Source organism: Collinsella aerofaciens, from assembly GCF_039836695.1.
Taxonomy (GTDB): domain Bacteria; phylum Actinomycetota; class Coriobacteriia; order Coriobacteriales; family Coriobacteriaceae; genus Collinsella; species Collinsella aerofaciens_BD.
Genome location: NZ_JBDPAC010000002.1, coordinates 115343 through 173013, shown reverse-complemented (window position 1 = coordinate 173013; position 57671 = coordinate 115343). Strand labels below are relative to the sequence as shown.

The following is a 57671-nucleotide window of genomic DNA, read 5'->3' as shown; positions in this document are numbered from 1 at the left end:
GGCGTTGTCGTCGAGCCCCTGGGCACCACCGTCGAGGGCTATGTCATCGACACCGGCTCCGAAGTCATCGAGCTCTCCGAGCTTCAGGAGGCCTGGGAGAGCGGCATCGAGGGCGTCTTTGCCTACCGCAGCGCCGACGAGACCCCCGAGGTCGAGACCATCGACTTCCGCGCCAAGGACATCCACGTGTACGGCGGCGCCAAGATCGCCCGCCCGCGCGTGGTTATCCCCGTGTTCCCCGGCAACAACTGCGAGTACGATAGCGCCCGTGCCTTCCGCGCCGCCGGCGCCGAGGCCGACACCTTCGTGATCAACAACCTCACGCCCGAGGCCGTCGCCGAGAGCACCCACGAGCTTGCCCGCCGCATCCGTGCAAGCCAGATTGTCATGATCCCCGGCGGCTTCTCGGGCGGCGACGAGCCCGACGGCTCCGCCAAGTTCATCACGGCGTTCTTCCGCGCTCCCGAAGTCACCGAGGCAGTCCGCGACCTGCTCAAGGCCCGCGATGGCCTGATGCTGGGCATCTGCAACGGCTTCCAGGCCCTGATCAAGCTCGGCCTGGTGCCCTACGGTGACATCGTCGACGCCACGCCCGATGCGCCCACGCTGACGTTCAACACTATCGGTCGCCATCAGAGCCGTCTGGTTCGCACCCGCATCTCGTCCAACCTGTCCCCGTGGCTGTCGCAGTGTAGCCTGGACGACCCCTACACCGTCGCCATCAGCCACGGCGAGGGCCGCTTTGTCGCCAACGACGAGGTACTCGCCCAGCTTATCGCCAACGGCCAGGTCGCCACGCAGTACGTGGGCGAGGACGGCAAGCCCAGCATGGATCTTTCCGTCAACCCCAACGGCTCCGCACTCGCCATCGAGGGTATCACGAGCCCCGACGGCCGTGTCCTGGGCAAGATGGGCCATGCCGAGCGTCGCGGCGACAACCTGTACCGCAACGTGCCCGAGCATGTCCCCGGCGATAAGTTCATGCCGATCTTCGAGAGCGGCGTAGCCTACTTCGCCTAAACCTTTCCCATCGGGTACAATCCCCTCGGGTAACAACACCCGCCACCGGCACACCCGGTGGCGGGTTCTTTTTTGCTTCGCGCATACAGGAAGGACATCATGGAAAGCCGCAAGCCGTATCTCGCCACCCTGCCCGGACTTATCCTGGGCTGTCTTGTTTGCTGTGCGCTCTGGGGGTCGGCTTTCCCCTGCATCAAGATCGGCTACGCACTCTTTGGTATCCCAGCGCACGATAGCGCTTCGCAGCTGCTCTTTGCAGGTCTACGCTTTACGCTTGCCGGCGCCCTGGTTATCGTTGGGATGAGCGCGGCCCAACGCCGCCCCCTCATACCGCAAGCGCGCGACATCAAACCCATCTTTATCTTGTCGCTCTTTCAGACCATCGGTCAGTACTTCTTTTTCTATCTGGGCCTCTCGCGCGCCAGCGCCATGTCGAGCTCCATCATCGAGGCCAGCGCCAACTTCCTAGCCATCCTCTTTGCCGCCCTGGCGTTTCGCACCGAGAAGCTCAATACGGCCAAGGTGCTTGGCTGTGCACTGGGCTTTGCCGGCGTCGCGCTCGTCAACCTTTCGGGCGCGGATGGCACCTTTGGCTTCAGGCTCGATGGCGAGGGCTTTATCCTAGCCTCCACCGTCGCGGGTGCCCTTTCGACCTGCCTGATTGGCATCTTCTCGCGCGAGGACGACGGCGTCTTGCTTGCCGGGTGGCAGTTCTTGGTCGGCGGCCTTGTCCTCACCGCCATCGGCTTTTTGATGGGTGGCGCGCTCTCCCCCACGGCGATTGCCCCCGCCATCGCGCTCATCATCTACATGGCGCTTATCTCCGCGGTCGCCTACTCGCTGTGGTCGCGCCTGCTTGCCGTCAACCCCGTCAGCCGCGTCTCGGTCTTTGGGTTTATGAACCCCGTCTTTGGTGTGCTGCTGAGCGCGCTGCTGCTCGGCGAAGGCGCGGGCACGAGCCCCGTTACCGTCATCGTTGCCCTGTTGTTGGTCTGCGGCGGCATCATCATCGTCAACAAACCCAAAAAAGCCTAGCGAACTGCCTCGTTCCAAGAAAAAACCGAGGCGTATCTTCGACAGCCGCTACTAATCCCGCCAACGCAATAGGGGCGCACGACCATCCATGCGGTCGTGTGCCCCTTTTCCTAGCGTATCTGAACGCCGGCTTTCTTTTTCTCGGCCTTGACGCGGTAGAGCTCCGCATCGGCAGCGCGAAGTAAGTCTTGCCAGGTATCAACACTATCGCCGACCCGCGCGTAACCGATGGACATCCGCAATGCATACGGCACCTCGGCATGCGCGAGCTCGTCGTTGATTGTCGCGCACAGATGCATGATATCCTGTTCCGCCACTGCCTTTTGGAGCACCACGAACTCATCGCCACCGTAGCGTGCGATAAAGCCACCAGACGCCGAGCAGACCTCTTTGAGCGCAGCGGATATAACCTGAAGAGCATGGTCGCCCTCCACATGTCCATAGCGATCGTTAATGTGCTTAAAGCCGTCGGCGTCCATCATGAGCAGATACACATCTTCGGCCTGATCCACATTTGAAAAGAGCGACAGCATATAGGTCTCAAAACGGTTGCGGTTGTTGAGTCCAGTCAACGGGTCGGTCGAGATGAGCTGCTCCTGGCAGATGATATAGAGCAGCAACATGCTAATCATTATGCCGACACAAAGGCCGGGCACCGAGCATACGACCTGAAAGGTACCGCCCACCAGGGCCGGAATGGCGAAAAATGCCAAGGTTCGATAGATAGCCTTCGTCTGTAGGCTCTCGACCCTGCGAGATTGCACAAACGCATGCAGGGACGTATGTATAACGTAACAGTAGCTGACAATGGGCTGGATCATATAGGCAAAGCCGCGACGATACACGCCCTGCGAATCGATATAGAACAAGGCGTGCGTCCAGTAACTGGTAAAAGCCAGCACGACCACCAGAGCCGTAGGCAACGTTACAAGCACCACCCTATAGCGCGAGGTCACAAGGCGAGAGCCCTGCATCGTCTCGGAATAGATAAACCAAATGAGACACGCGATGGCAAAGAGCGAAAACGAAACCGCGTTGGAAATCCAGTTGGCAGCAATACCCAACGTGCCGTCCGCACCATCCGAAAGCGTCCAGATCATATCGAATAATATGTACGCGGCAGAGGTGTAGCCAAGCATGCTAAACAATAGCTGCAGGGTGCTCGAGAACAAGGAGCGACGACTTCGCGCGGCAAGCCCGATAAGAACAATCATGCATAGCAGGAATATCTCAATCTTGAGTGCCTTAACCACTAGACGCCATCCCTTCAATATCCGAATGGTCAGAATCGCCCAATTCGAATCAGGGCAATAAACACCCCTTTACTCCGCAGGGGTAAAGGGAATCATAGCAAAGCGCCCGAACATCACTGCAAAACAGTTTCTGTTCGGGCGCTCGGACGGCGCGAATTGCACGCCGGAATCAATTATCGGTAACGGCCGTTACTCGCCATCGATGTCGGTCGCGACGGCCTCCTCGATGGCCTCGACACCGGCAGGCGACAGGTCCTCCTTGCCCTGGCAGAACTTCTTGTCGACCCAGCCGGTCAGAATCGGAGCCATGATTGCCGTGATGATAACGGCAGTGGCGATCTGGGCGTACGCGGTGGGCGCAAGCTCGGCGTAGCGCGGCGCGACCTCGGCGAGAGCAACCGGCGTGGTCATAGCCGTGCCGGCGATGGTGGAACAAGCCACGGCAGCCTTGCCGTTACCACCGCACAGGCGCTCGAACGCAAAGGTGATGGGACCGACGACAAACAGCGTGACAAGGCCCAGCAAGATGCCGGAAATACCACCGGCGATGAAGCTCGAAAGGCTCATGGACGCACCGAGCTGAAAACCAATTACAGCGATCGCGGGATTGGCGCCGGGAACCAGCAGGTTCTTGATAAACGGGAACAGGTTGCCCAGAACCATGCCGATAACGAGCGGCAAAATGGAGCCGATGATAGTACCGACAGGGATGTTGGCAAGACCCGAAACACCAAGGATGATCATCGTGACGGCGGGGCCGGCCGTAAAGAATAGGATACCGACGGCGCCCTGCTCAGACTCATCGCCGAACTCGCCCATGATGCCCGTATAGAGCGCCATGTTGCAAAACGTAATGCCGCCGATGATAGACACGGAGCTCAGACCCAGGAAGTTGTCGTTAAAGAAATATGCCACGCCTAGGCCGAGAGCCGCTGCGACGACCAGCTTGGGAATCAGCACGACGATACCGGTCTTGATGGCGCCCGGCGTGGACTTAAAGCTGATGCCGGCGCCCACGAACAGCAGGATCGCGGCGACGATGGTATTGGAGCCACCGCGGCAGGCAGCCGTAAAGAAGCCGCCGATCTCAAAAACCTGCGGGCAGAAGGTGTTGAGCAAAAGACCGACGATCATCGGATAGATCATGATGTCGCCCGGGATGCGCGGAACCTTGAATTTCTTTTGCTCGTTGGCAGTCGCTTCCTGTGCCATGAAACCCCCATTTCCGCTGACGCGGAACAAAAGCCCACGTCATGCTTTGCTACAGTAAAGTTTGACCATGGTACCAGAAGAAATAGACCAGCTCGGTGAAAAATTCGACAAGTTGGGATGGAACGAGATTCGGCGCCCGCGACGCCACCCCTATATAAGGCTCAAGACGATATAGAGTACGATGCCCGAGACGCAGCACCACAGCATCGATTTTGTCTTGACCGCCACGACCACGACGCCGACGGCCGCAATCCAGGGAACCAAGGCAGGCCAGAGTCCCGCGTCGAACGCGCCGGGGCTCACCAAGTCGTTGGCGACCAGCGCGGCAAAGGCAGCGGGCGGGATATAGCCCAGGGCCTCGGTAATGCGGGGCGACAGGGTCCGCCCGCGCAAGGCGAACGCCGGCGCGATGCGAAAGAACGCGATAGCAGCCCACGACGACAGCCACAGAACCAAGAACTCGTTAACGGGCATCGCGGGCACCTCTTCCGTCAAATACAGCATCGCACGCCAACGCAATGGCAATGCCGGCCACGACGCTTGCCGGCACGGCAATATTCGTGAGGCCCAAGAACTTGCATACGGCGACGGACACCGCGCCCGAAACCGCCGCGACAACGTTGCCGCGCGACAGCCGCTGCGAAAAGAGCAGGCAGATAAAGAGCGAGGTGCAGACAAAGGCTGCAATGGCGGTGGGAACATCGACAACGGCGCCGACGATGGCGCCCATCGTACACGAAACGCCCCATGTTGCGATGAGGATCACGTTGAGCACAAAGGACTCGCGCGGGCCCCAATCCTCCCCTTCAACCAACTTGGCAAGCGAGATGCCATATGCCTCCTCGGTAAGTGTCGCGGCAACAGCCAGCGTCTGACGCTTCGAGGCACCCGTCAGATGCGGCGCGATCGATGCCGAGTAAAGCGCAAAACGCGAGGAGATGGCGGCAACGCTCGCGATAATCGAAGGTGCCGGTACGCCCGCCAGCCAAAGATTGCAGATCATAAACTGGCCGCTGCCCGTCACAAACGTGCTGCTCAGGGCAAAGACCATCCAGGGCTCCATTCCCGTCTGCCCCATGATCATTCCGCACGGCGCGCCTATTGCAACATAGGTAAGCATCACCGGCCAGACGGTTCTAACGATTTTGAGCACCATACGCTTCTCATCCTGACAAGGTCTCCGAGCCGCATGTAGCGACACGGCAGAATCATCATCCGACAGCAACCGAGTTCACCTACAATTGCCACCGGATCGAAAGACACAACTTTTTAGGAAGTCATTATGACAGCTATCAATCGAGACCGGGCGCGCGCGGCCTTCAAAAGCTACACCGATGCCTACGACGCCACCAACCCACGCATCGCACTCAAAATCGAGCATACATACCACGTGGCCGAGGCATGCGATGCCGTAGCGCGCGAGCAGGGCTGGTCGTCAGAAGATATTGACCTGGCATGGCTTTGCGGCCTGCTACACGATATGGGCCGCTTTGAGCAGCTACGACGCTGGGACACCTTTAAGGACGCCGAGAGCATGAGCCATGCGGCGCTGGGCATCGAGGTCCTCTTTGGCGAGAATCCCGCCGATGCACCCGCCACGACAAACATCCGTGACTTTATCGAAACCGGTGCGCATGACGAGCTCATCCGAGCGAGCATCGCCTATCACAGCGACTTTCGCCTGCCGGCACAACTCGACGAGCGTACACGGTGCTTCTGCGATATCGTGCGCGATGGCGACAAGATCGACATTATGCGTACCATCGCCGACAGCACCGTCGACACCATCCTCAAGGTGGACGAGAAGACGTTTCTCGGCAGTCGTTTCTCGTCGCCGACACTTGCCGCCTTTGACGAGCACCGCTGCGTCGCGCGCGACGAGCGCAACGAGCCGGCGGACTACCTGGTGGGGCTCATCTGCTTTATGTTTGAGCTCGTCTATCCAGCGAGCCGCGCGCTGGCGCGCGAGCAGGGCGATATCTACCGCCTGCTCGACGCGCCTTTTGGCATCACGCGGCCCTTTACCGACCCCGCCACGCAGGCAACTTGGAGCCGCCTTAAGGACGAGATGCGCGACTGGCTGGCGCGCGCCTAGCGCTCAAGCTGAGCCAGCAGCTCCTCGACGACCTCGACGGCATCGCCGACAACCTTGTACTGGGCAGTACCAAAAATGGGGGCATCCGGGTCCTCGTTGATGGCGATAATGCACTCAGCCCCACCGATGCCGGCAAGATGCTGGATGGCGCCCGAAACACCGATACTCACGAGAAGCTTGGGCGAAACCGATACGCCCGTCTGGCCAATCTGGTGGCGATACTCCAACCAGCCGGCCTCCACGACAGGTCGCGTGCAGCCAAGCTCGGCTCCCAGAGCCTCGGCGAGCCTTCGCATCAGCGGCAGATTTTTCTTGGAACCAATGCCGCGACCCACAACGACCAGGCGCTCGGCATCGGCGATCGAAGCCTGCTGTTCCCACTCCTCGGCGGGAATCGAGATCTCGACACGAGCCTTAGCATCATCCGCAAGTGATATCTGGGTGATCGTGCCGGAGCGGCCGTAGTCGAAGTCGTGAGCCTTAAAGATGCCGGGACGAACCGTTGCCATCTGCGGACGGTGGTTGGGGCAAATGATGGTGGCCATCAAGTTGCCGCCAAACGCCGGGCGCGTCTGCTGCAGTAGGCCCGACTCCGCATCCATCGAAAGCACGGTGCAGTCGGCCGTAAGACCCGTCTGCAAACGCACGGCAACGCCGGGTGCCAGTTCGCGACCAAAAGCGGTCGCACCATATAGGATGGCCTCGGGTTTGCGTTCGGCTACCAAATCGCAGATCAAGCGGGCGTAGACCTCCGCATCGTTTTGGCGCAGGCGCTCGTCGCGACAGGCCAGGACTTCGTCGGCGCCCGCGCAAACCAGATGCTCCAGGTCCCCAAGCGAGCCCTCGGGGCTTATGCCGACCAGTGCCACCAGACGGCAGCCGCGAGCATCGGCAAGCTCGCGCCCCTTGCCCATGAGCTCGTAGGCCACGGGAGCCACGGCATCGTGCTCGTCAGTCTGCACGAAGACCCAAATGTCTCGATATGCATCAAGGTCCACCGTACCAGCGGCCTCGTCACGCTCGATCGAGATAGCGTTGACGGGGCAGGCGTCGACGCACCCACCGCATAGGATGCAGCCGTCGGTTACGCGGGCGCATCGGCTGGGTCGCTCGCCTTCCACTACGATGCCGCCCGAGGCACAGGCGCGAACGCAGCGACCGCAGCCGATACAGGCTTCGCTATCGATAATCAGTCCGCTCATCTATGCCATCCCCTCGATAATCTTGGCAAGCTTTGCCGCCTGCTCGGACGCCGTCCCCTCAACGGTCTCGCACGTTTGGTCACGGTCGGGCACAAACGAGCGCACGACCTGTGTCGGCGACCCGGCAAGGCCGCAACGCGCGGGGTCGGCGTTCACGTCGGCGGCACTGACCACGCGCACGTCCGCCTCCTCCGCCGCACGAATACCGGCAATACTTGGCATACGCAACTGGCCAATCTCCTTGGCAGTCGTCATCGCGCACGGCATCTCAAGATACACCGTCTCCTCGCCGGCATCGCATCCGTGAACGAGCGCCAGCGAGCCACACGTCGTAAAGCCCGCGCTCTGCACGCAGCTCACGTCGGTCACGCAGGGAATCTCAAAGGCACCGGCAAGCTCGGGACCGATCTGGGCCGTATCGCCATCCACCGCCATCTTGCCGCAGATGAGCAGGTCGAAGTCCTCGTCGAGCGCTTCGATGCCGCACTTGAGGGCGTAGGTGGTTGCCAGGGTATCGGCACCTGCAAAGGCGCGATCGGTCAGCAGCAGCGCGTCGTCGGCACCGCGGGCGATGCAGTCGCGCAGCAGTGACTCGGTCGCGGGGATGCCCATCGACACCACCGTCACGCGCACATCCATGCCAAAGCCGATAAAGTCGTCCTTCAGCGCCAGCGCGCATTCCAAAGCACTCGCGTCAAAGGGATTAATGACCGCCTGCTTGCCATCGCGCACGATGGTATTGGTCTTGGGGTCCATCTTGACCTCGGTGCTGCCCGGCACGGCCTTGACGCACACCACCATATGGAAATCGCTCATCTTCACGCGCCCCCTTTCTGGACGAGCTCATCCAAGAGCTTCTCCGAAAACAGGTTACCGCGACCCAGCTGCCCGTCAGGATCGAGCTGGAGCTTGAGCCGCGCCGACTCGACCATGGCCTCGTGACCGTACATCGTCTCCAAGAAGCCCGCCTTGATCTTGCCGACGCCGTGTTCTGCGGAGACGGCGCCGCCCATGACCGTGACCTCGGAAGCCCACTGGGCAAAGAGTTCTCCGCCGCGGCGATAATCCTGCGCATCGCGCGGCAGAATGTTCACATGCAGATGGTTGTTACCGATGTGCCCCCAGGCGGCAGATTCAAGCCCACTTTCGGCCAACGTGCGGCGATAAAGGGCGATGACATCGCCCAAGCGTGCGTTGGGCACCGACATGTCCGAGCCCAATTTGGTGATGGTGGGATCCGTGCGGCGGCGCTCGTCGATGAGCATGTTGACGCTCTCGGGGACCGCATGGCGGAAGAATCGCTGACACTCGCGATCGACCTCGGTGCGCGCGACCCATGTCGCATCGTCACTGCCGCCCGCAAGCTCCAGTACCCACCCCAAGTGATACAGCTCCTCAGTCGCCTGAACTTCGTCGTCGCAGTCGAGCTCCACGTAGACACAGACCTTGGCCTCTTTGTCGAGCGCAGGCAGCGAGGCGAACGCGGTCGACTGTTCACGCTGACGACGCAGGATATCCAGGGCGCCCGCATCGAAATATTCGATGGCAGCCGCATGGGACAGGACGGGACGCACAGAATCGGTGAAGGACACGGCCTTGTCTTCGCTGTCAAAGAAGCAGCTCACGCCCCAAACGACCGCAGGCGCCGCCTGCAGGACAATCTCGAGCTCGGTGATGACGCCGATTGTGCCACACGCACCGATAAACAGATCGATGGCATCCATATCGTCAGCAACGAAATAGCCCGAAGCATTTTTGGTCTTGGGCATGGTGTAGTCGGGAAGGTCGAGCTCGAGCGCGCGGCCCTCTGCCGTCACGAGCGACAGATGGCGACCCTGGGTAAAAGCCTCGCCGCGCTGAAGCTCAAGCAAATCGCCATCAGCCAGCGCGACGTGGAGTCCCGTGATATGTGGGCGCATGGGGCCGTAGGCGTAGCTGCGGGCACCGGAGGCGTTACATGCCGCCATGCCGCCCAGACAGGCAGATGCCTCGGTGGGATCGGTGGGAAAAAACTGCTCGGGGGCCTCTTGGAACTCCTCGTAGGCCTCGAGCGATGCCTGGTCCCAACCAGCGGTCGGCAGCACCTTCTTGCCCAGCTGCTTGCGCAGTTCCGAAAGCACAACGCCCGGCTCCACGCGCAGCAGAAATTGGCCTTGTTCATCGCGGCGAAGGCCCAAGTAGCGATTCATACGGGAAGTATTGAGGATATGCCCGCCGTGGGGCACGGCACCGGCGGCAAGGCCGGTTCGGGCGCCCTGAACCGTTACCGGAACACGCTCGGCATGGAGCTTTTTCAAAATGGCGCGGACCTCGTCCTCCGTTGTCGGAAACGAGATGCTCGAGGCCTCGCCCGATGCGCGAGATTCATCGCGGCCATACTCTTCGAACTCGTCGGTGAAGGGTTTGATGGTTGCAGACACGCGAACTCCCCCTTTAGCTAACTACAGTATTTGCAGGGAGATGTTACCTCATCGTTTTGTCGACGTGTTCGAAACCGTCTCCATAATTGGCGATTTTTACGTTCGTGCAATTCGGCGAGCGGCTGGATTTCCTCGGCAGACGATGCTTTTGACACATATAGCCCCGCCGTCGCCGACCGCGCGATTGTCGCTTAAAAAAAGTTGGAGTATTTTTTGCCACCATTTACCTGCGGAGACGCCAATCCGTCAAGCATTTGGTCAGCAATTGGTCAAGTAGTGGCTGATACCGTCGGCATCGACAGCCAAAACCGACAGAAGTTTTGGCCCCAGAAGCAGGGAGGTTCCCATGGCATATTACTGGCCCCAGTACGGCATCGCCATCGAAGTCGACGACGATCCCCATCTCCTGCCTTTCGACGAAGAGGCATTCCCCGATACGACGGTCTACCACGTTACCACCGATGTGATCTGCGACCCCGAGTCGTTCTCGGCGCTCGCCCACCGCATCGCGCATATCCACAACATCGAGCTCCCTCCCGACTTCGACGAGCTTGTCTACTCACGCCGCCTGATGCTTCACATGCTCTTTGGAGCGAACCCGTCCACCTTTGCGCGCATCTATACCGCCAAGGATGCCGCATGAGCGCGAAGAAGCCACCCCACTTTGCAGGCCTGGGTCGTCGCAAGAAGCTCATCGTTGCCTGCTTGGCCATCGTCTGTGCCCTTGTCGCCGTAGGACTATACGCTTGGCAGTCGCAGCCCGTACCCGAGGCGGGCGCTTCGGTTACGACGGCCGAGGGCAAAACGCGTCAGGAAATCCAAGATGAGCTCGACGCCATCGTCCGCGACAACATGATGACGATTTCGGTCGCACCGGTCGCTCAGCTGCAGGAGGACGGCAAGCTGCGCGTCAACGTGCAAAACGTCCAAGACAATAAATTTCCCCAGCGATTCCGCGTCATCCAAAACGACGAGACCATGTACGAATCCGGTGTGGTCGAGACCGGCAAGACAATCGAGACGTGCCCCGCCGGCGACATCAAAGAAGGCGAGGCGTACATCGAGATCCAGGCACTCGATGCCAAGACCCTCGACAGCCACGGCAATCCGACACGTGTCAAGGTGCGGGTTGAGCAAGCCGAGAACTAGCTTTTCCGGCCGACGCGGCACCGCACGCAATTCACCAGCATTCGTCCAATCATCTCGGGGACGGCCCGCGGCGAATAGAAAGGAACGACCATGGACATCACCAGGAACATGAACGGAGCCAGAGCGCTCGTCGTGGGCGCGGGGCTCGCGCTCGCGCTCGCAATGGGCGCCGCCCCGACGCCAGCTATGGCGGCCGGGCGCGTTGGAACCACGAAAGTAATGGTCAGGACCGAGATCGACAACATCAAGTTCAACGCACCGACGGTTATTCCCTTCGTCGCCCAAGCCGACGGCACGCTTCAGGGTCCCTCAGAAGACGCGATCACCATCGACAATCTTTCGGCCTACGGCATCCATGTCACCAACATGAAAATCGACGCCATGAACACCTGGACCATTGCCGCCGACGCCAAGGCCGGAACCGCGCAGAACTCCATCGACTTTAAGGTCGGCCCCGACGGCGCACTCCAGAACGCCAGTGCCGCAACGCAGGGGACAGGCCTCGATCTTTCCAAGAATGCAGCCTTCGACATGGGCTACCAGGGCATTGCCGGCGGCACGGACAAAATTAAGCTCAAGACAAGCGGAAACGTCGCCCGCGTCACGCGCGATATCTTCCACGTAACCGGCGAAGGCGATCAGGTTGCAACGATCACCTGGACGGTCGAGCCCGGTGCGCACACGGCATAAGGCCGTCGCCCTGGCCGCCGCCGTCAGCATCCTAGCGTTTGGCCCAGCCATGGCCTTTGCCCAGCAAGAACAGGCGCAGGCCGCCACGCAAGTGACGGTCGACCTCTCGGGGCTCGACCGCGGCGACCGCGAGGAACCGTTGGCGCAGACAGGCGATGGACGATGGCTCTTGGCAGCAGGCGCCACAGCAGCAGGCGCGGGAACCGCCGGCCTCGGCCTGCACATCAAACGCAGCCAGAAACAAAACACGGACAGGCCGCACTAAATTAGCTAAGGAGACCCCATGGCATCGAAGAACCTTTTGCCCGTCGTCGCACTCTGCGGCGCGCTCGCAACCGGAACGCCTGTCGCCGCTTGGGCGACTCCCGTCATGGCAGACTCCTTACCAGCAGCCCTAAGCTCCGCATCAAATCCGTCGAGCGCCATTGCGTGCAAGCGTTTTTCGATCGCACAGGCTGCAATCTCAACCTCGGGATGCCTTCGTCGTAATACGGACGGTTCGATAGTCGTGGATATCAATCGTTCGAACAAGGCAAACGGCTCCCAGGCGGGGTACGCCGTCTGCACGTGGCGCTCGGTTGTGCTCGATGCAGATGGCGATCCATGCAATTTAGAGCTGCGCATCGACATCGCTTCGATCGATGACTCGGCGAACGGAGCGAAGGTCGCCTTCGACGGTACGTTTTTTGAGAAAGGAGGCGGTATATGTCTGGGCTGCGCCGCCGCGAATGCAGACGACACGCAGCCCACCCTCTCATTCACGGCATCGTTGCAGCTGACCAAAGCCGACACCGATGCCATCGCGGCGGGAGAAGCGTCCCTGCTGTTCTACGCCGTCAGCACCAAAGACACAGACGCTCATTTCGAGAAGCCAGCCGGATCACTCAGCCTTACACGAGGGATAGAGGCAGGCCCTATTGAAATCGATGCCCACGCGCAAAGCAGGCAACGCATTCTTGCCGACCCGGCGCTTCTCGAAATGGAGTGGAGCGGATCCGGAGCCATCGGAATTCTCCCCTCCGCGCTTGACGCCAAGACGCTCCCCTCAAACGACGAACCCATCAACGCAACCATACAAGAAGAGAGCGCGGACAAAGAAGCAGGTGCGGGCGACACGCCATCGCCGACAAACAACGTCCCAGCTTCTCTCGAAGCACCGAATGAACCCGCTACCGATCCAAACGATCCCGAACTCGCGGACAGTCTGGGGCTTGCTGATCCTCAAGAGATCGATGAAGGTAACTGCTGCGTGCTTGCCGCGCTCGACCACACAGAGGTCATCGACGCTGCGAACATCGAAGTTGCCGCCGCCAATCAGCCCGTCCGCAAGTCGGCTATCATCGCATTTCCCGAATCCATCGAAGTCGTCTTTTTGCCATCGGGCGAGGTCGTGGCCCCAACACTGCTCACCTTGTTGGGCGCCAAGAATACTCGAAACGAAATTAAAAAGGTCACGGTTGTCGACCCCGCAACCACCGCCAAGCTGCGTCTATACGCCGTTGCTCCAGATGGAGGCAAGACCTTAGAATTCGATGGTGACACACTCCTAGCCTGGCGACGTCTGGACATTATGCAAGACGTCTCGTATCAGATCGAACTCGAAGGGTTTGATCGTGCCCGCGATGCCAATATCATTGCCGCGGCTATTGAATCCCCACAGCGGCTTATGACACTGCGCTTTGAATACTATCCCTATGTCCCGACAACCACCTGAGGCTTAAATGCTGCGCGTCGTTGCTAATGCCACTTATATAACGTATTAGATGGGTCGCGATGTACCTCGCATTCCACTCTGCTACGATTGCCACGTTGGCATCAATACGGGAGGGCTCATGCCGGGCTTGGGAACAATCATCAACGTTGTGCTTTTGATTGCGGGCGGTCTTTTGGGATTAGCGGGCGGTCGCTTCATTACACCGCGCATCCAAGACACGCTCATGAAAGCATCGGGGCTGTGCGTCCTGTTTATCGGCCTGGGCGGCACCATGCAAAAGATGCTCATCATCGATGGAAAGGCGCTAGCGACCACCGGTACCACCATGCTCATCGTCTCATTTGCGCTCGGTTCGCTCATCGGCGAGGCCGTCAACTTGGAAGCCGCCATCGAGAACCTTGGCGAATGGCTCAAGCGCAAGACTGGCAGTGAGGGCGATAACGAGTTCACCAACGCTTTTGTCTCGACATCGCTGACCGTCTGCATCGGTGCCATGGCTATCGTGGGATCAATCCAAGACGGCCTGCTCGGCGACTGGTCCACGCTCGCCCTCAAGGGAGCGCTGGACTGCGTCATCGTCTGCACCATGACGGCGTCGCTCGGACGCGGCTGCATCTTCTCGGCCCTGCCCGTCGCCGTGTTCCAGGGGACGATCACGTTGTTTGCCGGCGCGCTCTCACCCATCATGACCACAGCGGCCCTCAACAGCCTTTCGCTCGTAGGCTCCATGCTCATCTTCTGCGTCGGCGTCAACCTCATCCGTCCTCAGACCTTCCGCACGGCCAATATGCTTCCCTCCGTCGTCATCGCCGTCATCTACGCCCTCCTGTTCTAAATCTATCAACACAGCGGTATCTCGAACATCTGTTTGATGCTGTGCTATGATATGAGGTCACCGTAGCTGCGTTCGAGAGGAGAAGCGGTGGCCGACCAGGACATCAAGATGCTCATCGAGCGCATTATGGCCGAGGCCCGGACCCATCAGTCTGCCCGCTTCTCACATGAAGTCTACGCAGACGAGCCGATTCTCAAGACCGGCCGACAGATGCAGAACTTCCTCCCCGACCAGTACCGCAAGATGCGTGAGATATCGCGTTGGCAAGAAGACCCCAAGGGCGGCGCGGGCCGTTGGCTTTCGGAAGCCGAGCTTTTCTACCGCCAAGGCCTGCTGATGGCCGACTTTGAGGACGACTGCCCGTACAACGGCACCTTTAAGTCGTACTTTCCCACCTACAACGCCATGAGCGATCGGCAGCTGCGCGGCTATTTTACCTGGCGCGCCCAAGTGCGGCGCGGAACTGTCGAGGAAACGTCTACGTCCTTTGCCTTTCTGTATCTCTATGAGCTGATCTGCGGCATTGGCGTAGATGACCCACTCGATGGTTTTAACATGATCAAGGCCTTTTGGGATGCCTATCGCGCCTTCGAGCCCGGCATCGATCGGTTTGCACGCGTGTGGTTGCAGGATTACGCCGTATTCCATGGGCTCGACCCCAAGCTGCTTCGCGACTCTAAAACCGTCATGTTCGATAACGCCCTTATCGAGCTGCGACGCGCGGCACGAGACCTTGTACCGGCACCGGCACCGTCCGGCCAGACCCCCAAGCGTCGCAAAACCTCCGAGCCCACGCTCCCCCTTCCGCCCGATGAGGTGCGCGAGGAGCGACTCATGGCCGCCATCAACGCCCTCTCTACGTACAACCTAAGTAACTCGCGGCTCGACCGCAGCCACCACCGCGATCTGCGCCACGTGGCATGCGCCGTGTATGTCCGCATGGCGCGCTACTATGACACGCACCGAAAGACCGGCATCGTAGCGAGCTTGTTTGGGGAGGAGACGGCCATGCCCTACACCATGTTTGCCTCGGCCGTATTCTTTGCGCCCGAGCGCCACGAGGACTGCGAATACCGCCTGGATCCTATCCATATCTACCGTTGCCAAAACGGCTTTTGGGAATGCATGCGTATCCACGGTAGTAGGCAAAAGAGCAGCAAGCTCGGTGAAATGATGCGCGCCTGCGACCAACGCCTGCGCCTGGCGCTGGACCCCGCCCATCCCCTTAAGGAAGAAAAGGTCCCCAAATATCTGGCCAAGATTATCGATGACGAGATTGTGGCATGGCTTTCGTGGGACGCCGCACACCAGCCCGTCAAGATCGATATCGATCTGAGTCAGCTGGGGCACATTCGGAGCGCCGCTGCGCAAACGCGCGAAGCGCTTTTGATCGACGAGGAACGCGAGGACGGCGCGTCCGCAGAAGCCGAGGCAGCGGACTCAGGGCAACCGGACGCCGAGCCCGTAACCGACGCGATTGTCGAACCGGTCGTGGCACCCATTCGGCAGGACTTGACCGACGAGCCGACCATATCCACCGAACAGTTTGGTGTCGTGGCACCGCTTCTCGCGCCGACGCCCGTGTTCGCAGCTGCTGCGCCCGCTGACGCCACAAACGAACTCGCGCCCGCCGCAGATGCCTTCCTTCGCGCACTGCTCGAGCAAAACGCAGCGCAAGCGACATCGGCAGTGGCGCACTCGGGACAGAGCGAGGACATGCTCGTCGATAGCATCAACGAGGCGCTCTTTGACCTGGTGGGTGACACCGTAATTGAATTTAGCGCGGCAGGGCCGCAGATTATCGAGGACTACAAAGCAGACGTGAGAGGATACCTAGACCATGAGTGATACCGCATCCGCAGCGCCCCGTGTACCCAAACGCGTCGCCGCCGTCATTCTTAACTCGCTCAAGGGCGGCGTGGTCCCGCGCATCGGCCTTCCCTACATTACCGTAGGGCGCGAGGTCGAGATCCGCGCCCTGCTCACCGATCTGAGTCTCATCGCCGACGGTGGGGCGAGCTTCCGCTTCCTGGTCGGTCGCTACGGCGCCGGCAAGAGCTTTTTGCTCCAGACCATCCGAACGCATGCCATGGGCGAGGGATTCGTCGTCGCCGATGCAGACTTGTCCCCCGAGCGCCGTCTGCAGGGCGGGCAGGGGCAGGGCCTTGCCACCTACCGCGAGCTCATCCGCAATATATCGACCAAGACGCGCCCCGAGGGCGGCGCGCTCAACCTTATCCTGGATCGTTGGGTCACCTCGTGTGCCGATGCCGATGAGTCCGTCGTTAATGCCCAACTGGCCCCGCTCGAGGAGATGGTCCACGGCTTCGACTTCACCCGCATGCTTCGCCGCTATCGCACGGCCGTATCCGAGGGCGACGAGGAAGCCATGAGCCGCGTGACCAAATGGATCCGCGGCGAATACCGTACCAAGAGCGAGGCTCGCGCCGAGCTGGGCTCCTCGACCATCATCAGCGATGACGACTGGTACGACTACGTTAAGCTCATCGCGCGTTTTTTGGTCTGCGGCGGCTACAAGGGTATGTTGGTGCTCATCGACGAGCTCGTGAATCTGTATAAGATTCCCAACGCCATCACGCGCCAGTACAACTACGAGAAGATCCTGACCATGTACAACGACACGCTCCAGGGCAAGGCGCAGTACCTGGGCATGATCATGGGCGGCACGCCAACCTCCATCGAAGACCGCCGCCGCGGCGTGTTCTCCTACGAGGCCCTGCGCAGCCGACTCGCTCAAGGCCGCTTTGCACGCGAGGACCTTAAGGACATGCTCGCGCCCATCATCCGTCTGCAGCCACTCACCTACGAGGAGCTGCTGGTGCTGATCGAAAAACTCATGCAAATTCACGCCGGCTACTTTGGCTGGACGCCCACGCTGACCGAGAACGACTTGGTGGACTTCCTCAAGATCGAGTTCGGTCGTGTGGGAGCCGACACACATCTGACGCCGCGTGAAGTCATTCGCGACTTTATCGAGCTGCTCGACATCCTATGCCAGAACCCCGACGCCAACGTAGCCGAGCTGCTGCAAAGCGTCGGCGGCGACGCGCTGGCGCCGGCAGCAGCAACAGGCGACACCGGCACCGCAGGCGGCGACCGTAACTTCGCCGAATTCACCATCTAACCTGCCAAAAAGGGATAGGTTTATTTTGGCAGGTTTTATCTGGGCAAACGTTGAAGCGGTAATGCAGCAAGCCACTGCCCGCCGCGTTGAGAGATTCGCTTTTGAAAGGAGGCCTCGTGAACGCCTTTGACCGCTACGCCCCGTTTATCCAAGACTTCATCTACTCCCACGATTGGGAGAGCCTGCGCTCCATCCAGGTTGCGGCGGCAGATGCCATCTTTAACTCGCAGGACAATGTGCTCCTGACGGCATCCACGGCTTCCGGCAAAACCGAGGCAGCCTTCTTTCCCATCCTGACCGAGTTTTGGGAGAACCCACCCGCAAGCGTGGGCGCCCTCTACATTGGCCCCCTCAAGGCGCTCATCAACGACCAATTCGTCCGCCTCAACGACCTGTGCGAAGAAGCCGATATCCCCGTCTGGCACTGGCATGGCGATGTCTCGCAATCACACAAGGCCAAACTCATCAAAAAGCCGAGTGGTATCCTTCAGATTACGCCCGAATCGCTCGAGGCGCTCCTGATCCATAAGCACATGGCGATCCCGCGCATGTTTTGCGACCTGCGCTACGTCGTCATCGACGAGGTTCATTCGCTCATGCGCGGCGACCGCGGCGGGCAGACGCTCTGTCTTATCGAGCGCCTCTCGCGCATGGCAGGCGTGCAGCCCCGCCGCATTGGCCTTTCGGCCACCATCGGCGACCCCGAGCGCACGGGTGCCTTTCTCTCACAGGGAACGGGGCGCAACTGTGTTATCCCCCGCTTTGAAGAACCGCGCCGCGTATGGCGCATCTCCATGGAGCACTTCTACAACTCGGGTCCCCAGGCACAGCAGCGGGGATTCGAGAGCACGGGTCCTCAAGAGGCCGAAGTGCTTGCGTGCGAGCGCATCGAGGCGGCATCCGCGGCACTGCCCGCCGGCGCCCAAGACATGCGTCACAGCGGACAGCTCACACAAGAGGAGCGCCGTCAACGTCGTGAGCGGGCACGAGGCAAAGCCGCTCCCAAAGACCGTCGCACTTCCTCGGCCCCCGAGGGCGAAGTCGACATCCCACGAGCGACCGAGCAGGCGCTTCTCAACCCCACCGACACGGCGCCCGACAACGCCGACCCCGGTATGGGCTATATCTTTGAGCATACGCGCGGCCGCAAGTGCCTGGTCTTTGCCAACTCGCGCGAGGAGGCAGAGGCCGTGTGCTCCATGCTGCGTAGCTACTGCGAGAACCGGCACGAGCCCGACCGTTTCCTCATTCATCACGGCAATCTTTCGGCATCGTTGCGCGAGACGGCCGAGGAACTCATGCGCGATGAGGAGCAGGCACAAACAACCGTCACCACCTCTACGCTGGAGCTCGGTATCGATATCGGCCGCTTGGAGCGTGCCTTCCAGATCGACGCGCCGTTTACCGTCAGCTCCTTTTTGCAGCGAATGGGCCGCACGGGACGCCGCGATCTTCCGCCCGAGATGTGGTTTGTCATGCGCGAGGAAGAGCCCGAGCCGCGCACGATGATGCCCGAGACCATTCCGTGGAAGCTCCTGCAGGGCATCGCGCTCGTACAACTCTATCGCGAGGAAAAGTGGGTCGAGCCGCCCGAGCTCGATCGACTCCCTTACAGTCTGCTCTACCACCAGACTATGTCGACACTTGCCAGCACCGGCGAGCTCACGCCGGCAGAGCTTGCCCAGCGCGTGCTCACACTCAGCTATTTCCATCGCATCTCGGCCGATGACTATCGCGTATTGCTGCGTCACCTCATTAAGATCGACCATATCCAGGTCACCGAGGGCGGCGGACTCATCGTGGGTCTCGCGGGCGAGCGCATCATTAACAACTTTAAGTTCTACGCCGTATTCCAGGAAAACGAGGAGTTCACCGTTCGTAGCGAGTCGGCCGAATTGGGCACGATCGTCAACCCGCCACCGCCCGGTGAGCGCATCGCCATCGCCGGACACTGCTGGATTGTCGAGGAAGTGGACTGGAAGCGCCACACCGTCTTTGCCACGCAGGTCAAGGGTCGTGTGCCGGCCTACTTTGGCGACTGCCCCGGCGACATCAATACACACGTACTCGAGCGCATGCGCGAGGCGCTCAACGAGCACGCGGCATATCCGTATCTCATGGGCAACGCACGGGCACGCCTTGCACAGGCTCGTCATACCGCCGAGATTTCGGGCGCGGGAACCAAACCGCTCATTAACCTGGGTGGCGACACCTGGGTGCTCTTCCCCTGGTTGGGCAGCTATGCGTTTCTGGCGCTCGAACGTATGCTCAAGATTAAATGCGCCGCGGAGCTTGGCCTTCGCGGGCTCGATCCGTCGCGCCCGTACTTTATGCAGTTTAAGATGAAGGCCGACGAGGAGACGTTCTTTGAGGTGCTCGCCGCCGAGGCCGAGAAGGACTTCGGCCCCATCGACCTCGTCTATCCTGGCGAGGTGCCTTACTTTGATCGGTACGACGAGTTTGTTCCCGAAGAGCTCGTGCGCAAGGGTTTCGCCGAAGGCGTGCTCGACATCGATGGCATGAAGCAGCGTGTCCGCAGCTGGCGCGACCACGCCTAAGACCAGTCTTTTTGGGACGGGGAGACTTACTTGTCGTGAAGGACGGTGCCGAGGAAGTCGGCGTCGAAGGGCACGGCTTCGGCAAAGGCGTAGTCGCCGTCGCTGGCGATGAGCAGGTAGTTCTCCTCGCCGCCGAACTTCGCATCGCCACATGGGACCACCCAGGCGTGGGCGAATACCTCGAGTGCCGTGGCAGCGCAATCGCGCAGGAACGTCACATCGCTCCCCTCGCTTGCGCTCACGATATTGGCAACGTAGACGCCACCGACATTTAGGCTGCCCCGCACCAAACGCAACGCTTCAACCGTCGCCAGCTCGCGTACGGGCTCGGCACCGCCAAAGCAATCGCTCACGACCACGTCGTAGCGGCGATGGCCCACACTCGTCACACCCAGATACGAGCGAGCCTCAGCAGTAATCACCCGCAAGCGGTCGCCCACCGTGCGCTCCAGCTCGTCCAGATAGAACCAACGGCGCGCCAGGCGCGTAATCTCTCCGTCATACTCGATGACGTCCATGCGCAAGTCCTCGTGCGACATCAGAGCGAACTTAGAATAGGCAAACCCGCCGCCGCCCAGCATAAGCATGCGGTCGATGCCGTGGCCATAAGCGTCGCGCATCGCATCCTCGGCCTCAAACACATCGTCAAATGCACGATAGTACGCAAAGACCGGCTCCGCCCAACGATCGCCAACGTAACTCGCGCTTTGGTAGACGCCACCTTGCACCAATACACGGACTTCGTCGCCGCCCTCGTCGTGCACGCGCTTCACACGCGCCAACCCATTGCGGGTTCGCGCAACCTGCAGACAGGCAGCACGAACAGCGACAGCGGCCGCACCAAGCGCCGCGGCTCCCAGAGCAACGCCGGCAACGACGCCGGCAGAAACACTCGGCTTGTTCATCTAGAGCTCCTTTTGCAGATAAAGGCCATGGTCATAAAATCCAAGATGGCGATAGTACTCGCGTGTGCCAATCGCGCTAATCACGTTGATACGCGCATAACCCGCATCCCGGGCAATCTCGCACGCACGCCCTACGAGCAAACGCCCCAACCCGTGATGCTGCGCCGCCTGGCCCTGGTCGCCCACGCGTGCCGCCATGCCATACACGTGTACCTCGCGAATCATCGCCTCGTCCGGCGTCGTCGGCAACTCGTCCGCATGCGCGGCAACAAACGAATGGTCGGGCAGTGACAACCGCAAAAAGCCCGCGATCTTGCCCCGCGGCGTCACCCACTGCAAAAAGCGCTCGTAAGTCACCGGCGTCTCGTACGCCACTTCCTCATCAAGAGAAAGCTCATCCAAGTCGGCACCCGCGGTACTGATCTCGCGATAGCGAATCTCGCGCACCACTGCGCCTTCTCCACGAGCCGCCAAGCGATTCTCGACGAGCTGACGCAGGTTGGGCTTCTTGTTGCCCACCATAATGTCGTCGGAACTAAAGTCGCGGATCATGCGACTGATACGACAGAACGCCGGCGTCACCACGATGTCGTCGGCTAACACATCGAGCAGCTCTTCCTCGGTATAGGGACGCCACTCGCCGCGCTCATAGCAGCCCACCAGACGCGAGCCCTCGATGAGCGCACACGGGTAGACCTTGACCTCGTCGGGCATAAAGGCCCCCTCGGTCATAAAGCGCTCGTAGTCGCGCTTGTCCCCTTCGGGCGTGGCGCCCAGCAAGTTGAGCATAAAATGCGCGTGAATCTTAAAGCCAAACAGGCGCGCAAGCGAAAACGCCCGCTCGATCTGCGCCACCGAAATGCGACGCTCGTTGATATCGAGCAAATGCTGGTCGAGGCTCTGAATACCCATCTGGATCTTGGTGCAACCCAGGCGGCGGATGAGCGTGAGGGCCTGTGGCGTCACGGCATCGGGACGCGTCTCGATAACGAGCCCCACCACGCGATGCTTCGCCGTCTCGTTGATGCGCTGTTGGCGCTCAAGCTCCTCCATCGTGGCCGTCTGCCACTCGGCGACCTCGCCCCACGGCGTGCCGGGGCCGTACAGACGACGCACCGCGCGGTTATAGCCGCCCACGGCAGCATCCACACGCTCCTGCTCGTCGGCAACGCCGCTCGCAAGCTCAACCTCATCGGTCGCAATACCGGCAGCGCGATAGCGTTCGCGTCGCTCCGCCACCACCGGCGGCAGCGCATTGGCAGGAGCATCGTCGAGCAGGCGCCCCGCCTCGGCACGGCTGATACCCGGACGCGCCAACATGGGGTTGGCCGCCACGCCGGCCACGGCATCGTCATTGAGCGCGCGGAAGAGCTCCGACATAAACCACATCTGATACCCTTGCGGATAGTCGCTCCAGGTACCGCCAAGCACAATGAGCTCGATCTTATCGGTCGCATGACCCATCTGCGAAAGCGCGGTCAAACGGGCGCTCACCTGCAGATATGGATCGAAGCAGTTTTGCTCTGCACGGGCACACGCCGGCTCGGCGTGCAGGTAGCTTTTGGGCATGCGCAGGTCGTTGGGGCAAAACAGGCAATCGCCCGAGCACGGCCACGGCTTGGTGATGACGGTAATGGTTGCCACGCCCGAAGCCGTGCGACGAGGCTTCATACGCAGCACCTGCAGCAGTTGACGTTCCAGCTCGGCATCGACATTCCACCCAGCCCAACGAGCCGGCTCCTCACGTTTAACCCGCTGGTAGAACGGCAGCAGACGGCGCTTGGCCAAATCGCGTTTGTCGGCACCCTCACGGCGCGCCTCGGCATGTATCAGTTTGACGAGCGCTTTGTCATCCACGGTCTCGCCGCGACGCAGAGCCTCGAGTATGTTCAAGATAATCTGTTCCATACCCCCATTGTAAAGGCAAAGGCGCCGGAGCCGATCTCGGCTTCGGCGCCTTCATCAAACAGCGCAGCTATGGTATATAAGTCTTCGATAACCGCCCGTCACTCTGAATCAAATGACATGTCGCCCGAACCGACCTCAAAACGATACGTAGCAGACTTATCGCCGTTATCGAATTCAAGATTCAAAATGGTCTCGCCGTCGTAGCCAAGCGGAAGGAAATCGCTCTCGAAGTCGCCGCTGCCCAAGGTAAGGCTCGCCTTAAAGCCCGTCGAGTTCGGAACCATCATCTCCACATCGCCCGAGCCCACACTCACGTCCATCGACTTCGCGGGGGCCTGGTAGAGCTCGAATGTCACATCGCCCGAACCGACCTCAGCGCTGAGCGCATCAGTCACGCTGCCCGTAAACTCCACATCTCCCGCACCCAGGAAAAGGTCGAAACCATCACAGGTGACACCGGCAATCTGCAGATCACCCGAGCCCACGTGCGCGTTGACTCCCTTCAGATGTTCGGCAACACGGCGCGGCAGCTCAACCGTAACCGAGCGATCGATTGCCTTACCGTCATCACTTCCAAACTGGAAAACCTTGAGCGTCGAGTCCTCGACGGATGCGATGTTTTGCGTCGCGACCTTGGAGGCATCCATACCCTTGGCAACGCGCCCCCGCTCGATAACACGAGCCTTGTTGCCATCAACAACCTTGACGTCCACCGAAGCCGCATTGATATCGAAATCGAGGTAGCGGAACTCATCGGCATCAAAAGTCATGCTCGAAAGTTGCTGAGGCCGAGCGGAATAGCTGCCGTCGTCCAAGAGATCGTCATCGTCAAACATATCGTCAAAATCAGACAAATGGCCAGATAGAATACCGGTCGTACGTACCATATCGGAATGAGCCAATAGCCGCGAAGTGCCAAAGACAAGTCCGATGATGAGCGCAAACGCTCCTATGCCAATGCCCAAGCGTACCTTGGATTCATGCGAAAGCTTCATCATTCACCACCCTCTTTGGCAATCGGCTCAGCGGTAGTCGCGGTAGCCACGTCAGTATCAACCGGAGCGGAAACATTCTGAGCCCTAGCGACCGCCGGTACCGGGCCAACCTGAATATCCCCACGCGCCCAATCACCATCGAGCGCACGTGCCACCCAGTGATAGATGGGAATCGTAAAGAAGATCAGTGCGGCAAAGGGGCCGGCACCAAACAGGAACATCAGCAAAAAGAACAGTAGCCAGCACACGGCCCAATACGGGAACGACTGGAACGGGCCCTTCACCGGAGTCGAGCCAACCGCGGTGCCACTCGTCGCCTGCGCCGTAGCGGCATTAGCGGCCTGTGCACTCCAGCTTGCCGCTTGCGCCGCCTTGGCGGCGGCGTCACTCGCCTGTGTTGCCGCCTCGGTAGCTCGTGCCGCCGCCTCATGGGTGCGTGCGCGCTCTGCCGCCTCGGCCTCGCGCTGACGAGCGCGGTCCTCGTTCTCAAACTCGATATCGTCCTCGATCTCGTCGCTCGGATTGAGCAGCTCGTCCAGGCTCACACCATAGAGTTTGGCGAGCGAGATCAGGTTCTCGGTATCGGGCGAGCTCTCCGCGCGCTCCCATTTACTGACCGCCTGGCGCGACAGTCCCAGCTTTCGTGCCAGCCCTTCTTGACTAAAGCCTTTGCTGCGGCGAAGGTCGGCGAGCCGCTGCGCAGTTTCTACATTCATGGTTCCTCCTATGTGATGCCAGCCGTACCGCCGGACCGCTTTTGTTCTTAAGGCGCCTTGCACAGTTAAAAATCTATCCGCCACCGCCAAAAGCATGCCACCTATTCTAGTGAGATTTTTGACAACCGGCGGTTGCGGGCGCATATGAGCTGCGGAAATGTGTCCAAACAAAGCAATGACCCGTAGCTTGGTTGTCCCCGTTGCGGCGTTAACGGTAGTATGGTCGTACTGTTTATTCCGCACCGCCAACGGAGGGAGTTCCGCGCCGTGAACCGCGATTTCGCCTCATCGCTCATCCAGCTCAACAACACGTTCTATCGCGAGCACTCCGCTTCCTTTTCCGATACGCGCCAGGCCCCGTGGCCCGGCTGGGTACGCACCATGGATATCGCGCTCGAACAGCTCGACGTCGCCACGATCGAGCATCCCGTCCGCGTCTTCGATCTTGCCTGTGGCAATATGCGATTCGAGAACTTTGCCGCCGGCGGCGCACTTGCCGCCAAGGGCGTCGATGGCGCAAACCCCTCGGCAGATGCCAGCTGCCCGTTTGAGTTCTATGGTGTCGACTCGTGCCAAGACCTGGCCATCGATGCACATGGCCACGCGCTGCGCATTCCCAACCTGCACTTCCAGGAACTCGACGTGCTCGACGCCCTTATGAAGCTCAACCCCGCCGAGACGCCCGACGTGCTTTTCGACGCCCCGCTCGCCGACATCTCGGTCTGCTTTGGCTTTATGCACCATGTGCCGTCGTGCGAGTACCGTGTACGCGTGCTCGACGCCCTGGTGCGCCAGACGCGCCCGGGCGGCATCATCGCCATCAGCTTTTGGGAGTTTATGAACGACGAGCGCATGGCGCGCAAGGCTGTTCGCGCCGAAGCCCGCGCCGAGCTCACCCCGCCGTTTGAGGGTTACGATTCCGCACAGTTTGAAGCCGGCGACCACCTCATCGGCTGGCAAAACGACCGCCACGCCTACCGCTATTGCCATCACTTTGACGATCAGCAGATCACCGACCTGGTGCGCGGCGTCCGTACGTTCTACAAGAGCGGCGAGGTCCCCGTGCGCGAGCTTGAGCGCTTCCATGCCGACGGTCGTAGCGGCGAGCTCAACCGCTATGTGATTCTCAAGCGCCTGTAGGCACCGACGACTCGCCGCCGAGCCGCACCACATCTTTCGGGCAATCTATGCCCGCCCTTTTCAACCCATTGACGGAACGCGCGGCCATGCGTTTCGCATTTATGACCAAGGAGCCTCATGGGAGCCGTCCACGTTCGCACGCCTAAGAACTTTGTGCTCGAGGAGCGCCTGGAGCGCTACGCCGATGCGATCGAGACGAACCCCGAGGCTTATGCCGGAGATTGGCGCGAGGCTTGTGCGCCAGCTGGCAGCAAGCCCTTCGAACACCTTCACCTGGATCTTGGCTGTGGCAAGGGAACGTACCTTGTAGAGCGCGCGGGCCACGAGCCAAACACCCTCTTTATCGGCATGGACCAGGAGCCCATCTGCATTGCCTATGCCGCGCAGAAAATCTGCGAGCAGGAGCTATCCAACGCACTCGTCCTGCCCCGAGGCGCCGCATCGCTGCCACAGCTATTTGCCGCAGGCGAGCTCGATGCCATCACCATCAACTTTCCCACGCCGCAGCCCAAGGCCAAGTACGCCAAAAAACGACTCGTCCATGTCGACCATTTGATGCTCTACCGCCCGCTCTTTGCAGCCAACGCCACCGTCACGCTGCGCACCGACAGCAAACCATTGCGCGATTACGCCCTGGGACAGTTTGCCGCGGCCGGCTACGACACGCTTTGGGTAAGTGACGACGTACGCCGCGACCATCCCGAGCATCCCGAGACCGAGTACGAGCGCCGCACGCGCGAGATGGGTGCCGCCGTCTATGGCATTCGCGCCACACCTGGAGCGCAGCCCAGCGATGAACAGCTCGCGGCGGGCCGCGCGCAGGAGCAAAGCCTTGCCTGCTACCTGCCCGAAAACCTCGATGCGCTCACCTATGTACCTCTGGGCATGGAAGAGGCCGTCGAGAACTTTAGAAACCGCGCCCGCAAAGGCAAGAAGCGCCTGCCGCAGGAGTCCTAGGGGCTTCTGATGGTCGCGGCGTCGGCAAACAAGTGAAAATAGGCGTCAGCGAACGACCCTCAAACCTAAGTGAGTAGACTTTTTTGCAATAGCCAAGCACAACCCGCATAACGAAAACTAAAACCGCAGGTAGAGCTCTTGCGCAAAAGCCATGTGCTCGCGATATTGCAAAAAGTCTACTCACTTAGCTGGCAACTGCACCAAACGGCTGGGCAGAACGCCCATTTCCTGCATTTTCTCGCGCGCTGGCACCCCGCGCCGCTGCTACGCCATAATAGTTGGCGGACAAACGGCGAGAGAAAGCAACCACATGGCACAGACCACGACAGATACTTCCGCCAGCACCGTTTCTGGCGCCGGCGCCGCCAGCTCGTTCTCGGGCGGCACGGGAACCGAAGCCGAATTCGGCTCGCTCGGCGCGCTCTCCCCCACCTGGTGGGAGCCCGAGGATGGTAGCGAGCCCGAACCATGGCTCACGCCCGATCAGGCCTTCGAACGCTTCTTTGAATGGACAAGCGACCGCGGTATTGAGCTGTGGGACCACCAGGAAGAGGCCCTCATGGATCTAGCCGCCGGTGACCATGTCATTTTGGGAACACCGACCGGATCGGGCAAGTCGCTTGTCGCGCTAGGCATGCTCTTTATGGGCATGGCACAGGGCAAGCGCTGTTATTACACGGCCCCCATCAAGGCTCTGGTCAGCGAAAAGTTTTTCGACCTTGTGCAGGTGCTCGGCCGCGATAACGTCGGCATGATCACCGGCGACACGCATATCAACACCAAGGCGCCCGTCATCTGCTGCACGGCAGAAATCCTTGCCAACGATGCACTGCGCGAGGGCGAGGGCGCCGACGTGGGCTGCGTCGCCATGGACGAGTTCCACTATTTTGCCGACCCCGACCGCGGCTGGGCCTGGCAGGTGCCACTGCTCACCCTGCCTCACACGCAATTCATGCTCATGAGCGCCACGCTCGGCGATGTCACTGCCATCGCCGCCTCACTCGAGGAACACACCGGCGCTACCTGCGACTTGGTCGTCGATGCCCCACGCCCCGTGCCGCTGAGCTACGACTACGTGACGACCTCCCTCGAGGGCACCGTCGAGCTCGCGATGCGCGGCGGAGAGGCCCCGCTCTATATCGTGCACTTTAGCCAGGATGCCGCCCTTGCGACGGCACAGTCGCTCGCCAACTTTGGCATTGCCAGCAAGGAGCAGCGCGAGGCCATCAAGGAGGCGGCCAAGGGCACGAGCTTCTCGACGGCCTTCGGCAAGATCCTCAAGCGTTTGCTTGGCTGCGGCGTCGGCGTGCACCACGCCGGTATGCTGCCGCGTTATCGTCTGCTGGTCGAGCGTTTGGCGCAGCAGGGCCTGCTGCCCGTCATCTGCGGCACCGATACGCTCGGCGTCGGCATCAACGTACCCATCCACACCGTGGTGCTCACCGCGCTCACCAAGTTCGATGGCTACAAGATGCGTCGTCTGCGCGCCCGCGAGTTCCACCAGATCGCTGGTCGCGCCGGCCGCTCGGGCTTTGATACCGAGGGCATGGTGATTGCCGAGGCACCCGAGCACGAGATCGAGAACGCCAAGCTCATGGCCAAGGCGGGCGACGACCCCAAGAAGCTCCGCAAGATTAAAAAGAAGAAGGCCCCCGAGGGCTTTGTCACCTGGAACAAGCAGACCTTTGAGCGCCTGATCGAGACGCAGCCCGAGACGCTCAAGCCGCGCCTTCGCATCACGCACTCCATGGTGATTAGCGTGGTCGAGCAGGGCGGCGATGCCCGAGTCCGCGTACACGACCTCATCGAGACGAGCCTGCAGACCCCCGAGGAAAAGACCAAGCTCGAGGTTCGCGCCGACGAAATCTTCGCCACGCTCATCGATTCCGGCGTCGTCGTTCGCACCGAGGTGCCGCCCGCGCCCGACGCCCCGACTGACGCCGCGCCAGACATCGACTATGCACTGACGGTCGACCTGCCCGAGGACTTTGCGCTCGACCAGCCGCTCTCGCCGTTTTTGCTTGCCGCGCTGGAGCTGCTCGACCCCGAGAGTGAGACCTATACCATGGATCTGATCTCAATGGTCGAGGCTACGCTCGAGGATCCCAAGCAGGTGCTGCGCGCGCAGGAGCGCGCCGCGCGCGACCGCGCTATGGCCGAGATGAAAGCCGACGGCGTCGAATATGAGGAACGCTTGGAGCGCATCCAGGATGTCACCTACGAAAAGCCGCTCGAGGATTTGCTCGATGCCGCCTTCGACAAGTACTGCCAGGAAGTACCTTGGGCCAACGACTACCAGCTCTCGCCCAAGAGCGTCCTGCGCGACATGTTGGAGAGCGCGAGCGACTTTAAGGGCTATATCCAAAAGCTCGGCATCGCCCGCTCCGAGGGCATTCTGCTGCGCTACCTAGCCGAGGCCTACCGCTCCCTCGATCGCACCGTGCCCATTGAGAAGCGCGATGAGCGCTTGCGCGACATCATTTCGTGGCTCGGCTTTGTGGTGCACTCGGTCGACTCGAGCCTGGTGGACGAGTGGGAGAACGCCGGCAACCCGGCGGCCCTCGACGCCGCGCCGCCGCAGGGCATCGACGAGGTCGTTGCGGACCGTCGCGGCTGCACGCTGCTGGTGCGCAACGCACTCTTCCGCCGCGTGACCCTTGCCGCCCGCGAGCACGTTCGCGACCTGGGCGAACTCGACGAGGACTGGGGCATGAGCGAGGTCCGCTGGCAAAAGGCGCTCGATGCCTACCATGAGCAGCACGAGGAAATCCTCACCGACGGAGATGCCCGCAGCGCCGCGATGTTTACCATCGACGGGAGCGACGAGAAGACCGATCACGTGTGGCACGTGCACCAGATTTTTGCCGACGAGGATGGCGACCACGACTTTGGCATCATGGGCGATGTCGACCTGGATGCCACGCAAGACGGCGGCGAGGTCATCTTCAAAAACTACCGCGTCGGCTTTATCGAGGACCTGCTCGAGGACTAGCCGTACATACTGGAACGAAGCGGGGCCGTTGGCAATATCGCCAGCGGCCCCGCTTTTGCACTATACGCTATCCCCTACTCGGCATCCTCGACCTCATACGAATCCGCCTCGGCGGGCTCATCGTTTGCCCCTGTCGCAGCCCCGCGCGCCTCGTCAAACGCCGCCTTCATGGTCTTGTTGCCCCAGGTGAGCTTGCGAATGGTAAGATCGTCGGCCTTCTTGTTGGCTAGACGTAAATTGTTCTCGGAGGACAGCAATGCCTCCTTGGTTTTCTGCAGATGGCTAATCGTCTTGTCAATCTCCTCGATCGCCGTCTGGAACTTACGGCTCGCAAGCTCATAGTTGCGGCCGAAGTCGTTCTTGAACTTCTCCATCTTGGCCTCGAAGTTCGTGACGTCGATGTTCTGTTGCTTGTACTCCGCCAGCTCCTGCTTATAGCGCAGCGAACCCATGGCGGCGTTGCGCAGCAGCGTGATCATGGGAATGAAGAACTGCGGGCGGATCACGTACATCTTCTCATAGCGGTAACTCACGTCGACTATCCCTGCGTTATAGAGCTCGCTTTCGGGCTCGAGCAGTGTGCAGAGCACCGCGTACTCACGGCCTTTCTGGCGACGATCGTGATCGAGTTTCTTAAAGAAGTCCTCGTTTTTGTGCTTGGTCGCGGTCTCGTCGTTCTCGTTTTTCATCTCGAACATAATCGAAATGACCTCGTTACCGCTTGCGTCGCACTCGCGGAAGATAAAGTCGCCCTTGGTGCCCTCGGACGCATCGTTATCCTTCTCGAAGTACGCGTTAGGAAACGCCGTCATGCGCAGACGGTTAAACTCGGTCTCGCAGTGCTGCTCGAGCGACTCGCCCACCATCTTGGTGGACAGGCGGACCTTCATGTCCTTAAGGCGCTCAATCTCTTCGTCCTTGTAGCGAATCAGGTCATCGCTCGCGCGCTTGGCCTGCGCAAGCTCGAGCTCGTGTGCCGCCTTGACCTGTTCCTCGCGAGAATCGCGCACCGCCAGCTCGCTCGTCAGTTTGGCACGCGCCTCATCGCGCTCTCGCTCCGCCGCGGCGACCGCCTCTGACAGGTTCATTTTTGCCATCAGTTCCTGCTCGCGCAGCTTGGCACGCAGGCCCTCGGCCTCTTGCTCGGACTGAGCCTTTGCGGCGGAAAACTTCTCTTGCACCTTCGCGCGATAGTCAGCAAACGCGCGCTCGGCCTCGCTGCGAGCGGCATCGAGCTCACGCTGCGACTCTGACGCGGCAGCGGCAAGCGCCATCTCCTGGGCCTTGTCCGCCGCGGCAAGCCTGGCCTGCAGCTCGGCAATCTGAGCGTCGCGTGCAGCTAAATCGTTTTGAGCAGCGTTGCGCGCCGCCGACTCGGCAAGCTTTGCTTCGTCATCTTTGCGCCCAAGCTGCGCACGCAGGCTATCAATCTCACGCTGGAGTTCGGCATTCTCTTTTTGAGCATTGGCTCGTGCCTCAACCGCCGCGCGCTGGCTTGCACTCTCGCGCTCTGCGGCAGCGCCCTCGAGCTTAGCGCGCAGCTCGGCAAGCTCAGCATCGCGCTTGGCAACCTCTTGCGCCAGTTTCTGATCCGCAGTGTTCTTCTGCTCGACAAGCTGAGCGTCGCGTTGAGACTCCGCCTCCTGCAGGGCAGACGCCGAACGCGAACGCTCAAGCTCCAGCGCCTGCTCGCCCTCGCGTCGAGCCGCCGCTACGCGCTCATCAAGATCGCGCGAGAACTCGGCATCGCGCACTTGCTTGACGATATCCGCATAGCCGGACGCATCGACCTTAAAAACTTCGCCGCAATGCGGGCACTTGATCTCGTTCATAGCAGCTCCTCGATGGACGCAAATTTCAACCGCCTACACTCTACCGCGCCACGCGGACAAAAAAGGCGCCGCCGCCATAATGGCAACGGCGCCAGAACCACCACAAAGGTGCCTGTCCCCTTTGTGGTGGTTCGAGAATTACAGTCCAAAGAAGCCCAGGATTTGATCGCGGCTTACGGGTCTGTAGTCGTTGGCATCAAGGCCAACGTCATAGCGCAGGATCGGGCGCTCGCGATCGCGGTTGCGTGCGTTGGTGCGGTCACCCCTGCTGTGGATATGCCCATGCAGCATAATGGCGCCACGTGCCTTGCCGTTCCAGCTGAGCATGGGGTAGTGGCTCATAACCAGACGATGGCCCTTGGCATAGCCGGGAGCAATCTCCAGGTAATCGCGCACGTCTTCCCAAATTTGCGGGGCGTCGGAATCTTCCCAGTCGCCGTCATGGTTACCGCGGATGAGCGTCGCATTCTTGCATTCGATACGCTCGCGCAGGCGCACCGCCTCCGCCATGGGCAAGCGATACGTAAAGTCTCCCAGGATATAGAGGCGGTCGTCCGCAGCCACGCACTCATTGATGGCATCGATGACCTTGCGGTTCATCTCCTCGACCGAATCAAACGGTCGATCCATGTCGTGCAAGATATTCGTATCGCCCAGGTGCAGGTCGGCGGTAAACCACATCATCGTCTATGCCCTCATTTCGCAATGCATCCAACTCGTGCTAAGTATACAGACACAGCGATGCGGCGGTTAGCCAAAGAGCCCGCCGAACAGTCCGCGGCGGCGCTTGTCTTGCTTTTTCGAAGCGTCACCCTGGGCGTTCTTGCCCTGCCGCTTCTTACGATCCCGCTCCAACTCATCGTCATCGAGTAGCGTATCCCACTCAAACGGATCGTCTGTCAGATCGAACAGGTCATCGTCATCAAACATGGCAGTCTCCCATACCGATTAGCGAGCATCCACCACATAGAGCCCAACGCGCACCTGATGCCACAGGCTGCGCTCGGGGGCAACCTGTTGCACGCGGGCCTCAAATACGTCCTCGTGGCCGTAATACATCATCAAGGACAGTGGGCCAACCTCGTTTCCCGGAACGTAGCCAAGTTTGGTCTTGCCATAGTAGATCGCAACTGCCTCGGGGTCATGGGGATTATCGCGCTCGGCACACAGCGTCAGTTTATCGCCCGCTTTAAGATCGCCCAAGACCAAGGCGCCATCGGTATACTGAAATCCTGCAATGTGAAATGACAGAAGAACACGCGAAGGCTCGTACATAGCAGCTCCTCTAACGGCCGGATAAACCGGTGTGTAACCTTATTGAGAAGTCTACGGTCCCGTGCGGACACAAATACATCCTGTCTGCGTCCTTCAATCGTTTGCCTCAACGCTTGCGCGACAGAACGCTTGCAGATAAGATAGGAACACGGATGGCACCCGTTGCCGCGGGTCTTGCCAACTCCGATACACGTTTTCATCGTGAGAAGTGGCCGTCTTCGCTTACGCGGGGGCGGCTATTTCATTCGGCCGATAAACAGACCGAGTTCGATAGCCGCAATCAACAACGCCAATAACGAAATAACATCGCTTACGTTCATACCAAATCCCTTCTAAAGGGAGTTGGCCCATCCGTGCTCCATAACAGTAGTCTAACGCAAAATGCAGGTAATAGGAACACTTGTTCGTATTACCTGCGCCCTTTTCTAATGCACAAACATGCGCACGAACTTGTGCTTCCAGCTTGCGTAAGGAGCATAGCGGAATGGCACGTCCAGCCACGTTGCCTTGTTCACGATGCTCTTCTTGTGGCTAAACGTATCGAAGCTCTCGCGTCCATGGTACTGCCCCATACCGCTCGCACCCATGCCACCAAAGCCCATATGGCTCGTAGCCAAGTGCATAATCGTGTCGTTGACGCAGCCGCCGCCAAAGGGCACGTAACGCACAAAGCGCTGCTGAACTGCGCGATCCTGGCTAAAGATATACAGAGCCAGCGGCGTCGGACGATCCGTAATAAACGTCTCGGCCTCGTCTAGGCTCTCAAACGTCAGCACCGGCAAGATGGGGCCGAAAATCTCCTCCTGCATCACGGCGTCATCGGGGGTCACGCCGTCCAAAATCGTCGGCTCAATCTTGAGCGATGACTCGCGCGCCGTGCCTCCAAGCACAACCTTATCGGGATCGATCAGCCCACGCACGCGCGCAAAATGCTTGGCGTTGACGATATGCCCATAATCCTCGTTATCGAGCGGATGCTCGCCAAACATACGGCGGGCCTCTTCCCTGATGAGGTCCAGCAGCTCGTCGTGCACGCGCGCATCGACCAGCAGGTAGTCGGGCGCCACGCAGGTCTGCCCCACGTTGAGCCATTTACCAAAGGCGATACGCCGCGCCGCAACCTTCAAGTTTGCCGTCGCATCCACGATGCAGGGGCTCTTTCCGCCCAGCTCAAGCGTCACGGGCGTAAGGTTTTTACTTGCGCGCTCCATGACGAGTTTGCCGACCGGAACGCTACCGGTAAAGAAGATCTTGTCCCAGCACTCATCGAGCAGCGCTTCGTTTTCGGCGCGCCCGCCCTCGACAACCGTCACCAGGCACGGATCAAATGCCTCTTCACAGATTTGCTTGAGCACCGCGCTCGATGCCGGAGCATAGGCACTCGGCTTGATGACCACGGTATTGCCCGCGGCAAGGGCGCCGGCGAGCGGCTCGAGTGTTAGCAAAAACGGGTAGTTCCACGGAGCCATGATGAGTGTGACACCATAGGGCACGGCTTGCGTTTTGCACACGCTCACGGCGTTAGCGAGATCGCACGGACGCAGGCGCGGACGACTCCATCGAGCCACGTGAGCGATCTGATGTCGAATCTCGGAAAGCGACGTACCAATCTCGCACATATAGGCCTCGTCATGCGACTTCCCCAAATCGGTCTTGAGCGCATGGGCGATATCGGCCTCGTGGGCCCGCACCGCATCGCGTAAACTCACGAGCGCGCGACGTCGAGCATCGACATCAAACGTGGCGTGCGTCTTAAAGTAGGCGCGCTGATCGCCGACGATGCGCGCAATTTCCTCGGTGTTCATGGACCCTCCTAATTCTCGTCCTCAAACATACCACCTGCAACGACTTCGTACATATGCTCGAGCTCCAAGCGGTCCATTAGAAGCGGAACGGGGTATAGCGGATTGGCCTCGGCATCGGCATGCGCCGCCATCTCGGGAATGTCAGAGTGGCGAATGCCCAAAACATATTTGGGGATTCCCAGGGCCTCGTTCATGCGGTCGACCCAATCGATAAAGGCCTCGGCCGCAAGACTATCCTGCGCGGTAGCCGGCGCAATGCCCGCCATGTGAGCAAGATCGGCAAGCTTGGGGGCGGCGGCGTCACCATAAGCGCGAAGCATGTGCGGCAGGATGATCGCGTTGGCCAAACCGTGCGGAATTCCGTATCGGCCGCCCAAACTGTGCGCGATGGCATGCACATATCCGACATAGGAGCGGGTAAACGCAACGCCCGCCTTATACGCCGCCAAAAGCATATTGCGACGAGCGCACATGTCGTCACCATGCTCATAGGCCTCGAGCAAATTGTCGTGGATAAGCTGCACCGCCTGTCGCGCCATCTTGCGCGTATAGGGCGTGGTGCTTCGCCCGATAAAGGCCTCAACGGCATGCGTCAGGGCGTCCATGCCCGTCTGCCCCGTAATGGAAGCGGGCAAGCCGCACGTAAACTCGGGGTCGTGGACTGCAAAACGCGGGATGAGCACAAAGTCGTTAATGGGGTATTTGTAGTGCGTCCCGTCATCGGTAATTACCGCCGCAAGCGTGGCTTCGCTTCCCGTACCGGCGGTAGTGGGAACGGCGATGAGCAGCGGCAGGCGACGATGAATCCGCAGCAGGCCGCGCATCTTGTTGATTGGCTTGTTTGGCTGCGCAATGCGTGCGCCCACGCCCTTGGCACAGTCCATGGCCGAGCCACCGCCAAAGCCGATAATGGCCCGGCAGCCGCTCTCTCGATACAGGGACGCCGCTTCTTCCACGTTTGAAACCGTGGGGTTTGCACGCGTTTCGGCATAGACCGTAACGCCAATCCCCCTGGATGCGAGCGCCGTCTCGAGCGGTGCCGTGAGCCCCAGACGGGCAATGCCGGGATCCGTCACGATAAGGACCTTCTGGATCGAGCGCTTTTGAAGCACCGCGGGCACATCCTCGGCATGCTCTAAAATGCGCGGCTCGGTATAGGGCAGGATCGGCAATGCAATGCGAAAAACCGTCTGATATGTTCGGCACCAGGCACGACGGGCTAGATGCATAAAGGAAACTCCTTCATTTGTTGATAGGTCAACATTTGCTCGACCGATTGTACTCAGCGGCGGTCAAAGACGGCCTGCCAATCGTTAATCAATCAACATCTTCATATCTCAAAATTGTTTTATTAAAAATCATTCCTAATAGGCTTCACATTTGGTTGCATTTATGGATAATAGGACTCGTCAAGACGCACGTCCGGAGAGGGCCCTTACGGGACCGGACGAGCGCACAATCGCCATCGATCGAAAGGATCGAATCATGAAGTTTGTTTGCCCCGTTTGCGGTTATGTGGAAGAGTTCGACGGCGACCAGCTGCCCGAGGACTTCAAGTGCCCCCAGTGCGGCGTTCCCGGTTCTCGCTTCCTGAAGCAGGAGGAGGGTCAGCTCGAGTGGGCTGCCGAGCACGTCGTGGGCGTCGCCAAGATGGAGGGCGTCTCCGAGGACATCGTTGCCGACCTGCGCGCCAACTTTGAGGGCGAGTGCTCCGAGGTCGGTATGTACCTGGCCATGGCTCGCGTCGCTCATCGCGAGGGCTATCCCGAGATCGGCCTGTACTGGGAGAAGGCTGCCCACGAGGAGGCCGAGCATGCCGCCAAGTTCGCCGAGCTCCTGGGCGAGGTCGTGACCGACTCCACCAAGAAGAACCTCGAGATGCGCGTTGAGGCCGAGAACGGCGCCACCGCCGGCAAGACCGATCTTGCCAAGCGTGCCAAGGCCGCCGGCCTCGATGCCATCCACGACACCGTGCACGAGATGGCTCGCGACGAAGCTCGCCACGGCAAGGCTTTCGCCGGCCTGCTCAAGCGCTACTTCGGCTAAGCCAAACGCCTGAGAGATAATCTTTAGGTCGATAAGGCCCGGACCGCATGGTTCGGGCTTTTTTTGTGTCTCGAGAACTCGCAAACGCCCTGAAATAGGACCGCCTTCGACATCGGTTTCTCGTCAAAAACCAAGTGAGTAGACTTTTTGGAACTTGCCGAGCACGCCGTCCAAAATGCTTTATAAAGCCGCAGGTAAATGACTTGTTGCAAAACGGCCTGGTCGCCATCAAGCCAAAAGTCTACTCACTTAGTTCCCCAACCGTCCACGATCGAGTTGTTTTGTGTCTAACGGGCGTCTTTCCGTCAATTACTCCCAATTTTGTCCAGTCAACGAATAGTTCAGACCGGAGTAATGCCTCAGCCCTTTGCTCATCCGAGCTTTTATCGCGATATTCAGCATCGAGCATCCTGCATACGGCCTTAACGATCGCGCGGAATCTATCCTCATCGGATATCTGTCTGTGTGTCAGGAGAAGTACATCATAGCCCATGGCCTGAAGGGCCGTCATGCGGTCAGCGTCACGCAAGCCATCCCCTGCGCGTCCGTGCGAGGCCTTTCCCTGACATTCAATGGCCACCTGTCGCCTGCCGTCCGGCGAAGACAGAAGTAGATCGATATACACACGGGACTTTCCCACAATCGCTCGAGCACTTGTGCTTAACGTCACTTCGACATTGAGCTCTATGCCGCAAAAACCTTCGCCTCCCAGGGCTCGCGGCAGTCCAAGCAACAAATACGCCTCGACCTCAAAAGGCGACGCGGCACCCAATGGAACGAGTTGCGATACCGCCATAAATCTATTGCCGTAACGCATCCCGCAAACATCTGAACAAAAACGGTCAAGGTCTCCGCCCAAAACCAAAGCGTCTCGACGCCATAAATTTGAGGCGGTGCCGTCCTCGGACGGGCAGCGCACCCAACCGACCGTTGTCGAAATCGCGCCCGAATCAATTGCACGCGAAAGCTCCGCCTCAAGTGCCGCCGGCAGGGCACACACCGCAAACAAGCCACACATCTCCGCCAATACCAAAAGAAGCTGAAGATCCGTCAGATGCCGCGACATGATGAATGTCGTCAGTAGAGGAGACGTAACCAAAAACCCATGCTCCGTTTCCAGCACGGATTCCCTGGGGAGCTCACCAAGAAACAGCCGCTGCCTAATGCTGGCAGGACAAGTCCGTTTGTTTCTCGTCCGAACCAATGTATACAACGGAAAACCGAGCGCGACCGCAGCCGTCGGGTTGCGGGCGAGATCATATCGCTGCCGGTCTTCTTCCGGTCGTGGAAGCGGCGGACACAAAGCGCGGACTTGAGGAGGCAAACGCCAGTACCTAAAAGCCGATATGTCACAAAGTAGATCCTTCATAGGCACAGGAAAACACAAATTTCAACCCAGTCAGTCACACATTGGCGCGAACGCGCCAAAAATGGTGCCGAACGGACTGCCAAGTTTTCAACAGCCCTCCCCAACTGGCCAAAAGCTTGCCGAGAGCTGGACGAAGTTCTGTTGAAACCCCATTTTTTCTCATGCAGAAGCTTTGCGCGACAAGTGAGTAGACTTTTTTGAACATCCCGAGCAGCCCGGTCATCCTGCTTTTCACAACCGCAGGTAGATAGCTTGTTACAAAACCGCCTGGTCGCCAAAGTTCCAAAAGCCTACTCACTTAGGTTGCAGAGTGCTCCCGTTAGCTGCGATTCCAAGGTATTTAGCGCTTTTGGACTCAAATCGTCATACTGAACAAGAATTTGACTTAAGTTTTCAAGGACAGATGCGCCATCGGCACACCAATAACAGTCACTGATATCGACAAAAGGGATACTCGAGCGCGTGAGGGCCCGCACAAAAGAGCTTCCGCCCGCTCCACGCTCCGCAACCACGATACAGTAAAGGCCCGCGTCTGCATGCTCGATCGAGACCTCTCCTGCCGGAAATACCTTCCGCACAAGCGCCATCAGGCCATCACGCGCCTCGCGAGCACGAACGCGCACGCGGTTCACATGTCGCTCGTAATCACCCGATTCCAGCAAACGCGCCAAAGCGACCTGATCAACAGAGCTCACCGACGAGGCGTAGAAACCAAGGTTGCGCCTAAACCGCTCCATTAACTCATCGGGCAACACCATGTACGCCAAACGCAACGCCGATGAAAGGCTCTTCGAAAACGTGTTGGTGTAGATAACCGACTGGGCGGCATCGATCGACGCGAGCGCGGGAATCGGCTTCCCGGCAAGGCGAAACTCACAATCAAAGTCATCTTCGATGAGATACCGACCTGGTCGCTCGGCGGCCCAGCTCAGAAGCGCATAGCGCCGCGCAATGCTCGTCACAAGGCCGGTCGGATACTGATGGGACGGCATCAGATGAAGTACATCGGTCCCGGTTTTCTGCAGAGCGCTCAAGTCCACGCCCTCATCATCCAACGGGATATGTCGAACTTTGCAGCCCATAGCCTGATAGATGCGCGTCAGACGTAAATAGCCCGGGTCCTCAACGGCATACACCTTGTCAGCGCCAAGCAACTGAACCAACATGGTATCGAGCAGCTGGGCGCCCGCGCCGATAACAATGTTATTGGGATCGACATTCATGCCCCTTGTCCCACGCAGGTGGTGAGCAATTGCGCGTCGCAGCCGAGCGGTGCCCTGCGCCGGTGCGGGCGAAAAGATTTCGCGCTCATCTTCGGATGCCAGCGTCGCCCGTAGTGCGCTTTGCCAAAGCCGCGCCGCCTCCAAAGAGGAAGGAGAAAGTGCATCGAATAGCTCGACCTGTCCGTTGACATCATGCGCGCTGGGACCCGCAGAGGCGGCATCTCGGTCGATGCCCTCCGCAGCCGAAGCCAAAACCGGTGCATCCGGAAGCTCGCAAGCGTAGTAGCCACGACGCGGCATTGAGCAAATATAGCCCTCGGCAAGTAACTGGCTATATGCATTCTCGATGGTAATGACACTGATTCCCAGATGACTGGCAAAGGCGCGCTTAGACGGAAGATGCTCCCCCGCCGCAATACGTCCAGCAACAATATCATCTCGAATTTTCTGGTAAACATACTCATAAAGCGATGCTTCGCCGCGTTTTTCCAAATTGTAGTCAAGCATGAGCCTATCACCTGACCTTATTAAGCCATTCAATCTGGTATTAGTCTGACCTTGTTATTATCTTGAAAACTGAGTATTTCGCCATACCCAGCTCCCCGATAGGATGTTCCGTCAAGCAATGCACATGCCAACCAAGGGAGCAACCATGGCAGAACAGACCAGCAAGGCCGATCGCGTCAAACTCAATCGCGAACTCGCGCAGATGCTCAAGGGCGGCGTCATCATGGACGTCACCACGCCCGAGCAGGCACGCATCGCCGAGGAGGCAGGCGCCTGCGCCGTCATGGCACTCGAGCGCATCCCGGCCGACATCCGTGCCGCAGGCGGTGTCTCGCGCATGAGCGACCCCAAGATGATCAAGGGCATCCAAGAGGCCGTCTCCATCCCCGTTATGGCCAAGTGCCGCATCGGCCACATTGTCGAGGCGCAGGTCCTTCAGGCCATCGAGATCGATTACATCGACGAGTCCGAGGTTCTCTCCCCTGCTGATGACGTCTATCACATCGACAAGACCCAGTTTGACGTGCCGTTTGTCTGCGGCGCCCGCGATCTGGGCGAGGCGCTGCGCCGTGTTGCCGAAGGCGCCACGATGATTCGCACCAAGGGTGAGCCGGGTACGGGCGACGTCGTTCAGGCCGTGCGTCACATGCGCAAGATCCAAAAGCAGATCCGCGACGTAGTTGCCCTGCGCGACGACGAGCTCTTTGAGGCAGCCAAGCAACTGCAGGTTCCGGTCGAGCTGGTGCGCGAGGTCCATGCCACGGGTAAGCTTCCCGTCGTGAACTTTGCCGCCGGCGGCGTAGCGACCCCCGCCGACGCCGCGCTGATGATGCAGCTGGGCGCCGAAGGCGTCTTTGTCGGCTCGGGCATCTTTAAGAGCGGCGACCCCGCCAAGCGCGCAGCCGCCATCGTCAAGGCCGTGGCAAACTTCACCGATGCTAAGCTCATCGCCGAGCTTTCGGAGGACCTGGGCGAGGCCATGGTGGGCATCAACGCCGACGAAATCGAGATCATCATGGAGGAACGCGGGCGCTAGTCCAGCAGAAAGGATCGCACATGAGCGATTATGCAGACCAGACGGTCGCCGTGCTGGCGGTCCAAGGTGCTTTTGCCGAGCACGAGGCAAGACTGTCCGAGCTGGGCGCACGTTGTATTGAGCTGAGGCAGGCGGCTGATTTGAAGCAGGACTTTGACCGTCTGGTACTTCCCGGCGGCGAGTCTACCGTTCAAGGGAAGCTACTTGATGAGCTGGGCATGCTCGAGGAGCTTCGCACCCACATTGTTGAAGGCATGCCCGTCCTTGGCACCTGCGCCGGCTTGATTCTATTGGCGCGCGATCTTGCCGCACACGACGATAAGGGAACGCCGCGCCTAGCAACCATGAACGTACTCGTTGAGCGCAACGCTTATGGCAGACAGCTCGGCAGTTTTCGCACCAAGGGCCAGGTGTCCGGCATCGACGGTGAAGTGCCATTAACATTTATCCGTGCACCCCGCATCGTCGAGGTCCACGGCGACGCCAAGGCCTTAGCGAAAGTCGACGGCCGTATCGTCGCCGCCCGTCAGGGCAACCAGCTCGGCGTAACCTTCCACCCCGAACTCGACGAAGACACCCGCCTCCACGAACTGTTCCTACAAATGTAGGTATCGAAATCAACAAACGAAACGAGAGTGGACAATCTCCAGCCTTGAGCATGAATATGGGCTCAAACCGGGAGATTATCCACTCTCATGCTATGTAGTCGTTGGGGACGTTCTTAAACGACTGGTCAAACAAGAACGTCCCCAACGACTATCTTTTAGCAGATCTGGATCATGGCAATGCCGATGCTTTGGCAACGACAGCGAGCGCCTCCCAGAGCGAACAAGTTGGCATGAAAAAGGCAGGGCATAGACCTTCTGGTCATGCCCTGCCTTTTGAATGACAAATTGTCGCTCTGGGAGACGCGCAGCGTCAACTAGTTACGCGGTTCGTAGAACCGCGTAACCCCTAGAAGCGGTTGCCGCGGAAGCCGCCGCCGTTGCGGCCGCCACGATCGCCGCCGCGACCGCCGCGGTCGTTACCGCGGTTGCCGCCGAAGCCGCCACGGTTGCCACCGCGATCGCCATAGCCACCACGGTTGCCACCAAAGCCGCCGCGACCGCCACGGTCGCCGCCACGGTCACCAAAGCCGCCACGGCCGCCACGATCGCCACCGCGACCGCCGCGGTCGCCGCCACGGCCACCGCGTTCGCCAAAGCCGCCGCGACCGCCGCGGTCGCCGCCACGGCCACCGCGATCGTCACGACCGCCGCGAGGACCGCGGTCCTCGTCCAGGCCCATGGCGACGAGCGGAGCGATGACCTTATCGAGAGCGGCCATCAGCTCGGTGGCCTCCTCGTAAGAAAGCTCAGGCAGGAGCTTCTCCTTCTTGTTGGCAAGCTCGACCAGGCCCTCAGCGGCATCCTCGGCAGCGAAGACAACGATCTTGCGCATATCGCCCTCGGCGTCGTCGATGCGGCCAACCAGATCGGCAGCCTCGGCCTCGGCCATCAGGCCATCGAGCTCACGAAGGCGCATGCCCAACAGGTCGGACATTTCCTTCTGCTCCATCTTGGGCTTGAGGTCAAGGAGCTTGATGGCGCGCTCGATGTTCGCCATGCGCTCGGCCTTGGCCTCCTCCTCTTTAGAAATAGCAAAGCGACGGCTACGCAGCAGGCGGGCGGCCTTCTGCATCTTGTCCATCAGCTCTTCGTCATCGTAATCAGCGGCGGCCTCGACAACCTCGGCCTCCTCCTCGGCGGAAACCTCGTCAGCAGCCTCAACCTCGGCAGCTTCGGTCTCCACGGTCTCGACTGCCTCGACCTCGGCAGCCATGGTCTCGTTCTCGGTCTCGTTCATAATCTCTTCGTTCTCGGACATGAGACTCCTTCTTGGCCCTCTCGGGCATCATCGCCCCATTCGCGGGGCCCGTCGCGCACTCTTTGCGCTTTAAACATTCATGCCTCTCGGCAAAACGTCCATTAGTTTATGGTGTCGCCATCCAATCTAGCTGCAGAATCTATGTGCACACATTAATGCGACATGTGCGACTCGCGGCGAGCGTACACAACCGATACCACAAATCCGACCAAGGCAATTACAGCCGCCACACGCACGGCTGTCGCAAATCCAATCGCCTGGGCAACGTCGGTCGCAACGCCAGCGGCGCCGGCAGTCGCCGCAGAACTCGAAAGCAGACCGATAAACAGCGACGGGCCAAACGATGCGGCAATCATGTTCCACGTGTTGAGCAATGCTGTTCCGTGAGGATGCTCGGCGGCAGGCAGCGTCTCCAAGCCGGCCGTCTGCGAGGGGCTTAGCACCAAACCGACTCCGGCATACACCACAACGGTCAGCGCCACGACGACGCCGATGTCCATGCTTGCCGCCGTCATCGAGATGGCAGTCTGTCCCACGGCAATCAGGGCAAAGCCAATCGGTAGCAGCGGCCATGCGCCACGGGCGTCCATCACTCGTCCGCCCACAATCGAGGTCACGGCGTTGCAGGCAATCGCTGGCAAAATGAGCAAGCCCGCAACAAGTGCTGTCATTCCGTATGCGCCCTCAAAATAGAGCGGCAACAAAACGCTCATCGAAAACGTCGTCATCATCGACACCACCACAAGCAGACACGCAGGCCAAAAACGAACGCTCGCCATGGGACGCACGTTAAGCACCGGATGCTCGAGCTTGAGCTGGCGGGCCGCAAACAGGCCGAGCAGCACCATGGCGGCGAAGAGCGTCACGATGCCAGCAATCAGATTGGTCGAGAACTCGCCTACGGAATACACAAATGCCGTAATGCCGGCGGCGAGTAAAACAACCGACAGAATATCGAGCGTGGTGTTCGAGCGCTCTCCGACATTCTGAACATGCTTTACGCCCGCCGCAGCGACCGCAATGCCGCCCACCAGCGGCACTACGAACACCGCCCTCCAGCCAAACAACGTGCACATAAGACCGCTGATCACGGGTCCAAACGCCGGCCCTAGCGTAATGCAGGCACCGCCCAGGCTCAGATACAGACCGAGCTTCTCGCGCGGGGCGCAAGACAGCACCACGTTCATCATGAGCGGGAACAAGATGCCCGATCCCGCAGCCTGCAAAATACGGCTTGGCAGCAAAACGCTAAACGACGGAGCGACCAGGCACAGGACTTCACCGGCGACCATGCATCCGCATGCAAAAAACAGCAGCTTGCGCGTCGAGAAACGGCCGGACAGAAAGGCCATGATGGCCGTAAAGATCGACGTCACGATCATGTAGCCCGAAACGAGCCACTGCGCCGTGGTGGCACTCACCGAAAAGGCCGCCATAATGTCGTGCAACGCCACATTAATGATGTTCTCGTTAAACGCGGCAACAAAGGCCGCAACATACATTACGACGAGAATCGCCGAGGTCGTCGACGGTGATTGAGTTTGCTTTTGGGATTTGGTCCCCATGAAATTCCTTCCTCTTAGAACGACAATCGCATCGCCCCAGAGGAACGGTCCAGGGCGAAAATGAGCCCTAGACTTACGCCAAACGCCGCACACGACGAATCTGGCAACATGGTCCAACGTCGAAAGATTGTAACACGGACGCGTAGCTTTCCTTCCGCGCTATTATTAAAAGTCCACGATAGCATAAGACATGAGGAGCCCGCCATGATTAAGCCCATCATGAAATCCGAGTTCTTTTTGCGCCTGCCTTCCGAAGACGCAGGGCCCGACGACGCCGTGACCGGGCAAGACCTCCTAGATACGCTCCACGAGCATGAGCACGAGTGCGTGGGGCTCGCCGCCAACATGATCGGCGTGCGCAAACGCATCATCTGCGTAAAGGACGGCAACATGGCGCTGCTCATGTACAACCCTCAAATTCTTGAGCACGTCAATGCCTATCAGACGAGCGAAGGATGCCTCTCGCTGATCGGCGAGCGTCCCTGTACCCGCTATCGCCGCATTAAGGTTGAGTATTTGGACGAGAACTTCGTCCACCGCATCAAAAATTTCTCGGGCTACACCGCCGAAATCATCCAACACGAAATCGACCACTGTTGCGGAATCGTTATTTAGACAGCCAACAAAAATAACCAGCTTTGCTCCGTTAAATGCGGATCGTGATAACGATGCCGGTTGAGCACACGACAGACACTATGACCCAATCCAAGGGCACGGAAACGACAGGAGCCCCCGCTCGTGACCGCGGGTCGGGGCTGCGACAATGTTGTTGAAGTGCCAGAGGCGCAGCCGCGCCGCAACGAGGTTGGGAGGCTCCCGTGCCTAGATATTCTACCGCCTTCGGAATGGACGTACACCTCAGGTCCACCACCGTCTGCGCGCTCGACGCGGAGACGGGCGAGGCAGTGACGAGGAGGTTCCGCGGCAACCCGTGGGGCGAGGTCGCGGAGTGGATGTCGGGCTTCCCCGGCCCGTCTCTCGCCGCCTACGAGAGCGGCTACCTCGGCTTCGCCCCGCAGAGGGAGCTCTCCGGGCTCGGCGTCGACTGCGTCGTCGCGGCCGTCTCCAAGGTCCCGAGGTCGGCGGCCGACCTCTCGTCCAAGAACGACCGCAACGACGCGGCCAGGATGGCCAAGGCGATACTGTCGCACGATATCTCCCCGGTATGGGTGCCGTCCCCCGAGATCGAGGGGCTCAGGGACCTCGCCGGGGCCCACGACGCGGCGACCGCGAGGCTCGCGGCGGCGAAGCAGCGGCTCCTGGCGTTCCTCGCCCGCCGCGGCTACGCCTACGGCGGCACGACGCCGGCCGGCAACCCCCGGAAGTACTGGACGTACGGCTTCCTCAGGTGGCTCGACGGCATACACCCCGCCGACGACGGCGGCATCCGGGCGCTTGCGGCGCTGAGGAGCGAGGTCGAGGCGGCCTCCGAGACGCGCGACGATCTCCTCGCCGAGTACAGGGCCGCCGTCGCGGCGGGCCCCCTCTCGGCGGAGGTCGAGGCGCTCCAGTCGATCAAGGGGTGCGGGTTCGCGCTCGCCGCCGCCTTCGCGTCCGAGGTCGGCGACTTCTCGAGGTTCCGCTCCGGCAGGCAGGTGACGTCCTACTTCGGCCTCGCCCCGAAGCAGAGGTCGAGCGCGGACTCCGTGCGCCTCGGCGGGATCAGCGGGGCCGGCAACGCGCTCGTCAGGAAGCTGGCGGTCGAGGGGTCCTGGTGCTACGCCCAGGCCGGCCACCAGCCGAAGCTGATGCCCAAGGGCAGCGGCGTCCCGCTCGAGGTAAGGATGCACGGGAGGAAGGGTTCCGAGCGCCTGCTCCGGCGCCGCGAGGAGATGCTCGCCAGGGGCATGCCCCAGGCGAAGGCGAACGCCGCCACCGCCGCCGAGCTCGTGAGGTGGCTGTGGGCCCTCGGCGCGATGTGCCGGGAGGCAACCGAATAGACATAGCCCCCGTCCCGGCGAGCCGGGCAGCCTTCGGGGATACCCCCGCTTTCGCTGGGCGCGCGGCGGCGGCCGCATGCGCGTAGTCAGACTTGGGGAGCCCCGCCGAAGGAGAGGATTGCGGGCCGCCGGAGCGGTATCCGCGGATATGAGACTGAGCCGAAGGCGTCGACGACATGCCGGGGGCGGACCGGGACGGGTTCAACGGCAGGCCCCGCCGACCGATTGCAAGCGGTCGGCGGGGCCATTGTGGCTCTTGACAGCGGATTGGGTCATATGAGCGAGCGGGCCGCATTTGAGACAAGGTGACGCGAAACGAAAGGGCGCTGACCTTCTGGTCGCGCCCTCGAAATTGAACGTCAGATTGGCGTGAATGCGGCTCGCGCAGCGTCAAGCGGTCCGCCGTTCGGTAGAACGGCGGAACTAATTAGCTCTGGCGGTAGTGATCAAAGAAGTCGGCGAGGTCTTCGAGGGACTCTTTGAGTACTTCCATGCGCGGCAGGTACACGATGCGGAAGTGGTCGGGCTCGGCCCAGTTAAAGCCGCCGCCGCGCGTGATCAGGATCTTCTTCTCGTGCAGCAGGTCGAGGGCAAACTGCTCGTCATCGGTGATGTTGAACTTCTTCACATCCATCTTGGGGAAGATATAGAACGCCGCGCGCGGCTTGACCACCGAGATGCCATCGATCTTGCTGAGCGCCTCATACACAAAGTTGCGCTGCTCGTAGACACGACCGCCGGGGCGGATGTAGTCGTTAACCGACTGATGGCCGCCGAGCGCCGTCTGGACGATCGACTGGGCCGGCACGTTGGAGCACAGACGCATGTTAGAGAGCATGTTGACGCCCATGATGAAGTCACTCATGCAGCGCTGGTTGCCCGAAAGCACCATCCAGCCAATGCGATAGCCCGCGATCATATGCGACTTGGACAGACCGCTAAACGTAATGCAAGGCAGGTCGGGGGCGAGTGATGCAATGGAGACGTGCTCGTAGCCGTCCATGCACAGGCGGTCGTAAATCTCGTCGGCAAAAATCATGAGCTGGTGCCTGCGCGCGATCTCGACAATGCCCTCGAGCACCTCACGCGGGTAGACGGAACCCGTGGGGTTGTTGGGGTTGATGATGACGAGGGCCTTGGTCGCGCTCGTGATCTTGGACTCCATATCCTCCAGGTCGGGATACCAATCCGCCTGCTCATCGCACAGATAGTGCACGGGATGGCCGCCGGCAAGGGTTGCGCACGCCGTCCAAAGCGGATAGTCGGGGCTGGGGATCAGAATCTCGTCGCCATTGTCGAGCAGCGCGTTCATCGAAAGCTGAATGAGCTCGGACACGCCGTTGCCCGTGTAGATGTGCTCCATCTGAACGTTGGGCAGGCCCTTGATCTGCGAGTACTGCATAATCGCCTTGCGCGCAGAGAACAGACCGCGCGAGTTGGAATAGCCTTCGCAGTCGGGCAGCTGCTGGCGCATGTCCTTGATGACCTCGTCGGGCGTGCGGAAACCGAAGGGCGCCGGGTTGCCGATATTGAGCTTGAGGATGCGCTCGCCCTCGTCCTCCATACGGGCGGCCTCGTCGACGACGGGACCGCGCACGTCATACAGGACGTTATCGAGCTTGGTGGATTTAGAAAAAGTACGCATGGTGGTGCTCCTTGCAATTTGAGCTGAGGGATGGGGTTCGGGTTTGGAATCGTTGCGGGGTGATGATGCCTCGCCTTGATCGGCGTCGCCGGCAAGCAGCCAGGTAACATCGACCTCCAAAATACGGGCGAGCAGCTCGGCCACATCGCGCCGCGGGATCGTCTTGCCGCTCACATATTGGCTCATCTGACTCTTGCCGAGTTTTTTGCCGAGCATCTCCGATGCGCGGATTACGTCCGACTGGCGAACGTCGCGATCGGACATAGTCTGTCGCAGGCGATCGCTAAACGTCTCTTGGGCCACCAGAACCTCCTTGCTGGCAAAGTTCAATTTATAGAACACGAATTGAACCTGAGTTCAATTTATGCAGCAGTATAGCGCGGCGCATTATCCGAAAGTTCAATTTCACAAGAAAATGTACCGAGCCCTGAGAATTGTCCCAAAGTGGACAACAGGTACGCGCTTTTAGAGATATTCAAGGAAGCGAGCCGCCGCGAGCGAAACGTCGGCGGTGCGGTATATGGCGTTGATCTGCCGATGAGGATGTCCCTCGAGCGGGCGCACGGCAACATCGAACTGGCAGCGGCGCAAGATGAGCGCGGGAAGAATGCTCACGCCCAGGCCGTCCTCGACCATGGCCATAATCGCATAGTCATCCCAGGTCGACAGCTTGGAGCGCACCGTCAGCCCCGCCCGACGGAACAGCGGCGTAATCTCGTCGTCGCTACCACGTTCCAGCAGAATAAACTGCTCGTTGGCCAAATCGGCAAGGGAAACGACCTCCGCGGTGGCAAGCGAGGAGCCCGCTGGCACCACGGCCATCAGCTCGTCTTGTATCAACGGCCGCGACGCCATGCCGGCGCCGCGTGGCTCGCGCGGAATAAAGCCCAGGTCGCAGCGGCCTTCCGCCACCCATTGCTCAATCTCGGAGTAATCGCCCATCAGCAACTCATAATCGACGTCCGGGTGATCGGCGCGAAAGCGCGCAATCACCGGCGGCAGCACGTGGGTCGCCACGCTCGAAAACGTACCGATGCAGATCTTGCCACGCATGAGCCCTCGCATCTCGTCCACGCGTCGCTGCAGGCGGCCAAACTCTTCGCATAACGCCTCGACTGCCGGCATGACCTGCCGCCCGTCGGCAGAAAGCACCACGCCCTCGCGGCTGCGATCAAGCACCTTAAAACCCCAGTCTGCCTCAAGGTCGCCCACCATGCGGCTCACGCCCGACTGCGAATAGCTCAGGCGCTCTGCAGCACGCGTAAAGCTGCCGGCACGCACCGTCTCGAGCAGCACTTGCATCTTTTGGATATTGGTCTCCACGGCACGTCCCCACCCTTGCATGAGTTTTTGTCATGTTTTCCATGCATTATATTCGCTTTTCTTCTAAAGCCAGTTCACCCATAGTGAACATGTTCGGATATAGAGGGGATGTCAGCGCATGAACAACGGACTGTTTACGTACTTAGCAGCATTGCTATTGTTTGGCTCCAACGGCATCATCGCCGCCGCCATCGCACTGCCGAGCTCCGATATCGTGCTACTGCGCACGTTTTTGGGCGCCCTCTCGCTTGTCACTATCCTTGCCATCACCCAACGCCATAAACTGCAGGCGCCATCTCGTCCCCGCGAAGCCGCAGCACTCCTTCTCTCGGGAGCCGCGCTGGGCGCCAGCTGGATTTTTCTGTTCCGCGCCTACCAGACGATCGGCGTCGGTGTATCCTCGCTGCTGTACTACTGTGGCCCCATCATTGTCATGGCGCTCTCCCCACTCATCTTTGGTGAAAAACTGACCGGCAGCAAAATCGCCGGGTTTATCGCCGTCGCCTGCGGTGCTTTTCTCATTGCAGCACAAGGTCTAGGCGGCAATATGCCCATTGCGGGTATCGTCTGCGGTATCGCCTCGGCATTTTGCTATGCGCTGATGGTCATCGCTAGCAAGGGTGCGCCGCACATCGAAGGTCTCGAGAACTCCGCGCTCCAGGTGAGCACCGCTTTTGTGACCGCGCTGGTCCTCACGCTCATCACGCAGGGCGCTCCCTCATTCCTGTCCGCCGGTGTCGCCGCCAGCATTGATTGGCGCGCCGTCGTCATGCTCGGCGTCGTCAACACCGGACTCGGTTGTCTGCTCTACTTTAGTGCCGTCGCCAAACTGCCCGTGCAGACCGTCGCGGTCGTCGGCTACCTCGAGCCGCTTTCGGCCGTCGTGTTCTCGGCCGTCCTTTTGGGCGAAGCCATAACACCGGTCCGCCTGATGGGTGCCGCGCTTATCATCGGCGGCGCGATTTTTTGCGAACTCGCCGGCAAACGTGCAAGCGCCAAGGCTGGCATCGCCCAGACAGCGCGTGCTTAATAGCCCTGCTCTGAAATGCTACCTGCGTATATGAATAATCCCCAGATGGGGATTATTGTCTAAAACACCCCGATGTGCCAAACTGCTCTTATATGTATAAAGATGGCATAAAGGTCTACTGCTCTTGGCAGAGACCGGATGTCTAAGGGAGTCCACGTGGCACACAACAAGCTGGAGGCAAGCCTCCAAGACCAGCATAGTCAGGGCGGGCATGGCGCCATCCCCCTCTCCGCTGGCATGTTGCTCGTAACGCTCGGCGTCGTCTATGGTGACATCGGCACGAGCCCCATGTACACCATGAAATCAATCGTCGCCAACAACGGCGGCATCGGTACCGTCAGCGAGGACATGATCCTGGGCGCGCTTTCGCTCGTCATCTGGACCATGACGCTCGTGACCACGGTCAAGTACGTGGTAATCGCCATGAAGGCCGACAACCACAACGAAGGCGGCATCTTCGCCCTGTTCAGCCTCGTACGCAAGGTGGCACCATGGCTGATTCTGCCCGCCATGATCGGCGGTGCGGCACTGCTTGCCGACGGCATCCTCACCCCCGCCGTCACGGTCACCACAGCCATCGAGGGTCTGCGCACCATCGAATGGGGCCATGCGCTTTTGGGTGACGGCCAGACTAACGTCATCATTATTACCATCATCATTATCTGCGGCCTATTTGCCATGCAGCGCGCCGGTACCTCGTCGATCGGTAAGCTCTTCGGCCCGCTCATGACGCTGTGGTTCCTGTTCCTGGCGGGCGCCGGCCTGTTCAACATGCTCGGCAACCTGTCCATCTTGCGCGCGCTCAACCCCATCCGCGGCATTATGTTCCTGTTCTCGCCCATCAACCATTCGGGCATTATGGTGCTCGGCTTTGTCTTCCTGTCGACAACCGGTGCCGAGGCACTCTACTCGGACATGGGCCACGTGGGCAAGGCAAACATCTATGCATCCTGGCCATTTGTTAAGGCGGCCCTTATCCTCAACTATCTGGGTCAGGGAGCTTGGCTACTCGCCAATAACTCCAACCCCCAGATGCTCGCGATGGATATCGTTAACCCGTTCTATATGATGCTTCCCGAGCCCCTGCGCCCCTTTGCCATTGTGCTTTCGGCCGTGGCGGCCATCATCGCCTCGCAGGCGCTCATCACCGGCTCGTTCTCGCTGGTATCCGAGGCAACGCGCCTCAACCTTATGCCGCACCTGCGCATCCACTACCCCAGCGACACCAAGGGTCAGCTCTATATTCCGCTCGTCAACAACATCATGTGGGTCGGCTGCATCTTCATCGTGCTGCTGTTCCAGAACTCCGAGCGCATGGAAAGCGCCTATGGCCTCGCCATCACCGTGACCATGCTCATGACCACCACGCTGCTGACGAGCTATATCGCCGGCATCCTCAAGCACAAGCTGGGCGCCTGCATCTTTGCCCTGCTCTTTGGTGCCATTGAGCTGTGCTTCTTCGCTTCGTGCCTCACCATGTTCTTTGACGGCGGCTACGTCATGATCTTCCTGGCCGCACTGCTGTTCGGCCTTATGTATGTGTGGCGTCGCGGCACCGCCATCGAGCGCACGCAGACGATTCTGCTGCCCGTCTCCAAGTACATCGACCAGCTCAACCGCCTGCGCAATGACGAGACCTACCCCGTGCTCGCCGACAATCTGGTGTTCCTCACCAATAGCCCCGACCCGCTCACGCTCGACCGCGACGTGCTCTATTCCATCTTGGACAAGCATCCCAAGCGCGCCAAGGCATATTGGTTCATCAACGTACACGTTACCGACGAGCCCTATACGCACGAGTATTCCGTTGAGACCTTTGGCACAGACTTCCTGTTCCGCGTGCGCTTGGACCTGGGCTTTAAGGTCAATCAGCGCATCAACGCCTACCTGCGCCAGATCGTTGGCGACCTGATGGCCTCGGGTGAGTTGCCGCCGCAGCACCACACCTACTCCATCTACGAGACGCGCGGCAACGTGGGCGACTTCCGTTTTTGCATGCTGCGCAAGATGCTTGCCCCCGAAACGGACATCAACCGCAATGACCACCGCGTGATGGCCATCAAGTACGCCGTCCGCCGCGCTTGCGGAAGCCCGGCGCGCTGGTACGGTCTCGAGAACTCTGCCATCATCATCGAGTACGTGCCGCTGTTTGCCCGCATGCGCCCGGCCGTTAAGCTCGTGCGCACCCAGGTGCCGCTCGAGGTTCAGATTGAAGAGGCCGAGGAAATGGAAGTCGACATCTTCTCGGACGACTTGGTCAACGGCAACGAGGCCGGTAGGGACATGAACGTCGATCCCACCGAGCTGCTCGAGAGCGTCGCCGATACGCCCGAACAGCAACAGCTCGACGGCCTCGAAAGTGAACAACTCAACGACGCCAACTTCTAGCGACGTCACAAATCAACGAAAGCGGCCCTGCACCTCACGGGAGATGCAGGGCCGTTTTGCATTGCGGTAAAGCTATCGGCTACGAACGGCGCGGCTCGGGAACCACGAGCCTATCGGGGCTCGCGCCCTCGGCATCCATCAGGCTCACGTAGCGAATCGACGGATCCCCATACATCGCGTAGTAATAATTGCCCGTGCGCGCGCTAAAGCATCCGGTGTAGATAGTCTTCTCGAACTTGCCATCGCCCATCCTGGACGCTCCCTCGATCATCACCACGCCCTCGAGCGAGCGGAACATGCGAACGACGTTTTCGGTCTCGCTCTCCTTTTGCGGGTAATTGGCATTGAGGTACGCCGCCTTTACAAAACGGCTCGGCGAATAGCAATCGCCCGGAATGCCGCGCATGCCGGCACCGGCTCCATAGGGCTTGAGCTCGGCGCCACGCCATGTCGCCGTCTGCGGAAAATCGCTTGTGGCGGTGATATAGGTGCGCAGGTTTTCCATGTGCCACGGAAAGGTCGGCTGGTTGGCAAGGGTGTCGACCGGATCGTCGTATACATGCAGGCCGTCAGCCATCATCTCGACCACGATGCTGCGCTGGCTGTCGCCGATAATCCAATGGAGCAGCGACACGCCCAGCCCCTCTCCGGCAGATTTGGCGACAATCACCGTGTCGCGCAGCGCGGCCTCGACCTCATCGACCGTCGAGAACGTCGCTGCCACCCACAGGGGGAACTCATAGGCCGCGATATTGGTCTTGCCGTCGACAGGGTCCTCGGCATACTCGGCATAACCCGGGAAATTGAGACCCGCCACGGCGAGGCCCGCATCGTTACCGCAATCGAAAAACATGGGATAGTTCTTGTAATCGATGCACATACCGATCACCGCGTGTGCCGCCGACGCATCGTCGATAAACGAATACGGAATGTGAAACCCGCGCGGCATCACGCGAACCTGTTGGCCGTAGTCAAAGCTCCAGTCGAGGTTGCGGCCCAGATACATGTGGCCAGAATTATCGGTGAATCGAATACTCGTACACATAGCGCCTCCTAGCTTTACGTTCTTGCTAATTTCATTGTCTCCAAACAAAAAGGCGCTAAACACAAAAGCCCGGACATGACAACAATGTCATGCCCGGGCTATTCAAGCAGGATAAACTCAACCAAGTTAACCCCGCAGGTCGTCTAAGGGGTCAAAGTGCCGCAGATTGCCACGAAAGAGGAGCGAAGCGTACTTAAGGTACGCGAGCGACGATTGAGCGGCAAGGTGCGGTGCTTTGGTCCCCTTAGACCAACTTTCCAAGACAGTGGTCGATCATATGCTGGACCATCTGCGCCTCGAAGCCGACGAAGTCCTGCTTGCGCTCGCGCATCTTGCCGTCGACGATCACGTCATAAGCGACCTTGCACTTGATATAGCGCGTGGACTTGGTGACCTCCTCGTGCGTCAGGCAGCTCTCCTCCATCTTGCTGGCGCCCAGGCCAAACACCAGACGGGGGTTGTAGAGTACGTGAGGCTCGCCGGCATCGTCCAGGTAGACGCAAACCTTCTTGGTAACGCCAATCTGGTTAGCGGCAAGGCAGCCGGCATCGTCGAGCGACTTGATGGTATCGATCAGGTCCTGAGCAACCGACTCGTCCTCGACGGTCGCAACCTCGCAACGCTGGGACAGGATAGCCTCGTCGTGGCAAAGCTCTTTAATCATACGTTCCTCCATAGGGGTCGTTGTAACCGCTTAAGTATACGGTACCCACACATTTTCATGCGAAAAATACCGTCCGTCTGCTACAAAGCGCCGAACATCAACATGCGAGGAACAACAGCGTCGTAAAGGGGCTATAGTAGTTGAGTTCGTGTCAATCGGCCTAAACTCGGGGCCGAACAAGGAAAGGGTATGCATGGACGAACTTTTTCACGTCAGTGAGCGCAAGTCCACAATCGGGACCGAACTCCGCGCTGGACTGACAACATTCCTGGCGATGGCCTACATCATCGCCGTCAACCCCGCGGTGCTCTCGGGCGCTGGCATCGATGCGGGAGCGCTCGCCTGCGCCACCTGCCTGGGCGCCGGCATCATGACCATCTGCATGGGCATCTTCGCCAACCGCCCGCTCGCCTGCGCGTCGGGCTTAGGCGTCAACGCGATGATCGCCGGAATCACCACCACCGTCTGCGGCGGTGACTGGCACGTGGCCATGAGCGTCATCTTCCTCGAGGGTATCGTCATCTTGCTGCTCGTGCTTTGTGGCCTGCGCGAGGCCATCATGGACGCCATCCCGGTTGTCCTGCGTCACGCCATCTCGGTGGGTCTGGGCCTGTTCATCGCCATGATTGGCCTGTGCGATGCCGGCATTATCACCGCTGGCGCCGGTACGCTCGTCGGCCTGGGCGACATCACCTCCCCCACCTTTATCGTCGGCATCATCTCCATCGTCGTGACGGTTGCCCTAGCTTCCCGCAACGTGCCGGGCTCGCTGCTCATCGGCATCGTCGTCGCCGTCATCGCCGGTATCCCCCTAGGTGTGACCCAGGCTCCGACCGGTATCATCGCCCCGCTCGACTTCTCGAGCATCGGTGGCCCCATCGCCGACGCCGGCGGCGTGCCTGCCATCGTCAAGGTCCTTACCGACCCCGCGCTCCTCGTCATCTCGTTCTCGCTGCTCATGAGTGACTTCTTCGACACCATGGGCACCGCGATGGCCGTGGCCAAGCAGGGCGAGTTCCTCACCGACGACGGCAACGTCGAGAATATCAAGGAGATCCTGATCGTCGACTCCGCCGCCGCTGCTGTGGGCGGTTTCATGGGTGTCTCCTCCATCACCACCTTCGTCGAGTCCACTTCCGGCGCCGCCGACGGTGGCCGCACGGGCCTCACCTCCGTCACCACCGGCGTGCTGTTCATTCTCGCTGCGTTCTTCTCCCCCATCGTCACCATCGTTTCCAGCGCCGCCACCTGCGGTGCTCTGGTCTACGTCGGCTACCTCATGATGAGCGAGGCCTCCGAGATCGACTGGTCCGACGTGTCGCAGGGTTTCCCGGCGTTCATGATTGTCGCCGGCGTGCCCTTCACCTACTCCATCTCTGCCGGCATCGGCCTGGGCTTTATCGCTTACGTGGTCGTCGCGCTCTTTAAGGGCGAGGCCTCCAAGATCAAGCCGCTCATGTGGATCGCAGCCCTTGCCTTCCTCGTCTACTTCTTCGTGGCGTAACGGCATAGTCTGCTAAAACAAAACAACAAGGCGCGGAGTCGCATCGAACGGCTCCGCGCCTTTCTTTTAGCGTCTGCCCCCGTGCCAGCGTGCGACAATTGAGGCTGTCAATATCACAACACCGAGAGAAGCCTGCCTTGGAAGCGCATCATAAGCAGATAACCGTTTATTCAGAGTGTGTGGAAGGCGCGCCCGTCATCTACCTCCCCGTGGTTATGGGCGACGGTGGTGAAGTCTACGAGCGCTGCCGAGAGCTCGACTGCCCGCCGTTCACCCTTGTCGCCATTGGAGGGCTCGATTGGAATCGCGAGCTGAGCCCCTGGGAATGCGACGGAACTATACGAGATGCCGAGCCCTTTGGCGGACAGGCTGCTGGTTTTCTTGACGAGCTGTTGAAGCAGATAATCCCCCAGGCCGAATCATCGCTCCCGCAACCGCCCGCCTGGCACGGCGTTGCAGGCTACTCGTTGGCGGGTCTTTTTGCACTGTGGGCACTTTGGCAAACAGATGTCTTTGAGCGCGTGGCGAGCGCATCGGGGTCGCTGTGGTTCCCCGGCTTTATCGACTACGCGCGCGAGCGTACGATGACGGCTACGCCCGACGCCGCCTATCTGTCGCTCGGTAAAAAGGAAACCAAGACGCCCAACCGCATGATGCGGCACGTACTCGATGATACGCACGCGATGGAAGAGCTGCTTATCGAGCGTGACATTCCAACAACGCTGGAACTCAACCCCGGCAATCACTTTGCCCAAACTGACCTGCGCATGGCGCGCGGCATCCACTGGATACTGACGCATTAAAAATGGCGTCCACGCGTACATACGCATGGACGCCATTTTTTGATTTAGCTGAACACAACTACTATTCGACAGTCTCCTCGAGTTTAGATACGGCGGGCGTCGAGGATTGGGACATGGAAGTCCTTTCATGATGGAAGGGCGATCAGGCATATCGGATAACCTGCCCGAACGATACGATCCGAACCATTGTACGTGATACGCCATGTCTCGCATGCGCCGTCACCTGCAAACGGTAGCGTTACTTCCAAACGCGCTCGGCAATGCGCTTGACCAGAGCGATCTTCGCCCACTGCTCGTCCTCGGTCAGCTTGTTGCCAATCTCGCAGCTGGCAAAGCCGCACTGGGGCGACAGGTACAGATTCTCGAGCGGCACATACTTTGTGGCCTCGTGGATACGTTCGACGATAACGTCTTCGTCCTCAAGCTCAGCCGCCTTTGTAGTGACCAGTCCCAGCACCACCTTCTTGCCGGGGGCAACGTACTTGAGCGGCTCAAAGCCGCCGGCGCGGGGTGTGTCGAACTCCAGATAGAACGCATCGACATTCTCATGTGCGAACAGGTACGGCGCGATGGGGTCGTAGCCGCCCTCAAAGGCATAGGTGGAATGGTAGTTGCCGCGGCACACGTGCGTGTTGATAACCAGATCGTCGGGCTTGCCCTCGATGGCGGCGTTGTTGAGCGCCACGCCCAGCTCGCTTACCTTTTGCAGGTCGACCGGGCTCATGCCGGTCTTGGACACAAAGTCGGTATCGCAATAGATGCCCCAGGTGCAGTCATCAAACTGGATGTTGCGGCAGCCTGCTGCGTACAGGTCGGTGATCACCGTGCGATAAGCGGCCGCAATGGCGTCGGCAAGTTCCTCAT

The 57671-nt window shown here is 60.0% G+C and carries 50 protein-coding genes (2 of these 50 running past the window's edge); 24 read left to right on the top strand and 26 right to left on the bottom strand.

The window, feature by feature from the left end:
* Window positions 1-1020: the end of a phosphoribosylformylglycinamidine synthase gene (locus tag ABG996_RS02025; protein WP_347478253.1), read on the top strand. Its footprint begins 2727 nt before the window's first position; the window shows 1020 of its 3747 coding nt (coding positions 2728-3747); the start codon falls outside the window, past its left edge; the stop codon is at window positions 1018-1020.
* 99 nt (window positions 1021-1119) lie between these two features.
* Complete coding sequence (locus ABG996_RS02020) at window positions 1120-2055, top strand: DMT family transporter (protein WP_347478252.1); 936 nt, start codon at window positions 1120-1122, stop codon at window positions 2053-2055.
* 110 nt (window positions 2056-2165) lie between these two features.
* Here the strand turns inward: ABG996_RS02020 and ABG996_RS02015 are convergent, their stop codons facing one another.
* From ABG996_RS02015 to ABG996_RS02000, 4 genes are all read right to left on the bottom strand, one after another.
* Window positions 2166-3308 (bottom strand): GGDEF domain-containing protein, encoded by a 1143-nt coding sequence (locus ABG996_RS02015; RefSeq protein ID WP_347478251.1) that lies wholly within the window; start codon window positions 3306-3308, stop codon window positions 2166-2168.
* A 189-nt stretch (window positions 3309-3497) separates the two neighbouring features.
* Window positions 3498-4520 (bottom strand): 2-keto-3-deoxygluconate permease, encoded by a 1023-nt coding sequence (locus ABG996_RS02010; RefSeq protein ID WP_195521014.1) that lies wholly within the window; start codon window positions 4518-4520, stop codon window positions 3498-3500.
* Between the two features lie 150 nt (window positions 4521-4670).
* Complete coding sequence (locus ABG996_RS02005; RefSeq protein WP_006234452.1) at window positions 4671-4994, bottom strand: AzlD domain-containing protein; 324 nt, start codon at window positions 4992-4994, stop codon at window positions 4671-4673.
* A complete protein-coding gene (locus tag ABG996_RS02000; protein ID WP_347478273.1) occupies window positions 4984-5640 on the bottom strand; it encodes an AzlC family ABC transporter permease in 657 nt (218 codons plus the stop codon). Before ABG996_RS02000 ends, ABG996_RS02005 begins: the two co-directional genes overlap by 11 nt.
* Window positions 5641-5802: 162 nt before the next feature.
* Between ABG996_RS02000 and ABG996_RS01995 the strand changes: the two genes are divergently transcribed.
* Complete coding sequence (locus ABG996_RS01995) at window positions 5803-6615, top strand: HD domain-containing protein (RefSeq protein ID WP_347478250.1); 813 nt, start codon at window positions 5803-5805, stop codon at window positions 6613-6615.
* Here ABG996_RS01995 and ABG996_RS01990 read toward each other — a convergent pair.
* Genes ABG996_RS01990 through ABG996_RS01980 form a run of 3 tightly spaced genes read right to left on the bottom strand, consistent with a single transcriptional unit; the run spans window position 6612 to window position 10237 of the window.
* Window positions 6612-7817 (bottom strand): FAD-binding protein, encoded by a 1206-nt coding sequence (locus ABG996_RS01990; protein ID WP_347478249.1) that lies wholly within the window; start codon window positions 7815-7817, stop codon window positions 6612-6614. The genes ABG996_RS01995 and ABG996_RS01990 overlap by 4 nt on opposite strands.
* Complete coding sequence (locus ABG996_RS01985; protein WP_347478248.1) at window positions 7818-8633, bottom strand: electron transfer flavoprotein subunit beta/FixA family protein; 816 nt, start codon at window positions 8631-8633, stop codon at window positions 7818-7820.
* 2 nt (window positions 8634-8635) lie between these two features.
* Window positions 8636-10237 carry an FAD-binding oxidoreductase gene (locus tag ABG996_RS01980; protein WP_347478247.1) on the bottom strand — a complete coding sequence of 534 codons (1602 nt, stop codon included), beginning with the start codon at window positions 10235-10237 and terminating at the stop codon, window positions 8636-8638.
* Window positions 10238-10583: 346 nt separating this feature from the next.
* Between ABG996_RS01980 and ABG996_RS01975 the strand changes: the two genes are divergently transcribed.
* The 9 genes from ABG996_RS01975 to ABG996_RS01935 all read left to right on the top strand — a co-directional run bounded on the left by ABG996_RS01975 (window position 10584) and on the right by ABG996_RS01935 (window position 20328).
* On the top strand, window positions 10584-10880 hold the full coding sequence (locus ABG996_RS01975) for a hypothetical protein (protein WP_347478246.1): 297 nt from the start codon (window positions 10584-10586) through the stop codon (window positions 10878-10880).
* Window positions 10877-11386 (top strand): hypothetical protein, encoded by a 510-nt coding sequence (locus tag ABG996_RS01970; protein ID WP_117746254.1) that lies wholly within the window; start codon window positions 10877-10879, stop codon window positions 11384-11386. Before ABG996_RS01975 ends, ABG996_RS01970 begins: the two co-directional genes overlap by 4 nt.
* A 90-nt stretch (window positions 11387-11476) precedes the next feature.
* Window positions 11477-12076: a hypothetical protein gene (locus tag ABG996_RS01965; protein ID WP_347478245.1), complete on the top strand. Its 600-nt coding sequence runs from the start codon at window positions 11477-11479 to the stop codon at window positions 12074-12076.
* On the top strand, window positions 12060-12341 hold the full coding sequence (locus ABG996_RS01960) for a hypothetical protein (RefSeq protein ID WP_347478244.1): 282 nt from the start codon (window positions 12060-12062) through the stop codon (window positions 12339-12341). The genes ABG996_RS01965 and ABG996_RS01960 overlap by 17 nt, the downstream gene beginning before the upstream one ends.
* A gap of 18 nt (window positions 12342-12359) precedes the next feature.
* Complete coding sequence (locus ABG996_RS01955; protein ID WP_347478243.1) at window positions 12360-13790, top strand: hypothetical protein; 1431 nt, start codon at window positions 12360-12362, stop codon at window positions 13788-13790.
* Window positions 13791-13908: 118 nt separating this feature from the next.
* Window positions 13909-14625, top strand: a complete 717-nt coding sequence (locus ABG996_RS01950) for a DUF554 domain-containing protein (RefSeq protein WP_055310532.1) — start codon at window positions 13909-13911, stop codon at window positions 14623-14625.
* Between the two features lie 87 nt (window positions 14626-14712).
* The gene (locus tag ABG996_RS01945) at window positions 14713-16473 is read left to right on the top strand and encodes a TerB N-terminal domain-containing protein (RefSeq protein ID WP_347478240.1); all 1761 of its coding nucleotides are present in this window, start codon (window positions 14713-14715) and stop codon (window positions 16471-16473) included.
* Window positions 16466-17770, top strand: a complete 1305-nt coding sequence (locus ABG996_RS01940; RefSeq protein WP_347478239.1) for an ATP-binding protein — start codon at window positions 16466-16468, stop codon at window positions 17768-17770. Before ABG996_RS01945 ends, ABG996_RS01940 begins: the two co-directional genes overlap by 8 nt.
* Before the next feature lie 116 nt (window positions 17771-17886).
* Complete coding sequence (locus tag ABG996_RS01935) at window positions 17887-20328, top strand: DEAD/DEAH box helicase (protein ID WP_347478238.1); 2442 nt, start codon at window positions 17887-17889, stop codon at window positions 20326-20328.
* 26 nt (window positions 20329-20354) lie between these two features.
* Here the strand turns inward: ABG996_RS01935 and ABG996_RS01930 are convergent, their stop codons facing one another.
* From ABG996_RS01930 to ABG996_RS01915, 4 genes are all read right to left on the bottom strand, one after another.
* The gene (locus ABG996_RS01930) at window positions 20355-21233 is read right to left on the bottom strand and encodes a spermidine synthase (RefSeq protein WP_347478237.1); all 879 of its coding nucleotides are present in this window, start codon (window positions 21231-21233) and stop codon (window positions 20355-20357) included.
* Window positions 21234-23141 (bottom strand): elongator complex protein 3, encoded by a 1908-nt coding sequence (locus ABG996_RS01925; protein WP_347478236.1) that lies wholly within the window; start codon window positions 23139-23141, stop codon window positions 21234-21236. It lies immediately after the preceding gene.
* A gap of 98 nt (window positions 23142-23239) precedes the next feature.
* Window positions 23240-24136 carry a DUF4097 family beta strand repeat-containing protein gene (locus tag ABG996_RS01920; protein WP_196032181.1) on the bottom strand — a complete coding sequence of 299 codons (897 nt, stop codon included), beginning with the start codon at window positions 24134-24136 and terminating at the stop codon, window positions 23240-23242.
* On the bottom strand, window positions 24136-24852 hold the full coding sequence (locus tag ABG996_RS01915; RefSeq protein ID WP_347478235.1) for a helix-turn-helix domain-containing protein: 717 nt from the start codon (window positions 24850-24852) through the stop codon (window positions 24136-24138). The genes ABG996_RS01920 and ABG996_RS01915 overlap by 1 nt, the downstream gene beginning before the upstream one ends.
* Window positions 24853-25119: 267 nt before the next feature.
* Here ABG996_RS01915 and ABG996_RS01910 point away from each other — a divergent pair, with 267 nt between their 5' ends.
* The 3 genes from ABG996_RS01910 (at window position 25120) to ABG996_RS01900 (ending at window position 29941) form a co-directional block, all read left to right on the top strand.
* Entirely contained in the window at window positions 25120-25992 is an 873-nt protein-coding gene (locus ABG996_RS01910) for a class I SAM-dependent methyltransferase (protein WP_022094355.1), read from the top strand.
* A 117-nt stretch (window positions 25993-26109) separates the two neighbouring features.
* Window positions 26110-26949, top strand: coding sequence for a tRNA (guanine(46)-N(7))-methyltransferase TrmB (gene trmB / locus ABG996_RS01905; protein ID WP_347478234.1), 840 nt, complete (start codon window positions 26110-26112; stop codon window positions 26947-26949).
* Between the two features lie 310 nt (window positions 26950-27259).
* Window positions 27260-29941: a DEAD/DEAH box helicase gene (locus ABG996_RS01900; RefSeq protein ID WP_347478233.1), complete on the top strand. Its 2682-nt coding sequence runs from the start codon at window positions 27260-27262 to the stop codon at window positions 29939-29941.
* Between the two features lie 74 nt (window positions 29942-30015).
* Here ABG996_RS01900 and ABG996_RS01895 read toward each other — a convergent pair whose 3' ends face one another.
* The 6 genes from ABG996_RS01895 to ABG996_RS01870 form a co-directional block, all read right to left on the bottom strand.
* Window positions 30016-31773 (bottom strand): DUF2130 domain-containing protein, encoded by a 1758-nt coding sequence (locus ABG996_RS01895; RefSeq protein ID WP_347500962.1) that lies wholly within the window; start codon window positions 31771-31773, stop codon window positions 30016-30018.
* A 138-nt stretch (window positions 31774-31911) separates the two neighbouring features.
* Entirely contained in the window at window positions 31912-32457 is a 546-nt protein-coding gene (locus ABG996_RS01890) for a metallophosphoesterase (RefSeq protein WP_138340675.1), read from the bottom strand.
* A 66-nt stretch (window positions 32458-32523) separates the two neighbouring features.
* Window positions 32524-32703, bottom strand: a complete 180-nt coding sequence (locus tag ABG996_RS01885) for a hypothetical protein (protein WP_161115329.1) — start codon at window positions 32701-32703, stop codon at window positions 32524-32526.
* A gap of 18 nt (window positions 32704-32721) precedes the next feature.
* Window positions 32722-33048 carry an HIRAN domain-containing protein gene (locus ABG996_RS01880; protein ID WP_347478231.1) on the bottom strand — a complete coding sequence of 109 codons (327 nt, stop codon included), beginning with the start codon at window positions 33046-33048 and terminating at the stop codon, window positions 32722-32724.
* Window positions 33049-33473: 425 nt separating this feature from the next.
* Window positions 33474-34853, bottom strand: coding sequence for an aldehyde dehydrogenase (locus ABG996_RS01875; protein WP_196032168.1), 1380 nt, complete (start codon window positions 34851-34853; stop codon window positions 33474-33476).
* 8 nt (window positions 34854-34861) lie between these two features.
* A complete protein-coding gene (locus tag ABG996_RS01870; protein ID WP_347478230.1) occupies window positions 34862-36082 on the bottom strand; it encodes an iron-containing alcohol dehydrogenase in 1221 nt (406 codons plus the stop codon).
* Window positions 36083-36338: 256 nt separating this feature from the next.
* On the opposite strand from ABG996_RS01870, the gene ABG996_RS01865 reads away from it, so the two are divergent.
* Window positions 36339-36899: a ferritin family protein gene (locus ABG996_RS01865; RefSeq protein ID WP_022094328.1), complete on the top strand. Its 561-nt coding sequence runs from the start codon at window positions 36339-36341 to the stop codon at window positions 36897-36899.
* A 241-nt stretch (window positions 36900-37140) separates the two neighbouring features.
* Here the strand turns inward: ABG996_RS01865 and ABG996_RS01860 are convergent, their stop codons facing one another.
* Both ABG996_RS01860 and pdxR read right to left on the bottom strand, forming a co-directional pair.
* Entirely contained in the window at window positions 37141-38022 is an 882-nt protein-coding gene (locus ABG996_RS01860; protein ID WP_196032164.1) for a hypothetical protein, read from the bottom strand.
* Window positions 38023-38558: 536 nt separating this feature from the next.
* Window positions 38559-39998: a MocR-like pyridoxine biosynthesis transcription factor PdxR gene (pdxR, locus tag ABG996_RS01855; RefSeq protein WP_347478229.1), complete on the bottom strand. Its 1440-nt coding sequence runs from the start codon at window positions 39996-39998 to the stop codon at window positions 38559-38561.
* A gap of 145 nt (window positions 39999-40143) precedes the next feature.
* Between pdxR and pdxS the strand changes: the two genes are divergently transcribed.
* Window positions 40144-41034, top strand: coding sequence for a pyridoxal 5'-phosphate synthase lyase subunit PdxS (gene pdxS, locus ABG996_RS01850; RefSeq protein ID WP_022094325.1), 891 nt, complete (start codon window positions 40144-40146; stop codon window positions 41032-41034).
* A 20-nt stretch (window positions 41035-41054) separates the two neighbouring features.
* Complete coding sequence (gene pdxT, locus ABG996_RS01845) at window positions 41055-41642, top strand: pyridoxal 5'-phosphate synthase glutaminase subunit PdxT (protein WP_347478228.1); 588 nt, start codon at window positions 41055-41057, stop codon at window positions 41640-41642.
* A 346-nt stretch (window positions 41643-41988) separates the two neighbouring features.
* Here the strand turns inward: pdxT and ABG996_RS01840 are convergent, their stop codons facing one another.
* The gene (locus tag ABG996_RS01840) at window positions 41989-42900 is read right to left on the bottom strand and encodes a hypothetical protein (protein ID WP_347478227.1); all 912 of its coding nucleotides are present in this window, start codon (window positions 42898-42900) and stop codon (window positions 41989-41991) included.
* A gap of 152 nt (window positions 42901-43052) precedes the next feature.
* Window positions 43053-44465, bottom strand: a complete 1413-nt coding sequence (locus ABG996_RS01835; protein ID WP_347478226.1) for an MFS transporter — start codon at window positions 44463-44465, stop codon at window positions 43053-43055.
* A 204-nt stretch (window positions 44466-44669) separates the two neighbouring features.
* Here ABG996_RS01835 and ABG996_RS01830 point away from each other — a divergent pair, with 204 nt between their 5' ends.
* Both ABG996_RS01830 and ABG996_RS01825 read left to right on the top strand, forming a co-directional pair.
* On the top strand, window positions 44670-45080 hold the full coding sequence (locus ABG996_RS01830) for a peptide deformylase (RefSeq protein WP_347478225.1): 411 nt from the start codon (window positions 44670-44672) through the stop codon (window positions 45078-45080).
* A gap of 203 nt (window positions 45081-45283) precedes the next feature.
* Window positions 45284-46405, top strand: a complete 1122-nt coding sequence (locus ABG996_RS01825; protein WP_347478224.1) for an IS110 family RNA-guided transposase — start codon at window positions 45284-45286, stop codon at window positions 46403-46405.
* Between the two features lie 427 nt (window positions 46406-46832).
* Here the strand turns inward: ABG996_RS01825 and ABG996_RS01820 are convergent, their stop codons facing one another.
* Together ABG996_RS01820 and ABG996_RS01815 are read right to left on the bottom strand one after the other, a co-directional pair.
* Window positions 46833-48314, bottom strand: a complete 1482-nt coding sequence (locus tag ABG996_RS01820) for an aminotransferase class I/II-fold pyridoxal phosphate-dependent enzyme (RefSeq protein ID WP_347478272.1) — start codon at window positions 48312-48314, stop codon at window positions 46833-46835.
* 201 nt (window positions 48315-48515) lie between these two features.
* Window positions 48516-49373 (bottom strand): LysR family transcriptional regulator, encoded by an 858-nt coding sequence (locus tag ABG996_RS01815; protein WP_347478223.1) that lies wholly within the window; start codon window positions 49371-49373, stop codon window positions 48516-48518.
* Between the two features lie 118 nt (window positions 49374-49491).
* Between ABG996_RS01815 and ABG996_RS01810 the strand changes: the two genes are divergently transcribed.
* Entirely contained in the window at window positions 49492-50403 is a 912-nt protein-coding gene (locus ABG996_RS01810) for a DMT family transporter (protein ID WP_347478222.1), read from the top strand.
* A 138-nt stretch (window positions 50404-50541) separates the two neighbouring features.
* A complete protein-coding gene (locus ABG996_RS01805; protein WP_347478221.1) occupies window positions 50542-52791 on the top strand; it encodes a KUP/HAK/KT family potassium transporter in 2250 nt (749 codons plus the stop codon).
* A gap of 79 nt (window positions 52792-52870) precedes the next feature.
* Here ABG996_RS01805 and bsh read toward each other — a convergent pair whose 3' ends face one another.
* Window positions 52871-53836: a choloylglycine hydrolase gene (bsh, locus tag ABG996_RS01800; RefSeq protein ID WP_195521339.1), complete on the bottom strand. Its 966-nt coding sequence runs from the start codon at window positions 53834-53836 to the stop codon at window positions 52871-52873.
* A gap of 244 nt (window positions 53837-54080) precedes the next feature.
* Complete coding sequence (locus tag ABG996_RS01795; protein ID WP_138375320.1) at window positions 54081-54500, bottom strand: peptide deformylase; 420 nt, start codon at window positions 54498-54500, stop codon at window positions 54081-54083.
* Between the two features lie 193 nt (window positions 54501-54693).
* On the opposite strand from ABG996_RS01795, the gene ABG996_RS01790 reads away from it, so the two are divergent.
* Both ABG996_RS01790 and ABG996_RS01785 read left to right on the top strand, forming a co-directional pair.
* Window positions 54694-56004, top strand: coding sequence for an NCS2 family permease (locus ABG996_RS01790; RefSeq protein WP_347478220.1), 1311 nt, complete (start codon window positions 54694-54696; stop codon window positions 56002-56004).
* 137 nt (window positions 56005-56141) lie between these two features.
* Window positions 56142-56807 carry an alpha/beta hydrolase gene (locus ABG996_RS01785; protein ID WP_347478219.1) on the top strand — a complete coding sequence of 222 codons (666 nt, stop codon included), beginning with the start codon at window positions 56142-56144 and terminating at the stop codon, window positions 56805-56807.
* 238 nt (window positions 56808-57045) lie between these two features.
* Here the strand turns inward: ABG996_RS01785 and ABG996_RS01780 are convergent, their stop codons facing one another.
* Window positions 57046-57671: the 3' portion of a 5-methyltetrahydropteroyltriglutamate--homocysteine S-methyltransferase gene (locus tag ABG996_RS01780; protein ID WP_347478218.1), read on the bottom strand. It continues 508 nt past the right edge of the window; the window shows 626 of its 1134 coding nt (coding positions 509-1134); its start codon lies beyond the right edge, outside the window; the stop codon is at window positions 57046-57048.

What these genes read in the sequence shown, in the direction of transcription:
- ABG996_RS02020 (WP_347478252.1), top strand. Translation starts at nt 1,120, where the DNA reads ATGGAAAGCCGCAAGCCGTATCTCGCCACCCTGCCCGGACTTATCCTG.
- ABG996_RS02010 (WP_195521014.1), bottom strand. Translation starts at nt 4,520, where the DNA reads ATGGCACAGGAAGCGACTGCCAACGAGCAAAAGAAATTCAAGGTTCCG.
- ABG996_RS02005 (WP_006234452.1), bottom strand. Translation starts at nt 4,994, where the DNA reads ATGCCCGTTAACGAGTTCTTGGTTCTGTGGCTGTCGTCGTGGGCTGCT.
- ABG996_RS02000 (WP_347478273.1), bottom strand. Translation starts at nt 5,640, where the DNA reads ATGCTTACCTATGTTGCAATAGGCGCGCCGTGCGGAATGATCATGGGG.
- ABG996_RS01995 (WP_347478250.1), top strand. Translation starts at nt 5,803, where the DNA reads ATGACAGCTATCAATCGAGACCGGGCGCGCGCGGCCTTCAAAAGCTAC.
- ABG996_RS01990 (WP_347478249.1), bottom strand. Translation starts at nt 7,817, where the DNA reads ATGAGCGGACTGATTATCGATAGCGAAGCCTGTATCGGCTGCGGTCGC.
- ABG996_RS01985 (WP_347478248.1), bottom strand. Translation starts at nt 8,633, where the DNA reads ATGAGCGATTTCCATATGGTGGTGTGCGTCAAGGCCGTGCCGGGCAGC.
- ABG996_RS01975 (WP_347478246.1), top strand. Translation starts at nt 10,584, where the DNA reads ATGGCATATTACTGGCCCCAGTACGGCATCGCCATCGAAGTCGACGAC.
- ABG996_RS01970 (WP_117746254.1), top strand. Translation starts at nt 10,877, where the DNA reads ATGAGCGCGAAGAAGCCACCCCACTTTGCAGGCCTGGGTCGTCGCAAG.
- ABG996_RS01965 (WP_347478245.1), top strand. Translation starts at nt 11,477, where the DNA reads ATGGACATCACCAGGAACATGAACGGAGCCAGAGCGCTCGTCGTGGGC.
- ABG996_RS01955 (WP_347478243.1), top strand. Translation starts at nt 12,360, where the DNA reads ATGGCATCGAAGAACCTTTTGCCCGTCGTCGCACTCTGCGGCGCGCTC.
- ABG996_RS01950 (WP_055310532.1), top strand. Translation starts at nt 13,909, where the DNA reads ATGCCGGGCTTGGGAACAATCATCAACGTTGTGCTTTTGATTGCGGGC.
- ABG996_RS01940 (WP_347478239.1), top strand. Translation starts at nt 16,466, where the DNA reads ATGAGTGATACCGCATCCGCAGCGCCCCGTGTACCCAAACGCGTCGCC.
- ABG996_RS01930 (WP_347478237.1), bottom strand. Translation starts at nt 21,233, where the DNA reads ATGAACAAGCCGAGTGTTTCTGCCGGCGTCGTTGCCGGCGTTGCTCTG.
- ABG996_RS01925 (WP_347478236.1), bottom strand. Translation starts at nt 23,141, where the DNA reads ATGGAACAGATTATCTTGAACATACTCGAGGCTCTGCGTCGCGGCGAG.
- ABG996_RS01920 (WP_196032181.1), bottom strand. Translation starts at nt 24,136, where the DNA reads ATGAAGCTTTCGCATGAATCCAAGGTACGCTTGGGCATTGGCATAGGA.
- ABG996_RS01915 (WP_347478235.1), bottom strand. Translation starts at nt 24,852, where the DNA reads ATGAATGTAGAAACTGCGCAGCGGCTCGCCGACCTTCGCCGCAGCAAA.
- trmB (WP_347478234.1), top strand. Translation starts at nt 26,110, where the DNA reads ATGGGAGCCGTCCACGTTCGCACGCCTAAGAACTTTGTGCTCGAGGAG.
- ABG996_RS01900 (WP_347478233.1), top strand. Translation starts at nt 27,260, where the DNA reads ATGGCACAGACCACGACAGATACTTCCGCCAGCACCGTTTCTGGCGCC.
- ABG996_RS01895 (WP_347500962.1), bottom strand. Translation starts at nt 31,773, where the DNA reads ATGAACGAGATCAAGTGCCCGCATTGCGGCGAAGTTTTTAAGGTCGAT.
- ABG996_RS01890 (WP_138340675.1), bottom strand. Translation starts at nt 32,457, where the DNA reads ATGATGTGGTTTACCGCCGACCTGCACCTGGGCGATACGAATATCTTG.
- ABG996_RS01885 (WP_161115329.1), bottom strand. Translation starts at nt 32,703, where the DNA reads ATGTTTGATGACGATGACCTGTTCGATCTGACAGACGATCCGTTTGAG.
- ABG996_RS01880 (WP_347478231.1), bottom strand. Translation starts at nt 33,048, where the DNA reads ATGTACGAGCCTTCGCGTGTTCTTCTGTCATTTCACATTGCAGGATTT.
- ABG996_RS01875 (WP_196032168.1), bottom strand. Translation starts at nt 34,853, where the DNA reads ATGAACACCGAGGAAATTGCGCGCATCGTCGGCGATCAGCGCGCCTAC.
- ABG996_RS01870 (WP_347478230.1), bottom strand. Translation starts at nt 36,082, where the DNA reads ATGCATCTAGCCCGTCGTGCCTGGTGCCGAACATATCAGACGGTTTTT.
- ABG996_RS01865 (WP_022094328.1), top strand. Translation starts at nt 36,339, where the DNA reads ATGAAGTTTGTTTGCCCCGTTTGCGGTTATGTGGAAGAGTTCGACGGC.
- pdxR (WP_347478229.1), bottom strand. Translation starts at nt 39,998, where the DNA reads ATGCTTGACTACAATTTGGAAAAACGCGGCGAAGCATCGCTTTATGAG.
- pdxS (WP_022094325.1), top strand. Translation starts at nt 40,144, where the DNA reads ATGGCAGAACAGACCAGCAAGGCCGATCGCGTCAAACTCAATCGCGAA.
- pdxT (WP_347478228.1), top strand. Translation starts at nt 41,055, where the DNA reads ATGAGCGATTATGCAGACCAGACGGTCGCCGTGCTGGCGGTCCAAGGT.
- ABG996_RS01840 (WP_347478227.1), bottom strand. Translation starts at nt 42,900, where the DNA reads ATGTCCGAGAACGAAGAGATTATGAACGAGACCGAGAACGAGACCATG.
- ABG996_RS01835 (WP_347478226.1), bottom strand. Translation starts at nt 44,465, where the DNA reads ATGGGGACCAAATCCCAAAAGCAAACTCAATCACCGTCGACGACCTCG.
- ABG996_RS01830 (WP_347478225.1), top strand. Translation starts at nt 44,670, where the DNA reads ATGATTAAGCCCATCATGAAATCCGAGTTCTTTTTGCGCCTGCCTTCC.
- ABG996_RS01820 (WP_347478272.1), bottom strand. Translation starts at nt 48,314, where the DNA reads ATGTCCGATCGCGACGTTCGCCAGTCGGACGTAATCCGCGCATCGGAG.
- ABG996_RS01810 (WP_347478222.1), top strand. Translation starts at nt 49,492, where the DNA reads ATGAACAACGGACTGTTTACGTACTTAGCAGCATTGCTATTGTTTGGC.
- ABG996_RS01805 (WP_347478221.1), top strand. Translation starts at nt 50,542, where the DNA reads ATGTCTAAGGGAGTCCACGTGGCACACAACAAGCTGGAGGCAAGCCTC.
- bsh (WP_195521339.1), bottom strand. Translation starts at nt 53,836, where the DNA reads ATGTGTACGAGTATTCGATTCACCGATAATTCTGGCCACATGTATCTG.
- ABG996_RS01795 (WP_138375320.1), bottom strand. Translation starts at nt 54,500, where the DNA reads ATGATTAAAGAGCTTTGCCACGACGAGGCTATCCTGTCCCAGCGTTGC.
- ABG996_RS01790 (WP_347478220.1), top strand. Translation starts at nt 54,694, where the DNA reads ATGGACGAACTTTTTCACGTCAGTGAGCGCAAGTCCACAATCGGGACC.